51 protein-coding genes (1 of these 51 cut by a window edge) are annotated in these 56856 nt (G+C 69.7%); 24 read left to right on the plus strand and 27 right to left on the minus strand.

What is annotated here, in order from left to right:
• Positions 1 to 2: 2 nt before the first annotated feature.
• Complete coding sequence (locus tag GE300_RS14290; RefSeq protein WP_154447245.1) at positions 3 to 791, minus strand: GntR family transcriptional regulator; 789 nt, start codon at positions 789 to 791, stop codon at positions 3 to 5.
• 136 nt (positions 792 to 927) lie between these two features.
• On the opposite strand from GE300_RS14290, the gene GE300_RS23720 reads away from it, so the two are divergent.
• From GE300_RS23720 to GE300_RS14305, 3 genes are all read left to right on the plus strand, one after another.
• Positions 928 to 2178 (plus strand): enolase C-terminal domain-like protein, encoded by a 1251-nt coding sequence (locus tag GE300_RS23720; RefSeq protein ID WP_325063246.1) that lies wholly within the window; start codon positions 928 to 930, stop codon positions 2176 to 2178.
• Positions 2179 to 2202: 24 nt separating this feature from the next.
• Positions 2203 to 2550, plus strand: a complete 348-nt coding sequence (locus tag GE300_RS14300; protein WP_154447246.1) for a cupin domain-containing protein — start codon at positions 2203 to 2205, stop codon at positions 2548 to 2550.
• 88 nt (positions 2551 to 2638) lie between these two features.
• Positions 2639 to 3424, plus strand: coding sequence for an HpcH/HpaI aldolase family protein (locus GE300_RS14305; RefSeq protein WP_154447247.1), 786 nt, complete (start codon positions 2639 to 2641; stop codon positions 3422 to 3424).
• Between the two features lie 37 nt (positions 3425 to 3461).
• On the opposite strand, the gene GE300_RS14310 is transcribed toward GE300_RS14305, so the two are convergent.
• The 3 genes from GE300_RS14310 to GE300_RS14320 are packed head-to-tail and all read right to left on the minus strand — an operon-like array spanning position 3462 to position 6704.
• Entirely contained in the window at positions 3462 to 4712 is a 1251-nt protein-coding gene (locus GE300_RS14310; RefSeq protein ID WP_154447248.1) for a sulfatase family protein, read from the minus strand.
• Complete coding sequence (locus GE300_RS14315; RefSeq protein WP_154447249.1) at positions 4709 to 5713, minus strand: ABC transporter ATP-binding protein; 1005 nt, start codon at positions 5711 to 5713, stop codon at positions 4709 to 4711. The genes GE300_RS14310 and GE300_RS14315 overlap by 4 nt, the downstream gene beginning before the upstream one ends.
• A complete protein-coding gene (locus GE300_RS14320; RefSeq protein WP_154447250.1) occupies positions 5706 to 6704 on the minus strand; it encodes an ABC transporter ATP-binding protein in 999 nt (332 codons plus the stop codon). The genes GE300_RS14315 and GE300_RS14320 overlap by 8 nt, the downstream gene beginning before the upstream one ends.
• Before the next feature lie 177 nt (positions 6705 to 6881).
• Here GE300_RS14320 and GE300_RS14325 point away from each other — a divergent pair, with 177 nt between their 5' ends.
• Positions 6882 to 8000 carry a mandelate racemase/muconate lactonizing enzyme family protein gene (locus GE300_RS14325; RefSeq protein ID WP_154447251.1) on the plus strand — a complete coding sequence of 373 codons (1119 nt, stop codon included), beginning with the start codon at positions 6882 to 6884 and terminating at the stop codon, positions 7998 to 8000.
• 1 nt (position 8001) lies between these two features.
• Positions 8002 to 9417 carry a sulfatase-like hydrolase/transferase gene (locus tag GE300_RS14330; RefSeq protein WP_154447252.1) on the plus strand — a complete coding sequence of 472 codons (1416 nt, stop codon included), beginning with the start codon at positions 8002 to 8004 and terminating at the stop codon, positions 9415 to 9417.
• On the opposite strand, the gene GE300_RS14335 is transcribed toward GE300_RS14330, so the two are convergent.
• Positions 9398 to 10144 (minus strand): GntR family transcriptional regulator, encoded by a 747-nt coding sequence (locus GE300_RS14335; protein ID WP_233417036.1) that lies wholly within the window; start codon positions 10142 to 10144, stop codon positions 9398 to 9400. The genes GE300_RS14330 and GE300_RS14335 overlap by 20 nt on opposite strands.
• A 185-nt stretch (positions 10145 to 10329) precedes the next feature.
• On the opposite strand from GE300_RS14335, the gene GE300_RS14340 reads away from it, so the two are divergent.
• The 3 genes from GE300_RS14340 to GE300_RS14350 all read left to right on the plus strand — a co-directional run bounded on the left by GE300_RS14340 (position 10330) and on the right by GE300_RS14350 (position 13823).
• On the plus strand, positions 10330 to 11898 hold the full coding sequence (locus tag GE300_RS14340; RefSeq protein ID WP_154447253.1) for an ABC transporter substrate-binding protein: 1569 nt from the start codon (positions 10330 to 10332) through the stop codon (positions 11896 to 11898).
• A 100-nt stretch (positions 11899 to 11998) separates the two neighbouring features.
• Positions 11999 to 12946 (plus strand): ABC transporter permease, encoded by a 948-nt coding sequence (locus GE300_RS14345; protein WP_154447254.1) that lies wholly within the window; start codon positions 11999 to 12001, stop codon positions 12944 to 12946.
• The gene (locus tag GE300_RS14350) at positions 12936 to 13823 is read left to right on the plus strand and encodes an ABC transporter permease (protein WP_154447255.1); all 888 of its coding nucleotides are present in this window, start codon (positions 12936 to 12938) and stop codon (positions 13821 to 13823) included. Before GE300_RS14345 ends, GE300_RS14350 begins: the two co-directional genes overlap by 11 nt.
• 3 nt (positions 13824 to 13826) lie before the next feature.
• Here the strand turns inward: GE300_RS14350 and GE300_RS14355 are convergent, their stop codons facing one another.
• The 3 genes from GE300_RS14355 to GE300_RS14365 are packed head-to-tail and all read right to left on the minus strand — an operon-like array spanning position 13827 to position 17863.
• Positions 13827 to 15314: a M81 family metallopeptidase gene (locus tag GE300_RS14355; protein ID WP_325063247.1), complete on the minus strand. Its 1488-nt coding sequence runs from the start codon at positions 15312 to 15314 to the stop codon at positions 13827 to 13829.
• Complete coding sequence (locus GE300_RS14360) at positions 15311 to 16807, minus strand: sulfatase-like hydrolase/transferase (protein WP_154447257.1); 1497 nt, start codon at positions 16805 to 16807, stop codon at positions 15311 to 15313. Before GE300_RS14360 ends, GE300_RS14355 begins: the two co-directional genes overlap by 4 nt.
• Before the next feature lie 15 nt (positions 16808 to 16822).
• Positions 16823 to 17863 carry a succinylglutamate desuccinylase/aspartoacylase family protein gene (locus GE300_RS14365; RefSeq protein ID WP_154447258.1) on the minus strand — a complete coding sequence of 347 codons (1041 nt, stop codon included), beginning with the start codon at positions 17861 to 17863 and terminating at the stop codon, positions 16823 to 16825.
• Positions 17864 to 18095: 232 nt separating this feature from the next.
• Here GE300_RS14365 and GE300_RS14370 point away from each other — a divergent pair, with 232 nt between their 5' ends.
• From GE300_RS14370 to GE300_RS14395, 6 genes are all read left to right on the plus strand, one after another.
• The gene (locus GE300_RS14370; protein WP_154447259.1) at positions 18096 to 18647 is read left to right on the plus strand and encodes a hypothetical protein; all 552 of its coding nucleotides are present in this window, start codon (positions 18096 to 18098) and stop codon (positions 18645 to 18647) included.
• Positions 18644 to 19999 (plus strand): GAF domain-containing protein, encoded by a 1356-nt coding sequence (locus tag GE300_RS14375; protein WP_154447260.1) that lies wholly within the window; start codon positions 18644 to 18646, stop codon positions 19997 to 19999. The genes GE300_RS14370 and GE300_RS14375 overlap by 4 nt, the downstream gene beginning before the upstream one ends.
• A 120-nt stretch (positions 20000 to 20119) precedes the next feature.
• Entirely contained in the window at positions 20120 to 21028 is a 909-nt protein-coding gene (locus GE300_RS14380) for a GNAT family N-acetyltransferase (protein ID WP_154447261.1), read from the plus strand.
• A 27-nt stretch (positions 21029 to 21055) separates the two neighbouring features.
• The gene (locus GE300_RS14385; RefSeq protein ID WP_154447262.1) at positions 21056 to 22018 is read left to right on the plus strand and encodes a sulfotransferase domain-containing protein; all 963 of its coding nucleotides are present in this window, start codon (positions 21056 to 21058) and stop codon (positions 22016 to 22018) included.
• Between the two features lie 107 nt (positions 22019 to 22125).
• Positions 22126 to 23235: a hypothetical protein gene (locus tag GE300_RS14390; protein ID WP_154447263.1), complete on the plus strand. Its 1110-nt coding sequence runs from the start codon at positions 22126 to 22128 to the stop codon at positions 23233 to 23235.
• Positions 23232 to 23786 (plus strand): c-type cytochrome, encoded by a 555-nt coding sequence (locus tag GE300_RS14395; RefSeq protein WP_154447264.1) that lies wholly within the window; start codon positions 23232 to 23234, stop codon positions 23784 to 23786. Before GE300_RS14390 ends, GE300_RS14395 begins: the two co-directional genes overlap by 4 nt.
• A gap of 160 nt (positions 23787 to 23946) precedes the next feature.
• On the opposite strand, the gene GE300_RS14400 is transcribed toward GE300_RS14395, so the two are convergent.
• The 5 genes from GE300_RS14400 to GE300_RS14420 all read right to left on the minus strand — a co-directional run bounded on the left by GE300_RS14400 (position 23947) and on the right by GE300_RS14420 (position 30291).
• A complete protein-coding gene (locus GE300_RS14400) occupies positions 23947 to 24648 on the minus strand; it encodes an SDR family oxidoreductase (protein ID WP_154447265.1) in 702 nt (233 codons plus the stop codon).
• Positions 24649 to 24844: 196 nt separating this feature from the next.
• Positions 24845 to 25804 carry an ABC transporter ATP-binding protein gene (locus tag GE300_RS14405; RefSeq protein WP_154447266.1) on the minus strand — a complete coding sequence of 320 codons (960 nt, stop codon included), beginning with the start codon at positions 25802 to 25804 and terminating at the stop codon, positions 24845 to 24847.
• Entirely contained in the window at positions 25801 to 27687 is a 1887-nt protein-coding gene (locus tag GE300_RS14410) for a dipeptide/oligopeptide/nickel ABC transporter permease/ATP-binding protein (RefSeq protein WP_325063248.1), read from the minus strand. The genes GE300_RS14405 and GE300_RS14410 overlap by 4 nt, the downstream gene beginning before the upstream one ends.
• Positions 27684 to 28631, minus strand: coding sequence for an ABC transporter permease (locus tag GE300_RS14415; protein WP_154447268.1), 948 nt, complete (start codon positions 28629 to 28631; stop codon positions 27684 to 27686). The genes GE300_RS14410 and GE300_RS14415 overlap by 4 nt, the downstream gene beginning before the upstream one ends.
• Before the next feature lie 76 nt (positions 28632 to 28707).
• A complete protein-coding gene (locus GE300_RS14420; protein ID WP_154447270.1) occupies positions 28708 to 30291 on the minus strand; it encodes an ABC transporter substrate-binding protein in 1584 nt (527 codons plus the stop codon).
• A gap of 99 nt (positions 30292 to 30390) precedes the next feature.
• On the opposite strand from GE300_RS14420, the gene GE300_RS14425 reads away from it, so the two are divergent.
• Positions 30391 to 31068, plus strand: coding sequence for a DUF1028 domain-containing protein (locus tag GE300_RS14425; RefSeq protein ID WP_154447272.1), 678 nt, complete (start codon positions 30391 to 30393; stop codon positions 31066 to 31068).
• A 15-nt stretch (positions 31069 to 31083) separates the two neighbouring features.
• Here GE300_RS14425 and GE300_RS14430 read toward each other — a convergent pair whose 3' ends face one another.
• On the minus strand, positions 31084 to 31851 hold the full coding sequence (locus tag GE300_RS14430; RefSeq protein ID WP_154447274.1) for a FadR/GntR family transcriptional regulator: 768 nt from the start codon (positions 31849 to 31851) through the stop codon (positions 31084 to 31086).
• 338 nt (positions 31852 to 32189) lie between these two features.
• On the minus strand, positions 32190 to 33233 hold the full coding sequence (locus GE300_RS14435; RefSeq protein ID WP_154447276.1) for a succinylglutamate desuccinylase/aspartoacylase family protein: 1044 nt from the start codon (positions 33231 to 33233) through the stop codon (positions 32190 to 32192).
• A 385-nt stretch (positions 33234 to 33618) separates the two neighbouring features.
• On the opposite strand from GE300_RS14435, the gene GE300_RS14440 reads away from it, so the two are divergent.
• Together GE300_RS14440 and merB are read left to right on the plus strand one after the other, a co-directional pair.
• Positions 33619 to 36231 carry a bifunctional diguanylate cyclase/phosphodiesterase gene (locus GE300_RS14440; RefSeq protein ID WP_233417037.1) on the plus strand — a complete coding sequence of 871 codons (2613 nt, stop codon included), beginning with the start codon at positions 33619 to 33621 and terminating at the stop codon, positions 36229 to 36231.
• A gap of 105 nt (positions 36232 to 36336) precedes the next feature.
• Positions 36337 to 37038, plus strand: coding sequence for an organomercurial lyase (merB, locus tag GE300_RS14445; protein ID WP_154447280.1), 702 nt, complete (start codon positions 36337 to 36339; stop codon positions 37036 to 37038).
• A gap of 25 nt (positions 37039 to 37063) precedes the next feature.
• Here merB and GE300_RS14450 read toward each other — a convergent pair whose 3' ends face one another.
• From GE300_RS14450 to GE300_RS14500, 11 genes are all read right to left on the minus strand, one after another.
• The gene (locus GE300_RS14450; RefSeq protein ID WP_233417038.1) at positions 37064 to 37888 is read right to left on the minus strand and encodes a carbohydrate ABC transporter permease; all 825 of its coding nucleotides are present in this window, start codon (positions 37886 to 37888) and stop codon (positions 37064 to 37066) included.
• Positions 37888 to 38772 carry a carbohydrate ABC transporter permease gene (locus tag GE300_RS14455; protein WP_233417039.1) on the minus strand — a complete coding sequence of 295 codons (885 nt, stop codon included), beginning with the start codon at positions 38770 to 38772 and terminating at the stop codon, positions 37888 to 37890. Before GE300_RS14455 ends, GE300_RS14450 begins: the two co-directional genes overlap by 1 nt.
• Positions 38773 to 38837: 65 nt before the next feature.
• Positions 38838 to 40112, minus strand: coding sequence for an extracellular solute-binding protein (locus GE300_RS14460; RefSeq protein ID WP_154447282.1), 1275 nt, complete (start codon positions 40110 to 40112; stop codon positions 38838 to 38840).
• A 71-nt stretch (positions 40113 to 40183) separates the two neighbouring features.
• Entirely contained in the window at positions 40184 to 41260 is a 1077-nt protein-coding gene (locus GE300_RS14465; protein WP_154447284.1) for an ABC transporter ATP-binding protein, read from the minus strand.
• A 7-nt stretch (positions 41261 to 41267) separates the two neighbouring features.
• Positions 41268 to 42779, minus strand: a complete 1512-nt coding sequence (arfA, locus tag GE300_RS14470) for an arabinosylfuranosidase ArfA (RefSeq protein ID WP_154447286.1) — start codon at positions 42777 to 42779, stop codon at positions 41268 to 41270.
• A gap of 121 nt (positions 42780 to 42900) precedes the next feature.
• Positions 42901 to 43830 (minus strand): ArsR/SmtB family transcription factor, encoded by a 930-nt coding sequence (locus tag GE300_RS14475; protein ID WP_154447288.1) that lies wholly within the window; start codon positions 43828 to 43830, stop codon positions 42901 to 42903.
• 61 nt (positions 43831 to 43891) lie between these two features.
• Complete coding sequence (locus tag GE300_RS14480) at positions 43892 to 44122, minus strand: hypothetical protein (RefSeq protein ID WP_154447290.1); 231 nt, start codon at positions 44120 to 44122, stop codon at positions 43892 to 43894.
• Positions 44123 to 44208: 86 nt separating this feature from the next.
• A complete protein-coding gene (locus GE300_RS14485; RefSeq protein ID WP_154447292.1) occupies positions 44209 to 44919 on the minus strand; it encodes a GntR family transcriptional regulator in 711 nt (236 codons plus the stop codon).
• Complete coding sequence (locus GE300_RS14490; protein WP_154447294.1) at positions 44920 to 45792, minus strand: ABC transporter permease; 873 nt, start codon at positions 45790 to 45792, stop codon at positions 44920 to 44922.
• Complete coding sequence (locus GE300_RS14495; RefSeq protein WP_325063249.1) at positions 45789 to 46595, minus strand: ABC transporter ATP-binding protein; 807 nt, start codon at positions 46593 to 46595, stop codon at positions 45789 to 45791. Before GE300_RS14495 ends, GE300_RS14490 begins: the two co-directional genes overlap by 4 nt.
• 8 nt (positions 46596 to 46603) lie before the next feature.
• Positions 46604 to 47635, minus strand: a complete 1032-nt coding sequence (locus GE300_RS14500) for an ABC transporter substrate-binding protein (protein WP_154447296.1) — start codon at positions 47633 to 47635, stop codon at positions 46604 to 46606.
• Between the two features lie 224 nt (positions 47636 to 47859).
• Here GE300_RS14500 and GE300_RS14505 point away from each other — a divergent pair, with 224 nt between their 5' ends.
• The 7 genes from GE300_RS14505 to GE300_RS14535 all read left to right on the plus strand — a co-directional run bounded on the left by GE300_RS14505 (position 47860) and on the right by GE300_RS14535 (position 56700).
• Positions 47860 to 48558: a fumarylacetoacetate hydrolase family protein gene (locus GE300_RS14505; protein WP_154447298.1), complete on the plus strand. Its 699-nt coding sequence runs from the start codon at positions 47860 to 47862 to the stop codon at positions 48556 to 48558.
• Positions 48555 to 49181: an RraA family protein gene (locus GE300_RS14510; protein WP_325063250.1), complete on the plus strand. Its 627-nt coding sequence runs from the start codon at positions 48555 to 48557 to the stop codon at positions 49179 to 49181. Before GE300_RS14505 ends, GE300_RS14510 begins: the two co-directional genes overlap by 4 nt.
• A 19-nt stretch (positions 49182 to 49200) precedes the next feature.
• The gene (locus GE300_RS14515) at positions 49201 to 50094 is read left to right on the plus strand and encodes an NAD(P)-dependent oxidoreductase (protein ID WP_233417040.1); all 894 of its coding nucleotides are present in this window, start codon (positions 49201 to 49203) and stop codon (positions 50092 to 50094) included.
• The gene (locus GE300_RS14520) at positions 50091 to 50930 is read left to right on the plus strand and encodes a sulfite exporter TauE/SafE family protein (protein ID WP_325063251.1); all 840 of its coding nucleotides are present in this window, start codon (positions 50091 to 50093) and stop codon (positions 50928 to 50930) included. The genes GE300_RS14515 and GE300_RS14520 overlap by 4 nt, the downstream gene beginning before the upstream one ends.
• A 324-nt stretch (positions 50931 to 51254) precedes the next feature.
• Positions 51255 to 53741 (plus strand): N-acetylmuramoyl-L-alanine amidase, encoded by a 2487-nt coding sequence (locus tag GE300_RS14525; protein WP_154447304.1) that lies wholly within the window; start codon positions 51255 to 51257, stop codon positions 53739 to 53741.
• Positions 53741 to 56275 carry a trypsin-like peptidase domain-containing protein gene (locus GE300_RS14530; protein ID WP_154447306.1) on the plus strand — a complete coding sequence of 845 codons (2535 nt, stop codon included), beginning with the start codon at positions 53741 to 53743 and terminating at the stop codon, positions 56273 to 56275. The genes GE300_RS14525 and GE300_RS14530 overlap by 1 nt, the downstream gene beginning before the upstream one ends.
• Positions 56276 to 56397: 122 nt before the next feature.
• Positions 56398 to 56700 (plus strand): hypothetical protein, encoded by a 303-nt coding sequence (locus GE300_RS14535; RefSeq protein WP_154447308.1) that lies wholly within the window; start codon positions 56398 to 56400, stop codon positions 56698 to 56700.
• Here the strand turns inward: GE300_RS14535 and GE300_RS14540 are convergent.
• Positions 56693 to 56856: the 3' portion of an NAD-dependent epimerase/dehydratase family protein gene (locus GE300_RS14540; protein ID WP_154447310.1), read on the minus strand. It continues 2386 nt past the right edge of the window; only the last 164 of its 2550 coding nucleotides appear in the window; its start codon lies beyond the right edge, outside the window — the gene reads right to left on this strand; the stop codon is at positions 56693 to 56695. The two genes, GE300_RS14535 and GE300_RS14540, sit on opposite strands and share 8 nt — an antisense overlap.

Consider the following 56856-nt stretch of genomic DNA (forward strand, 5'->3'; position numbering starts at 1 on the left):
CCTCAGCGGAGGCGTGGCCTCGGTCGTTCGGCGTTCAGCCGCTCGATGTTCTCGATCAGCCCCGGCGCGGACCAGATCACGTCCGCCTCCTGCTCCAGCGAGCCGACATGCGCGACCAGCGCCGCCTCGGCGGCGTCCGGCTCGCCGCTGCGGATCGCCGCCACCAGGTCCTGGTGCTGGGCCAGGATCACCGGTCCGCGCTGCAGGGTGCAGATCCGCTTCAGGTGGCGCACCCGGTACAGCTCGGTCTGCGCGCGGCGCGCGGTCTCCCACACGCCGCTGATCCCGGCCATGTCGAAGATCCCCTGGTGCAGGTGCTCGTCGAGGGCGAAGAACAGGTCGTAGTCCTTTTCCGACAGCGCCCGCTCCTGCCGCTCCATCACCCGGTCGATCGGGTCGAGCGGCTGTCCGGCACGCGCCATGGCGGCGGCGCGCCTGACCGCGCCGGTTTCCAGATGCAGCCGGATGAAGAAGGCGTCGAAGTACTTTTCGATCCGGATCGGCGCAACGAAGGTCCCGCTTTTCGGAACAATGTTGACAAGTCCGGCGGCTTCCAATCGGATCAGCGCCTCGCGCACCGGCGTCTTGCTGGCGTCGAAGGCCGCCGACAGCGCGCTTTCCGAGATCTTCTGCCCGGGCAGCAGCCGCACGGTGATGATCAGCCGCCGAACCGATTCGACGATCTGGTGTACCAACGGTTTCTCGGCCACCAGCTTCACGTCGCTCAGCAGCTTCGACACGGATTCCTGCTCGATCGAGGCAAGTCCACTGGCCTGATCCAGATCCACCATGTCGCGCGTTCCCTCCCCGGGACGATTTCTGATATCTTAGTTTTCCGAACTGGTATCTTAGTTTTGACAGCGGATCAAGATTAATGTTTACAAATCGTCACGGCCGTAGCATCAGCGGCGAAAAACGGAGGCAGCAGTGAAGATTACCGATGTGCGCATCACGCCCGTGGCGGTGCCGGACGTTCCGGTGCTGAACGTCAAGGGCGTGCACCAGCCCGTGTTCCTGCGCTCGATCATCGAGATCGACACCGACGGCGGGCTGACCGGCCTGTCCGAGACCTACGGCGCGCGCCGCACGCTCGACGGGCTGCGCCGCGCCGCCGACGCCCTGGTCGGGCTGGACCCGTTCGATCTGAACGGGCTGGCGCGCCGCGTGGACGCGGCGCTTCCGGACGCCGGCGGGATCAACGCCCCCACCGCGCTGGCCGACCACAAGCTGATCGACGTGGTCTACGGCGCCTTCGAGGTTGCGCTGCTGGACATCCAGGGCAAGCACCTGTCGCGCCCCGTGTGCGACCTGCTGGGCGGCACGCTGCGCGACTCCATCCCCTTCGCCGGCTACCTGTTCTTCAAGTTCGCCAAGCCCGCCGAACAGCCGGGCGCGGATCTGTTCGGCGAGGTGATGACCCCCGACGCGCTGGTCGCGCAGGCCCGCCGCTTCGTCGCCGACCACGGCTTCCGCTCGCTCAAGCTGAAGGGCGGCGTGCTGGAGCCCGCGCAGGAGGTCGAGACGATGCGCAAGCTGCAGGCGGCCTTCCCCGGCCTGCCGCTGCGCATCGACCCGATGGGAGCATGGGCGCCGGAGACCGCGATCGCCCTGGCGCAGGATCTGGACGGAGTGCTGGAATACCTGGAGGATCCCGCGCCCGGCATGGACGGCATGGCGCAGGTCGCGGCGCGCAGCCCGGTGCCGCTGGCCACGAATCTGGTCGTGACCGAACTGCCGCACGTCTTCGAGGCGCACCGCAAGGGCGCGGTGCAGATCGTGCTGAACGACCACCACTACTGGCGCGGCATGACCGGCGCGGTGCGCCTGGGGCACGTCTGCGGCGCGGCGGGCATGGGCGTGGCGATGCACTCGAACTCGCACCTGGGCATCAGCATGGCGGCGATGCTGCACGTCGCCGCCTGCACGCCCGGCCAGACGTACGACTGCGACACCCACTACCCCTGGGTCCGCGACGAGGTGATCGCGGGGGGCAAGTTCGCCTTCCGCGACGGCCGGATCCCCGTGCCGCGCGGCCCCGGACTGGGCGTAAAGATCGACCCCGACGCGCTGGCCCGCCTGGCCGCGCTGTACCGCGAGCAGGGCGTGCGGGACCGCGACGACACCGACGAGATCCGCAAGTACCTGCCCGACTTCGAGCGGCGCATCCCGCGCTGGTAGCGCCCATCAACCGAAGGAGACGAGATGACCAAGCCGACCGACGATGCCCCTTCGGGCTGGATGCCCTCCGGCCCCGGCGCACAGCGGCGCATCCTGTGCCAGAACCCGGACCTGATGATGGTCGAGTTCCGCTTCGAGACGGGCGGCGAAGGACTGCCGCACAGCCACCCGCACACGCAGACCACCTATGTCGCCAGCGGCGCGTTCCGGTTCACCGTGGCGGGGGACACGCGGGTGTTGAACCCGGGCGACAGCGTACTGATCCCGCCCGGGGCCGAACATTCCTGCCTCTGCCTGGAAGGCGGCGCGCTGATCGACGCGTTCAGCCCGCGACGGGACGATTTCATGCGTGAACACGGCTGGGCCGATTAGGCCGACACGGCACGCCACGACACGAAGTCGCTTTCATCTCGCCCGCGCGGGGCGCTATTCAGGCACCACACGCAGGAAAGGGAAAGCGATGATCGAGAACCGGATGCTGGCGAGAATGCAGGAGGGGCAGACCGCCCTGGGCCTTGGCGCGACCATGCCGCCGGCGTCGCACATGCCCGTGTTCGTGGCCCGGGCAGGCTTCGACTGGGCGTTCCTCGATCTGGAGCACGCGCTGATCTCGCCCGAGAACCTGGGCCTGCTGTGCACGATGTTGCGGCTTCAGGGGGTGACGCCGCTGGTGCGCATCGCCAGCGGATCGCTGGACCGGGTGGCGAGCCTGCTCGACAGCGGCGCGCAGGGCATCATCCTGCCGCATGTCGAGACCGCGCGCGAGGCGCAGGATCTGGTCGCGCTGTGCAAATACGCCCCCACCGGCCGCCGGTCGTGGGGCGGGGCCTCGCCGCAGCTGGGCTATCCGCAGAAACCCTCGGCCGAACTGATGTCCGCGGCGGACGCCACCACGCTTGCCATCGTGATGTGCGAATCGCGTTCGGGCGTTGACAACATCGACCAGATCGCCGCCGTGCCGGGGCTCGACGGCGTCCTGATCGGCAATGTCGACCTGTCGCTCGACCTCGGCGAGACCGGGGCGCCGGACGGCCCCGCGACCACCGAGGCGATCCTGCATGTCGGGCGCGCGGTCAATGCCGCGGGACGGCACTTCGGCATCGCCGGCGCGCCATCGCCCGAACGGATCAGGGCACTCCAGGGGCTGCGGATCGACTTCCTGCTCGCCGGCATGGATCACCGGATCTTCGCCGCCGCGCTGGAGGCGCGCGCCGAGACCTGGCGCAGCGCCCTCGGATCGGCATAGCCGGCGCGGCACCCGGACCCGGTCGCCCCCCTCGCGGCTAGGCGAGCGCCGCCAGCAGCGCGATGCCCTCGTGGTCGTCGATCGCGCGGGCATGCGCCAGCGCGCCGTCGCGCAGCGCGGGGATGGTCCCGGCCTGCGGGGGGTAGTGCGTGTAGCGGTCGAAACCGGGATCGGCGCGCGGCACGTCGAAGATGTTCAGCTCCTCCTCCGGATCCGCGCTGAGGTTGTACAGCTCGTGCGCGCCGGTGTCCGAGACGATCAGCTTCCAGCCATCCTGCACCCAGGCCCGCTGCGCGATGCCGCTGACGTGGGTGATGTTCTGGACATAGAAGCCGTCGCGCCAGCCCGGCGCGCGCTCGCCCCGGATCAGCGGCATCAGGCTGTCGCCGTGGCACGGTTCCATCGGCGCCGCCCCGGCAAGCTCGGTCAGCGTCGGCGCCAGATCCTGAAGGCCCACCGGCTGCGCCCGCACCGCGCCCGCGGGTGCGGTGCCGGGCCACGAGGCGATCATCGGAATGCGGATCGCCTCGTCGTGGCAGACGAACTTGTGCTCGCCCTCGGCGCGGTAGAGGAAGGTCTCGCCGTGGTCGGAATAGTAGATCACCAGCGTGTCGCGCCGCAGCCCGGTTCGGTCGAGGGTCACGACGATGCGGCCGATCTCGTGGTCCAGCGCGCTCACCGCGGCGTAGTAGCCGGCGAACGGCACGCCGCGGTGGCGGTAGGGTTCGTAGAAGCGGGCCGGCGCGGTGAACGGATCGTGCGGCGGGTAGTAGCTTTGCACCATCGCGAACGGCTGGCCATCGCCGTCCGCGGCCTGCGCCTCCAGGTAGCGGATGCAGGCGTCGGTCTGCACCGTGGGCCGATAGTCGCCGTCCAGCCGGCCGCCGATCCAGTGGCCGCAGCGCGAGTTGAAGCTTTCCTGCCAGACATCGAAGAACGGCGGCTTGCCCTCGCCCAGATGCCACTTGCCGAAATGCGCGGTGCGGTAGCCGGCGGCGCGCAGCCGGTCGAACACCGTCCGCTTCACCGCGCCGACCTGCGCGAAGGCGTTGTCGATGCCGTAGACATTGTCGATGATCCGGTGCGCGCTGGGGTAGACCCCGGTCCACATGCTGGCCCGCGCCGGGGTGCAGACCGGCCACGGCGTGTAGGCATTCGCGAAGCGCACGCCCTCGGCCGCCAGCCGGTCCAGGTTCGGGGTCCGCACGAAGGCGCTGCCGGCGCAGCCCAGCGCGTCGGCGCGGTGCTGGTCGGAAAGGATCAGCAAGATGTTCGGCGGTCGGGTCATGACGGGCTCCTCAGCTGTGCGGCGGTCGCCGGGTCCAGCAGGTGGCAGCTGGCGGTGTGCGCCGCGGCCAGGGCGACCGGGGCGGGCCGCACCGTGCGGCAGATGTCGCCGGCGTGCGGGCAGCGGGTGTGGAAGCGGCAGCCGGGCGGCGGGTCGATCGGGCTGGGAATGTCGCCCAGCACCGCCGGCGCCGGCCGCGTGCCCGGCTCGGACCGCGGCACCGACGCCAGCAGTGCCCGGGTATAGGGGTGCGCCGGCGCGTCGAAGATCGCGCGCTTCGGGCCGGTCTCGACGATCTGGCCCAGGTACATCACCGCGATCCGGTCAGCCATGTGGCGGACGATCGCCATGTCGTGGCTGATGAACAGGTAGGTCAGCCCCTGCTCGCGCTTGATCCGCTGCAGCAGGTTGACGATCTGCGCCTGCACCGACACGTCCAGCGCCGACACCGCCTCGTCGCAGACCAGCAGGTCCGTCTCCAGGGCCAGCGCGCGGGCGATGCCGACGCGCTGACGCTGGCCGCCCGACAGCTCGTGCGGGAAGCGCGCGGCAAACTCGGCCGGCAGGCCGACCATCTCCAGCAGCGCGGCCAGCCGGGCACGGCGGCTGGCGGCATTGCCCTCGCGGTGCACCTCCAGCGGCTCGAGGATGATCGCGCCGATCGTCATGCGCGGGTTGAGCGAGCCGAACGGGTCCTGGATCACGATCTGGATCCGCCGCCGGAACCGGCGCAGCGCGGCGTCGTCCAGCGCGCGGATGTCGGTGCCGCCGATCTCGATGCGCCCGGCGTCGGCCTCGATCAGGCGCAGCACCAGCCGGCCGACGGTGGTCTTGCCGCAGCCGCTTTCGCCCACCACGGCCAGGGTCTCGCCGCGCCGGATGCTGAACGAGACGTCGTCGACGGCGCGGACGATCTGCGGCCGGCCGCCCAGCAGGCCGCCGGCGCCCAGCGCGAAATGCCGGGTCAGCCCGTCGACCCGGACGAAACCGTCCTCAGCCATGGGCGGCCTCGGGCGCGGGCGGCGCGCCGTAGTCCGCGTGGCGGATGCAGGCCGCCCGCTGCCCTCCGCCGTGGCCGATCAGCGGCGGGTCGGCCAGATCGCAGGCGGCGCGGTGGTGCGCGCAGCGCGGCCCGAAGCGGCAGCCGGGCGGGCGCAGGTGCGGCTGCGGCACGCCGCCGGGGATCGTCGCCAGCTCGTCCACGTCGCGGTCGACCGGCGGGTGGCTGCGTATCAGGCCCTCGGTGTAGGGGTGGCGCGGCGTGCGGTAGATCTGCGCGGTGCCGCCGGTCTCGACGATCCGGCCGGCGTACATCACCGACACCTCGTCGGCATAGCCGGCGACCACGCCCAGATCGTGAGTGATCAGCAGGATGCCCATGCCCATCTCGGTCTGCAGCTCGTGCAGCAGGTCGAGGATCTGCGCCTGGATGGTCACGTCCAGCGCCGTCGTCGGCTCGTCGGCGATCAGCAGCTTGGGCCTGCAGGCGATGGCGATGGCGATCATCACCCGTTGCCGCATGCCCCCCGACAACAGGTGCGGATACTCGTCCAGCCGGCGCGCGGCGGCGGGGATTCGGACCCATTCCAGCATCTCCAGCGCCTTGCGGCGCGCCGCGGCGCGGCCCAGGCGCTGATGCACCAGCAGCGTCTCGATGATCTGCTCGCCCACGGTCAGCACCGGGTTCAGCGCCGTCATCGGCTCCTGGAAGATCATCGAGATCTCGGCGCCGCGAATGCGCCGCATCTGCCTGTTGTCCAGATCCGTCAGCTCGCGCCCGTCGAAGGCGATGCGGCGCGCGCGGACCTGGAACAGGCGCGGGTCGAACAGCCGCATGATCGCCATCGCCGTGACCGACTTGCCGCTGCCGGATTCGCCGACCAGCCCGTGCGTGCGCCCGCGCGCCAGATCCAGGTCCACGCCCTCGACTAGGTGCAGCCCGCCCAGGCGCACGCCCAGGTCCCGGACGGTCAGAAGCTGGGTCTGCTGCATCGCGTCGCTCTCCTGCCAGGCGGCCTGGGCCGCAGGATCGCCGGAAAAGCCCGGCAGAAAAAGCCGGTTGTGATTTTCGTATACGATTATACAATCCGCCCCATGCGAGTCAACGCGCCAGACGCCGCCCGCCGGGCGCGCCGGTGCAGACCCCGCCGCACGAGCCCGGAGCCTGACATGAAGATCACCGACGTCACCGCCATCTACCTGCGCCTGCCCGAGATCAAGGCGCGCACCGACAGCTCGCAGGACGCGCTTCTGGTGCGGATCGACACCGACGCCGGCATCACCGGCTGGGGCGAGGTCGACGGCTGCCCCTGGGTGGTCAAGGCGATCATCGACGCGCCGATGTCGCACACCATCGTCACCGGGCTGCGCAACCTGCTGCTGGGCGAGGACCCGATGGACGTGCAGCGGCTGTGGACGAAGATGTACGAGGGCACGCTCTACTACGGGCGCGAGGGCGCGGTGATCCAGGCGATGGCCGGGATCGACCTGGCGCTGTGGGACATCAAGGGCAAGGCGCTGGACCAGCCGGTGTGGAAGCTGCTGGGCGGGCGCTACCGCGACAAGCTGCGGGTGTACTCGTCGAACATGTTCCAGTTCACCCCCGAAGAGACCGCCGACCGGGTGCGCGCCGCCCGCGACGAGGGCTTCACCGCCGCCAAGTTCGGCTGGGAACCGTTCGGCAAGGACCCGCGGACCGACTGCGCCTATCTGGACGCGATGCGCGCGGCGGCGGGGGACGATTTCGACCTGATGCTCGATGTCGGGCTGATCTGGGACGCCACCACCACGATCCAGCGCGCCCGGCTGTTCGAGCCCTACGGCCTGGCGTGGATCGAGGAGCCGGTGCATCCCGACGACATCGCCGGCTACCGCCGCATCTCGCAGCACATCACCCAGCGCCTGGCCGCCGGCGAGGAGGAATGCACCCTGCGCGGCTTCCGCACCCTGATCGACGAGGGCGGCATCGGCCTGGCGCAGATCGACCTGACCCGCTGCGGGCTGACCCAGGCGATGAAGATCGCCGAGCACGCCGCCAGCAGGGGCGTGCTGGTGGCGAACCACAACTTCACCACCGATCTGAATACCGCCGCTTCGCTGACCTTCCTGGCGGCGGTGCCGAACGCGCTGATGCTGGAATACTGCGTCGAGCCGTCCGAGATCTCGGCCAACCTGGCGCGCCGGCCGTTCGTGCAGAAGGACGGCTTCATGGCCGTCCCCGAAGAGCCGGGGCTGGGGTTCGAGCCGAATTTCGAGACGATCGAGAAGTTCGTGGTGGACAGCATCTGAAATGGCCGACGCGCGCCCGGACATCGTCGTGGTGCTGGTCGACCAGATGCGCCGCGACGCGCTTGGCTTTTGCGGCGATCCGAACGTGCGCACCCCGGTGCTGGACCGCATGGCGCGCGGCGGGCTGGTGTTCGACGCGATGTGCTCGACCTTCCCGTGCTGCGTGCCGTTCCGGTTCTCGATGATGACCGGACAATACGCGCATTCGCGGATGGTGCCGGCGCTGGGCTACCGGATGTCGCCGGCCGAGCGGACGCTGGGCGAAGCGGTGCAGGCGGCCGGCTACCGCACCGGCTATGTCGGCAAGTGGCACCTGCATTCGCTCTACGGCACCGTCGGCGGCCAGAGCCTTGCGCAGGCGAACCGGCGGCCGATCCCGGCCAGCCACCGCCGCGGGTTCGATCACTGGCGCGGATTCGAGCTGCGCAACGACTACCACGACACCTGGATCTTCGAGGACGACGCCAGCCAGCCGGTGCGGCTGGAGGGGTACCAGACCGACGCGCTGTTCGCGCTGGCGCGGGACTGGGTCGCCGCGCCGCGCGACGATCCCGGCTTCCTGATCCTGTCGGTCGAGGCGCCGCACCCGCCGTTCGACGCGCCCGAGGCCGCGGTCGCGGCGGTGGCGGCGCGCGGCCCCTACGCGCCGCGCCCCAATGTCGATGTCGCGGCGATCAGTGCGTTCCCGCCCGAATGGCACCGGATGCTGGGCGACGGACGACGGATGGAGGACGTCCCGCCCGAGGAGCGCGACGCGATCTTCACCCGCAGCATGCAGACCTACTGCGCGATGATCGAGGTGATCGACGCCAACATGGGCGCGCTGCTGTCGGCGGTGAAGTCGCAGCCGAACGGGCGCGAAACGGTCGTTCTGTTCCTGTCGGATCACGGCGAGCTGGGCGGCAGCCACGGCCTGCTGGGCAAGGCGGAGCCGTACGAGGAATCGGTGGGCGTCCCGTTCCTGGCCTGGGCGACCGATCCGGCGCTGGTGCCGCCGGGCCGCCGCTGCGGCGCGCCGGTGGGCACGGAGGATCTGTTCCCGACCCTGACCGGTCTGGCCGGCGGGCACGGGCCGGCGGCGCCGGGCCGGGATCTGTCCGGGCTGATCGCCGGCGGGGCCGAACCCGAGGACGACGCCGTGCTGCTGGAGTTCACCGCCGAGGTCCGCCCCGGCCGGCGCTACCACGACCAGACCTGGCGCGGGATCCGCACCCGCCACAGCAAGTACGTGGTGATCGGCAACGACGACGGCGTGCGGCCGTGGATGCTGTTCGACCTCGCCGCGGACCCCTGCGAGCAGCGCAACCTGGTCGATGCGCCGGCCCACGCGCCCGCCCGGCGCGACCTGCACCACCGGCTGGCGGCGCTGCTGCGGCGCACCGGCGACGACTTCCCGATCACGCTCCCGGGCGGCTGACGGCGCCGCCGCCGCGGGCGCGCAGACGCTCGTAGTTCACCGCGTCGGGCACCTCCAGGATGTGCTTTTCCATGATCTCCTCCAGCGCCGCGACATCGCCGCCGCGCAGCACCTCGACCAGATCGACATGCTCCTGCACGATGAACTTCAGGCTGTCCTGCAGGTAGGTCGACAGGCCGACGACGATCGTCAGCTGCCGGGCCAGCGGCTGCCATGCCTGCATCAGCGCGCGGTTGCCGGTCAGCCCGCACATCTCGCGGTGGAACTCCATGTCCAGCAGCGCCAGGTGGAAGCTGTCGCCGGCCTCGGCGGCCTCGCGGATCCGCGCGACGCAATCGCTCAGCGGCGCCAGCAGCGCCGGGTTCCCGGCGGCGGCGGCCTGCACTTCCTTCGCGGCCAGCAGTTCCAGCGCCAGCCGGACCTTGCGCAGACTCTTCATGCTGTGCGGCGTGACCTCCATCAGACGCATGCCGCGATAGGGGATGTTCTCGACCACGCCCTGGCTTTCCAGCAGGCGCAGTGCCTCGCGCACCGGCACGCGGCTGACGTTCAGCTGCCGCGCGACCTCGGCCTCGACGATGCGGTCGCCGGGCAGGAACTGGCCGCGGGCGGCGGCCTCGACGATCGACTCGACGATGCGTTCGGCAAGCATCTTCGGGGCGATCGGCGTCATCCGGCCCTTTCCCTTGTCGATGTCGGCGTCGCGGCTGGCCATGCCCGTCCTCATCAGCAACCCTCGTTCCGGTCACATCGCGCAAACGCGCGGCGGCGGAAAGTCCCGCTGGCGGACCGGAGCAAATAAATGTTCCAAAATTCCGTATAATCGTATACGATCATACGATATTGGCCCGGAGACGTCAATCGCGCCGCCAGAGCGCGCGCCCCGGCCCGTTCAGCATGGAGGACCAGATCATGAAATCATGCCATGAGTCGCGACGGCCGACCCCGCTGCGACGGCTGCTGATCGCGGCGGCGGCGCTGGCGGGCATCGCCGCGGCCCCCGCAGGCGCCCAGACCGAGGGCGGAGAGCTGGTGCTGGCGCAGGGCGCGAACCCGCCCAGCCTGGACGCGATGACCTCGTCCTCCGAGTCGGCGCGCAACATCAACATGAACATCTTCGAGTCGCTGGTCACCATCGACGAGAACGTGAACCCGATCCCGATGCTGGCGAAAAGCATCGAAGCGTCGGACGACCTGATGACCTATGTCTTTCCGCTGCGCGAGGGGGTGAAGTTCCACAACGGCGACGAGATGACCGCCGCCGACGTGAAGGCCTCGCTCGAGCGCTATCGCGAGTTCGGCGCCACCCGCGGCATGCTGGACAAGGTCGCCGAGATCGAGATCACCGGCGAGTACGAGATCACCTTCCGCATGAGCGAGGCGACGCCGACGTTCATCGAGGGCTTCGCCTCGCCGCGCGCGCCGGCGGTGATCATCCCCGAGGAAGAAGCCGCGAAGGGCGCCAACGAGATCGAGATCATCGGCACCGGCCCGTACAGGTTCGTGGAATTCGTGCCCGACAGCCATGTGACGCTGGAGAAGTTCGCCGACTACACCGCGAACGAGGATTTCGACGGGCCGACCGGGTTCGGCGGCAACAAGACCGCCTATCTGGACAAGGCGACCTACCGCATCATCCCCGAGGCCGGCGCGCGCATCGCCGCGCTCGAGGCCGGCGAGGTGCAGTGGGCCGACCAGTTGCCGGTGCCTGCGGCCAAGCGGCTGATGTCGGACCCCGAAGTCACCGTGTTCGAGGCCCGGCAATGGGCATTCCTGACCCTGATCATGAACTGGAAACTGCCGCCGACCGACGACATCGACTTCCGCCGCGCGGTGCTGTACGCGATCGAGCCGGAAGAGGTGATGGCGATCGCGACCGAAGGCTTCTACGACCTGAACCACGGCTGGCAGTACCCCGACCGGACCTACAACGCCGGCGACATCGGCAAGGAGATCTACCAGGTCGCCGACATCGACAAGGCGAAAGAGTTCCTCGGCCAGTCCTCCTATGACGGCGAGGAATTCCAGATCCTGACCGATCCGAACTACGGCGAGCACAGCCGCGCCGCGGTGGTGATCGCCGAGCAGCTGAAGGGCATCGGCATCAACGCCGTGGTCAAGCAGCTGGACTGGGCCACGGTGCTGAAGATCCGCCTGACCGACGAGGACTGGAACGGCTGGACGCTGATGCAGGGACTGGAGCCGTTCCTCGGCCCCTACGGCATCGCCGCCAAGATGACCGGCGAGCAGCCGCACCAGCGCGGCACCGATCCGGTGCTGGACGACGGCTACAACCGGCTGATCACCGGCGCCACGGTCGAGGACCGGCAGCAGGCCTTCGCCGACATCCAGACCGCGGTCTACGACCTGGTGCCGCAGATCAAGATCGGCGACGTCGGCCGGATGCAGGCCGGCTCGGCGCGGCTGAAGGGTTTCAAGCCGTTCCGCGCGCCGCGGCTGAACGACGTCTGGCTGGAATAGTGTAGGATCCCCCGGACGGCGGGCGGCTGAACCGCCCGCCCCCTTGCGCCCGCCGGCCCGCCGGCGGGCGCATCCAGCGGCCCCGGAGGCAGGAACGCGCATGCACCGCTTCATCCTTTCGCGCCTGCTGTCGGCGATTCCGGTGCTGTTCGTCGTCTCGCTGGTGACCTTCCTGATCATGTGGCTGGTGCCGGGCGACGTCGCCTCGCAGATCGCCGGCCCCGACGCCTCGGCCGAGGAACTGGCGGCAATCCGCGACCGGCTGCGGCTCGACCGGCCGATGTACGAGCAGGCGCTGGTCTGGTACGCGAACCTCTTCCAGGGCGACCTGGGCCAGTCCTATCTGCTGAACCGCAGCGTCGTCGATGCGGTTCTCGAACGGCTTCCCGTCACCCTGTCGCTGACCGCGATGTCGCTGCTGCTGGCGATCCTGTTCGGCGTGGTGCTGGGGGTCGTGTCGGCGACCAACCACAACAACTGGATCGACCAGGCGACGATGACCGGCGCGCTGCTGGGCCTGTCGCTGCCGGATTTCTGGTTCGGGCTGGTGCTGATCTTCTTCTTCGCGGTCGAGCTGGGCTGGTTCCCCACCGGCGGCTACGTGCCGTTCACCGAGGATCCGGCCGGCTGGCTGCGCAGCATGGCGCTGCCGGCCTGCACCCTCGCGCTCACGCAGATGGGGGTGATCGCGCGCATGGTCCGCTCGGGCATGCTCGAGCAGCTGGGCCAGGACTATGTGCGCACCGCCAAGGCCAAGGGCCTGCCGCGCCGGCTGGTGCTGTTCAAGCACGCGCTGCGCAACGCGCTGATCCCGGTGATCACGCTGATCGGGGTGATGACCGGCATCCTGCTGGGCGGCGCGGTGGTGATCGAGGTGGTCTATTCCCTGCCCGGCGTCGGCCGGCTGATCATCGGCGCGATCCAGAACCGGGACTATCCGATCGTGCAGGGCGGGCTGCTGCTGACCGCGGCGGTGTTCGTGTTCGTCAACATCGCCGTCGACATCCTCTACACGGTGATCGATCCGCGGGTGCGAAATGTCCGATAGCGCCGCCGTTCCCGCCCCCCGCCAGTACCGCGCCACGCTGCGCGAGGCCGGGCGCCAGCTGCGCGGCCTGCTGCGGCACCGCTCGATCCGGGTCGGCGGGGTGCTGTTCGGCAGCGTCGTACTGGTGGCGATCCTCGCCGATCTGATCGCCCCGTTCGATCCGAACAAGAACGACTTCCGCGCCATGCTGGCGGCGCCCGATGCGCTGCACCCGTTCGGCACCGACGCCTTCGGGCGCGACATCCTCAGCCGGGTGATCCACGGCACGCGGCTGTCGCTTCTGGTCGGCCTGCTGGTGGTGGTCGCCACCGGCGTGCTGGGCACGGTGATCGGCACGATGACCGGTTACGTGCGCTGGCTGGACGGGCCGGTGATGCGGGTGATGGACGGGCTGATGGCGTTTCCGGGCGTGCTGCTGGCGATCGCGCTGGCCGCCGCGCTGGGGCCGTCGGTGGTGAACGCGGCGCTGGCGCTGACCATCACCTTCACGCCGCGCACTGCGCGGATCGTGCGCGGCAGCGTGCTGGTGGTGCGCGAGATGCCCTATATCGAGGCCGCCCGCGCCTGCGGCGCGCCGCACCGGCGGATCATCCTGCGCCACATCCTGCCGAACGCGCTGCCGCCGCTGATCGTGCAGATGACCTTCGTGTTTTCGGTCTCGATCCTGGCCGAGGCAGTGCTCAGCTTCATGGGCGTCGGCCCGCCGCCGCCGACCCCCAGCCTGGGCAACATCATCGCCGAGGGCCGCGCCTACATCCAGGAGGCACCATGGGTCGCGCTGACACCTGGCGTCGCCATCGCCCTGTCGGTGCTGGGGCTGAACATCATCGGCGACGGGCTTCGCGACAGCCTGGACCCGCGGCTGCGCAACCTCTGAGCCTCAGCGGTAAATCTCGACCACCGGCGCGAACGTGGCGATGTCGTCCAGCGGGTAGAGCGGGCGCTGGCAGACGGTGTGTCCCAGCGTCTCCACCCGCGCACTGGTAGCGCCCTTCGCGTCGACCGAGACCACCGTGCGGGCCCAGTCGTCGTAGAACCGCGGCTGACAATGCGGCGACTTGACGATGTTGATGTCATGCGCCTGCGGATGCTCGCCATGCGCCAGGAAAAGCGAGCGGTCGAACAGCTGCACCGGCTTGCTGGTGGCGATGATGGTGACATTGCCCGCGCGCATCTTGGCGCAGGGGCCTGCGTCCTCGGGCACGCCCCATGTCTCCATCCGGTAGCGCCCGTCCGAGAGCATGGCGACCCGCGCCTCGATCCGCAGCGCGGCGAAGCGCGGATCGCAGGTGCCGCCGAGGCTGAACCGCGCGGTGGCGCCCACCCCGGCGGCGCCGGCGGCCCTGACGGCGGGGGCGTCCACGACCGGGGCCAGGATCGTCGCCTCGATCCCGGCGGCCAGCAGCGTGCGCAGGACCTCGACGCTGTCGCCCGAGCCGCCGGAACTGGGCGCGTCGGCGGCGTCCTTCAGGATCAGCGGCAGGCGACCGTTGCGGGCGTGGATCACCGCATCGTCCAGCGACGCCAGGTCCGCCTGCATCGCCGCGCGCTGGTCGAAGAAGCCTTCGGCGATCCGGCGCACCGCGCGTTCGGCGGCATCGGTGTCCCCGTTCGCGACCGCAACCACCTGCGAGCACAGTTCGGGCACGTCGGTGAACGGATTGCCGATCATCACCTGCGCCGAGACGATTCCGTCCGCGCCGGCCGCCGCATCGGCCCGCGCGATGAACCGGCCATAGATCCCGGTCTCGGTGATGCACTGGTCGCCGCGCACCAGCATCGGCACCCGCAGCCGGGCGGCGACCGGGCGCAACCGGCCCTCGAGCTGCGCAAGCAGCAGCCGCGCGGCGCGCGCGCCCGCGTCGGCGAAATCGACATGCGGATAGGTGCGCAGCGCCGCCATCGCGGGGCAGGCGGCCAGCATCCGGGCGGTCAGGATGCCGTGCAGGTCCATCGACATGGCGAAGGCCGGGCCGTCGCCGACGATGCGGCGGACCGCTTCCAGCACATCGCCCTCGGGGTCGGTCTCGCCCTCCGCCGACATCGCGCCGTGCAGCAGGAACAGCACGCCGTCGACCCCGTCCGCCGCCGCCGCGCGCACCGCGTCCAGCAGTTCGGCGCGGATCGCCTGCCAGTCGGCGGCGGCCAGCGTTCCGGCGCTGCACGCCAGCGCGCTGTAGACCGGAACCGGCGCCACCTCGGGCGCAGCGTCCAGCACCTCCAGCGCGCCGCCAGCGTAGGTGTTGGTGCCGTCGAACGCGGCGCGCATCGCCTCGCCCCGGTGAAAGGCGAAGTCGGCGCGGGTGCTGGGCACCGGGTTGAAGCTCGATACCTCCTGTTGGAGCGCGACGATCAGAACGCGTTTCACGGCAGAAGCCCTTCTTGCGGAGCGGGCGGCGTCTCGACCCAGCTTTCGGCCGGGTCCAGAGGGCGGACGTGTGACAGCGGCGGGCGAGTGGCACCGGCCCATGCGTGCAGGATGCGCCGTCCGTCCGCGCGCCGGGCGACGGCGGCGCGGATCGCGGCGGGATCCCACCCGTCCAGCACCAGCGCCTCCAGCCGGGCACGGGTCTTGGCGTGGCGCGGATTGCCGGCCAGGTCGGTCATCTCGTCCGGATCGGCCGACAGATCGAACAGCATCGGGTCGTGGCCGTCGATGTAGACCAGCTTGAAATCCCCGTCCCGCACCATGCGCTGGCAGGTCGGCGCGGGGCCGGTCCAGCCGCCGGTGCCGTCGGTGACGTATTCGCTGAAGGTGCGGTTCCGCCACGCGGCGCCCGGATCCCGCGCCACCGGCAGCAGGCTGCGCCCGTGCGCGGCCGGCAGTTCCGGCGCTGCGGCGGCGTCGATCAGCGTCGCGGCGACGTCGGTCAGGTTCACCACCTGCGGCCGGCGCGCGCCCTGCGGCAGCCGCCCCGGCCAGGACAGGATCAGCGGCACGCCCACCGACTGCTCGTAGAAGGTGTTCTTCCACCAGTGGCCGCGCTCGCCGATCTGCTCGCCATGGTCCGAGCAGTACACCACCAGCGTACTCTCGCGCAGGCCGGTCCGGTCCAGCGCGTCCAGAACGTCGCCGACCAGCCGGTCGAGCCGCGTCACCAGCCCGTAGTAGGCGGTGCGGGCGCGGATCGCATCGGCGGCGGGCGGGTTCTCGATACCGCAGTCGCGGCGCCATTGCGCCAGCCAGGCATGCTCCGGTGCCGGCCGCGGCAGCCGGGGCGGGCCGATCCGGCCGCGGTAGGAATCGAAGTCCGGCGCGTTGGCGACGAACGGGCAATGCGGCAGCAGGAAGCCGACCATCAGACAGAACGGTGCGCCGCCCGCGCCGGACCGTCCGCGCCGCGCCAGCCAGTCGCTGGCCTGCGCCGCGGTTTCCTCGTCCACCGTCTGATAGGCCGAATTGCCCCGCCCCGACAGGCGCAGCGACGCCGCGCACGGCCCCTGCGCCCCGGCCAGCGGGCCGAGGTCCTGGCGCGGCACGCCCGGCCAGTGCGGCCCGGCATCGCCGCCGATGCGCTCGGCGAAGCCGTGCATCTGGTCCGGCCCGACCGCGTGCATCCGCCCGACCAGCACCGGCCGGTAGCCGGCCGCGCCCAGCGCGTGCATCCAGGTCGGGCGGTCGCTGGCCAGGTGGTCCTGCAGGGTCCAGCACTGCTGCTCGGACGGCCACTGGCCGGTGAACGCCGACATCCGGCTGGGCACGCAGATCGGCGACGGGCAGTAGGCGGCGTCGAAGCTCACGCCGCCCGCCGCCAGCCGGTCCAGCGCCGGCGTGCGCACGACCGCGTCGCCGTAGCAGCCCGCGACCCCGCGCGCGTGCTGGTCCGACATGATGTAGAGGATGTTGGGACGCGCGCTCATCCGGCGCCGGCGCCGCTACCAGTCATCGGCGTAGTCCTCCATTACCACCGCGACGGCGTCGCCGCGCCGCGCCCGGCCCGGGCCGGCGGCCATCCACAGCACGCCGCCGGAGGCATAGTGCAGCGGCACCGGCGCCGTGCCCAGGTCCTCGGGATTGTGCAGGTATCCCGCCGGCTGCCCGGCCTCGACCGCGGCGCCGGCGCGGTGCAACGGCTCGAACAGACCGTCGCGCGGCGCGAAGGTATAGGCCTCGGCGGAGCGCACCATCATGTGCCGGGTGCCGCCCCCGCCGCCGGGCCGGACGGTGTCCGGGGCGTCCTCGATCACGCCGAAATGCCCCAGGATGTTGCGCACGCCGCGCTCGGCGATGCGCACCCCGTCGATGTTGACGCGGCCCCAGCCGCCCAGCTCGGTCCCCAGCGACAGGATGCCCCGCCGCTCGGCGCAGGAGGTGAACGTCGCGCCCTCGTCCACGCCGCTGAAGACCACGTTGAACGGCGCGCCGAACGCCGCCGCCGCCGCCAGCGTGCGCTTGCGCACGGCGGCATCGGCGGCGTAATGCATGTTCGTCGACAGCGCCGCGTCGAACGAATGTCCGGCGGTGTGCAGATCGACCGACACGTCCGCATGCGGCAGCACCACGCTGTCCAGGAAATGCGCCAGCATCGGCGTGAAGCTGCCGCGCGGGTCGCCGGGAAAGCAGCGGTTGATGTCCCAGCCGTCGATCGGCGACAGCCGCGCGTCCGCCAGCGCCGCGGCGACGTTGACGCAGGGAAGGATGATCACCCGGCCCTGTACCTCGCCGGGGTCCAGCGTCTGCGCCAGCCGGGACAGCGCCACCTGCCCCTCGTACTCGTCGCCGTGCACGCCCGCGGTCAGCAGCACCGTCGGTCCGGTGCCGTTGGCAAGCGATATGACCGGGATCTCGACCGTGCCCCAGCCGGAGTTGTTCCGCGACAGCGGCGCCCGGGCATAGCCCGCCTGCCGCCCCTGCTTGCCGAAGTCGACGGGGCAGACGATGCGCGAGCCGCCCTGCAAGCCCGGTTCACTGGACATACCATCTCCTTAGGGAAACTGCGGCATTTTCGTATAATCGTATACGATTTATCTGCTGTCAAGTACGCCGCCGGGCCGCGCGCTCCGGCGGCCTGCGCGGGCGGCGGGCCGGCGCCGATCCTGCCGCGACCGGCGCCGTTCTTCCTTCCCGCAACTATGCAACGGTGCTAGTATTTTCGCCTATTCCTTCGGGCACCGGGCGTTGGCCCGGATCAACGGGGAACCTCCGGATTTGCTGCGGGCTGAGCACCCCTCGACTCCCTCCGAAGAACTGGCCGAGCGTCGCGGCTGGACCGGCCCGACCCTGGCCGACGGCGTGCTCACCGCCGAGCTGGCCGAATTCTGCCAGAGCGGCCTTAGCATCGTGCTGGCCAGCAGCGACGCGGCGCGCCGCCCGGTGGTCGGGCGCGGTCTGGCCTGCCGGATCGACGCCGACGGCCGGATACGGGTGACCTACCGCGAGGCGCCGAACCTGGCACTGCAGCAGGCGCTTGCCGCCGGTGCGCCGGTCGCCGCGACCTTCACCAAACCCTATTCCCACCGCTCGATCCAGCTCAAGGCGCCGCGGGCAGAGATCGTCCGCCCGGCGCCGCCGGACGGGCCGGCGACATTCGTGCAGGCCAGCGCCTTCCGCGACGAGCTGATCAGCGTCGGCTACACCGAAACCCTCGCCTCCGGCTACACCCGGTTCGAGCCGCACGAGCTTGCCGCGCTGGAATTCCTGCCCGAAAGCGCCTTCGTGCAGACCCCCGGCCCGAGCGCGGGAAGCGCGCTGACGCCATGACCGCCCCCTCGCTCGACGTGATCCGCAACTGTTTCGAGGGCATGGTGCCCGCAGTGCTGGCGACCTGCGACGCCGATGGGGTGCCGAACGTGTCGCTCGTATCGCAGGTGCACTATGTGGACTGCAGGCGCGTCGCGCTGAGCTACCAGTTCTTCAACAAGACCCGGCGCAACATCCTCGACACCGGCGTCGCCGCAGTGTCGGTGATGGACCCCGAAAGCGTGACCGACTACCGGCTCGACCTCGCCTACGAGGAAACCCGCTCCGACGGCCCGCTGTTCGAGATCATGAAGGCGAAGCTTGCCGGCATCGCCTCGCACACCGGGATGGACGGCGTGTTCCAGCTGCGCGGCGCCGACATCTTCAGCGTGGTGTCGGTGGAGGTCAGCTCCGGCCCGTTCGCCGTGCCGCCGGGCGCGCCGCGCAACCTGCTGTCGGCGGTGCGCCGCAGCTGGGGGACGCTCGGCGAGGCGCGCGAGCTTGGCGCGCTGTTCGACCAGGCGCTGCTCTGCCTCAGGCGCGACTTCAGCATCGGACACGCGATGATCCTGATGTGCGACGACGCCGCGGGCCGGCTCTATACCGTGGCCTCGATGGGCTACGCGCGATCCGGGATCGGGTCGGAAATCGCGATCGGGCACGGCGTGATCGGCGTCGCGGCGCGCGAAAGCGTGCCGATCCGGGTCGGCCACATGACCTCGGACTACAACTACGGCGCCGCGCTGCGCGACCAGGCCCGCGACTACGGCCTCGGGACCGCCGAAGCGAACGAGATCCCCTACCCCGGCCTGCCCGCGCCCGAAAGCCAGATCGCGATCCCGATCATGGTGGCCGGGCGGACGGCGGGCGTGCTGTTCGCCGAAAGCACCGAGCCGATGCGGTTCCGCTACGACGACGAGGACGCGCTGGCGCTGCTGGCGGCGCGGCTGGGCGACCGGATGAGCACCGGACTGGACGCCGTCGGCGCGGGGAACGGCGCGCGGCCCGACACCGGCGCGGCGGCGCGGACGATCCACGTCCGCCACTACGGCGCCGACAACAGCTTGTTCATCGACCACGACTACCTGATCAAGGGCGTGGCCGGCGCGATCTTCTGGAAACTGGTCGTCGAATACGACCGGACCGGTCGCGCGGAGTTCACCAACCGCGAGTTGCGGCTCGACCCGGCGCTGCGGCTGCCGGAATTCTCCGAGAATCTCGAGGCGCGGCTGGTGCTGCTGCAACGCCGGCTGGGCGAGCGCGACTGTCCGATCCGGATCGAGAAGGCCGGCCGCGGCCGGCTGCGGCTTTGCGTGCCCGGCGCGCTGAACCTCGAGGACGTTGCCGCCGACGGCGCGATTTTGACCGCTTAGCAAAATTTTAGCATTTCGTGCAGGGACTCTTACCGAGCCTCGGCGGCGGCATTGGTCTAGATCCTTGCCCTGCGAGACCGGTCGCCGGTTTCGAGGCTTTTTCCAAACCGAGAGACACAGATGACCCTATTTACCCCTGCCATTTCCGTTTCCGGGCCCGTTCAGCAGGCCATCGAGATCCGCGAGGCCGCGCCGGCCGATACCGGCGCGATCGGACGGATCCTGTATGAGGCGTTCCGCCGGTTTCACGAGAGCCGCGGCTTCGCTCCGGACTTTCCCACGCTCGAATCGGCGACCGGGCTCGCTGCCCGCCTGATCGACGAGCCGACCACCTACGGGGTCGTGGCCACCGCCCGCGGCCGCATCGTCGGCTCGAACTTCCTGTCCGAAGGCGACCCGATCCGCGGCATCGGCCCGATCTCGGTCGATCCGGACTACCAGGACGGCGGCGTCGGCCGCTACCTGATGCATGCCGTGGTCCGGCGCGGCGCGATGGCGCGCGGCGTGCGGCTGCTGCAGGACGCGTTCAACACCAAGTCGATGGCGCTGTACGCGTCGATGGGCTTTCGTGTGCGCGAGCCGGTGGTGGTGATGACCGGCCGGCCCCGCGACCCGCTGCCGGCCGGGGCCGAGGTGCGGCCGATGACGCCGGCCGACCTGGGGCCGGCGGATGCGCTGGCGCGGCGGGTGCACGGCTATGCCCGCGGCGTCGAGCTGCGCGCCGCGCTTGCCGACGGCACGCCGCTGGTGCTGGTACGCGACGGCGAGCTTGCCGCCTACATGACGGTGCCGGGCACCTGGGCGCTCAACCACGCCGTGGCGGAGACCGAAGCCGACATGAAGGCGCTGATCCTGGGCGCCGGAGAGGCGGGCCCCGGCCCGGTCGGCTTCCTGGTGCCGATCCGCCACGCCGAGCTGTTCCACTGGTGCCTGGTCCAGGGGCTGAGCATCGTCAAGCCGATGACGCTGATGACGCGCGGCACCTACCTCGAGCCGCAGGGCGCGTGGCTTCCGTCGGTATTCTACTGAACCCATTTCAAGGACCGGAGGTCCGACATGAACGTTCCGACCCACCCCTGGCCGCGCAAGACGCGTGAGATCCACAACCACCACTTCGACTCGACGATCTGGAACGACCTTCGGTTCCGGCCCGATGACATAATCATCGGCACCTACGCCAAGTCCGGAACCACCTGGATGCAGCAGATCGTCGGCCAGTTGATCTTCGGCGGTGCCGAGGACGTCGACGTGCCGGAGCTGTCGCCCTGGCTCGACCTGCGGGTGCCGCCGAAGCAGGTCAAGCTTGCGACGGTCGAGGCGCAGACCCACCGGCGCTTCCTGAAGACGCACCTGCCGGTCGACGCGCTGGTGTTCTCGCCCGAGGCGAAATACATCTACATCGGCCGCGACGGGCGCGACGTGCTGTGGAGCCTGTACAACCACCACGCCCGCGCCAACGCCGACTGGTACGCGGCGCTGAACGACACCCCGGGACGGGTCGGCGCACCGATCGCGCCGCCGCCCGCCTCTATCCGCCAGTACTACCACGACTGGCTCGACCGCGACGGCCACCCGTTCTGGCCGTTCTGGGAGAACGTCGGCAGCTGGTGGAACCTGCGCGCGCTGCCGAACGTGCTGCTGGTGCACTTCGCCGACCTCAAGGCCGACATGCCCGGCGAGATCGCCCGCATCGCCGACTTCCTCGGCATCCCGGTGGCGCCCGACCGCTGGCCCGCGATCCTCGAGCATTGCAGCTTCGCCTACATGAAGCGCAACGCCGCGCGCAGCGCGCCACTGGGCGGGATCTTCTGGGACGGCGGCGCCGAGACCTTCATCCACAAGGGCACCAACGGCCGCTGGCGCGACGTGCTCACGCCGGAGGAAAGCGCGAAGTACGCGCGCGTGGCCGAGGAACGGCTCGGCGCCGAGGCGGCCCGCTGGCTGGCCCACGGCGCGCGCACGCAGCGCGGCCCGCAGGGTCTGCCCGCGCCTGCCGAACCCGCGCCGCTCGCCGGCTAGCCGGCGGCGCAGGATGTGCCGCGGCCATTGTCCCCGCGTCCCCGGCCGCCTCGGCCGGGGGCGCCCGCTACCCCTTTGTCCGGAAACCCGCTTCACGAGCGTACGCCATGTTCGCCTTTCGCCTGCCAGCCCCGTTCCGGATGCCGTGGCGGCCCGCCATCGCGGCGGCGGCGGCCGCGGTCGGCATCGGGCTGCTGCTTCACCTCGCGCCCGAGCGGCTGGTCGGCCAGTCCCGGGCCGCGACGCTGGGCGCGCCCGCCGACCTTGCGGCCACCGGCCTCTATTCCGACCCGGCCGCGCAGACCGTCGATCCGGCGCACATCGCCTTCGCGCCGCAGTACCCGCTGTGGACCGACGGCGCGCTGAAGCGCCGCTGGATCTCGCTGCCGCCGGGCACGGCGATCGACGCGACCGACACCGACATCTGGAACTTCCCCGTCGGCACCCGCCTGTGGAAGGAGTTCTCGTTCGACGGCCGCAAGGTCGAGACCCGCTACATGGAGCGCCAGGCCGATGGCAGCTGGCTGTTCGCGACCTACGGCTGGAGCGCGGACGGGCAGACCGCGCCGCTGGTGTCCGAGCGGGGGCGCGCGAACGCCTACCCGCTGGCCGGCGGCGCCGCGCATGCGATTCCCGGCGTCGCCGACTGCCGGGTCTGCCACCTGTCCGGCCCGGTCGCGGTCCTCGGCTTCGGCGCGCGCCAGCTTGCCACGGACGAGCCCGCCGCGGGACCGGGCGATGGCGCGCCGAACCCGGTGCTTCGCAAGCTGGCCGCCGACGGCCTGCTGGCCGGGCTCGACCCGCGGGCGATCGCGGCACGACCCGGCGGCACCCGCTTGGAGCGCGCCGCGCTCGGCTATCTGCACGGCAACTGCGGGCACTGCCACAATGCGCAGGGGCCGCTGGCCAAGCTCGGCCTCGATCTGCGCCAGTCGGCGGCCGATCCGCACGCCGGGCCGAAGGCGACCACCCTTGGCGTGCCGCTGAAGTCGCCGCCGCCGGGGCTTGCACCCGGCACGGTCGCGCGCGTCGCGCCCGGCCGGCCCGATCTGAGCGCCCTGCCGCAGCGCATGGCCTCGCGCTGGCCGCTGCTGCAGATGCCCCCCCTCGGCACCGCCCTGGCCGATGCCGAGGCCGTCGAGATGATCAACCGCTGGATCGCCGAAACCGAGACCGGCTCCGCCGGCGACCGGCACCAGGAAGGAGAAGAAGGATGAGACACCGCAATCTGGCGATCGCCGCCCTGGCCATCGCCATTCCGGTGGTGGCGCCGGCGCAGGACGCGCCCTCGGCGGACACGGTCAAGCGCGGCGAGTATCTGGTCACGACCTCGGCCTGCCACGACTGCCACACGCCGTTCAAGATGGGCGACAACGGCCCCGAATGGGACATGGAGCGGGCGCTGTCCGGCCACCCCGAAAGCGAGGTCATCACCGAGGGCGCGGCACTGTCCGGGCCCTGGGCGGCGGCTTCGTCGATGACCAACACCGCCTGGTCGGGCCCCTGGGGGGTCAGCTTCACCGCGAACCTCACGCCCGACCCGGAAACCGGCGTGCTGCGCGACTACAGCGAGGAACAGTTCGTTCAGGCGATGCGCACCGGGCGCCACCTGGGCCAGGGGCGGCCGATCCTGCCGCCGATGCCCTGGCCGGTCTACGGCCAGATGACGGACCAGGATCTCGGCGCGATCTACGTCTACCTGCGCCAGATCCCGCCGGTGCGCAACAAGGTGCCCCAGCCGCTGCCCCCCGCCGCGCAAAGCAACTGAGCGACACGCCGCCGCGCCCGTCCGCTTTCGGGTGGCGGCGCGGCGGCATCGGCACCGGATCGGGCGACGATCAGGATGCCGCCGCAGATCCGGCACAGAGGGATGCGGCTCCGGGTACACGGGGAACGCCGGCGGTCCGCGCGGGCCGGCCGTCGCGGACTTACATGTGCCGCGTCACGCCGCCGTCGACCCGCAGGCTCTGGCCGGTGATGTAGCTGGAGTCCTCCGACAGCAGGAACGCCGCCGCCTTGGCCTGTTCCCCGGCCCGCGCCAGCCGGCCCAGCGCCGACATGTCGGCGTATTTCTGCGGCAGGTCCAGGCTGTCGGTGAAGCCGGGCAGCAGGCAGTTCATGCGGATGTTCGCCGGCCCGTAGCGGTCCGAATACAGCTTGGCGAAGCTCGACACGCCGACCCGGTAGACGCTGGAGGTCGGGAAGGTCAGCGACGGCTCGAACGCCGAGAAGGTGGTGATGTTGACGATCGAGCCGCCGCCCTGCGCCTCCATCACCGGCGTCAGCAGCTTCGCCAAGCGGATGACCGGCTTGAGCACCATGGCGTGGGCGCGGTCCCAGTCCTCTTCCGAAATCTCCAGCAGATCGCCCTTCGGCGGGCCGCCGACGTGGATCAGGCAGGCGTCGATACGGCCATGGGTCCGCATCGCGAGATCGAGGATGGCGCGGGTGTCGTCGGCGTTCTCGGCACGGCCGCGGCGGGCGGCGCCGCCGAGTTCCCCGGCCAGGGCCTCGCAGCTTTCCGACGGCGACATCAGCACCAGCCTGTAGCCGCGGGCGTGCATCTCCCGGGCGGTGGCGGCGCCCATGCCGCGGCCGCCGCCGATGATCAGGCAAACCTTGTCGTTCATGGATGCGTCTCTCCTTTCGGAACCCGGCGCTGCGTGCGGGTGTGATATCGACCGGTGGCCGCCTCGCCCGGCTTCGGCTGACCGATGGCGGACCGGCCGCTGCCCCCGTCATGCGCTGGTATCGTGCGCCGCGGGGCCGGGCAACGCCGTGCGCGCCGGCCAGCGCGTCCGCGGCCCGCGCCCGGCCGGTCCGCGATCACCGCCCGAGCGGGTGGAAGCAGGCGGCCTCGGTCCGTCCCGCGCCCGCCTCCAGCACCGGCACCTCGGCGCGGCAGCGGTCGCTGGCGCGCGGGCATCGGGCGGCGAAGGCGCAGCCGGGCGGCGGGTTCAGCGGGTCGGGCAGTTCGGTCCCCTGGGCCTCGGGCGCCTTCAGCGCGCGGCCCACGACCGGGGCGCTCTCGGCCAGCAGCCTGGTGTAGGGGTGCCGGGGCGCGCGGAACACCTGCTCGGCGGGACCGAGTTCCACCACCGAGCCGAAATACAGCACCGCGATCCGGTCCGAGACCGCCTCGACCACGGCGAGGTCATGGCTGATGAACAGGTAGGTCAGCCCGAACTTTCGTTTCAGATCCGCCAGCAGGTTCAGCACCTGCGCCTGCACCGAGACGTCCAGCGCCGACACCGGCTCGTCCAGGATCAGGATCCGCGCATCCGCCGCCAGCGCCCGCGCGATGCCGATCCGTTGCGCCTGCCCGCCCGAGAACTCGTGCGGATAGCGGTCGAGGAATTCCTCGCGCAGGTTGACGCTGGCGAACAGCTCGGCGATCCGCGCGGCCCGCGCCTTGCGGTCCATGCCATGCAGGTGCTTCAGCGGCGCCTCGATGATCTGCCGGATCGTCTTGCGCGGGTTCAGCGACGCGATCGGATCCTGAAAGACGTACTGGATGCGCCGCCCGAACGCCGCCGGATCGGCGGTGTCGAGCGCCGACCCTTCGATCTCGATGCTGCCGGTCGTAGGTTCGATCAGCCCCACCAGCATCCGCGCCAGCGTGGTCTTGCCGCAGCCGGATTCGCCGACGATGCCCAGCGTCTCGCCGCTCTCGACGTTCAGTGTCACCGGATGCACGGCGCGCACGCCCGCGCGCGGCCGGCCCAGCAGCGTGCGGCCCACGGGGAACGTCTTGGAGAGCCTGTCGAGGCGCAGCGCGGCGGTCATTCGGCCACCTCGCGGCTGGCGGTGTTCTCCGGATACAGGCAGCGCACTGCCCGCGCGCCGTCGCCGCGCAGGGCGATCTCGCCAGCGCGGCAGTCCGGCTGCACCTTGGCGCAGCGATCGGCGAAGGCGCAGCCCTCGGGCAGGCGGTCGACGGCGGGCGGCAGGCCGGGGATCGCCTCAAGCCGCCGCTTGCCCGCGCCCAGCTCCGGCACGCAGGCGATCAGCCGCGCGGTATAGGGGTGCTTCGGCGCGCCCAGCACGTCCGCCGTCGGCCCCTCCTCGACGATCCGCCCCGCGTACATCACCGCGACCCGGTCGCAAAGCTGCCCGACCACACCGAAATCGTGGGTGATGAACACGATCGCCAGCCCCCGGTCCCGCCGCAGATCGTCCAGCAGCGCCAGGATCTGCGCCTGCACGGTGACGTCCAGCGCGGTCGTCGGCTCGTCGGCGATGATCACGTCCGGATCGTTCGCCAGCGCCATGGCGATGCCGACGCGCTGGCGCATGCCGCCCGACAGCTCGTGCGGATAGTCGCGCACCCGGCTTTCGGGGTTGGGAATACGAACGGAGCGCAGCAGCTCTACCGCCTTCGCCCGCCCTTCGCCGGCCGAGACGGACCGGTGCGCCCGGATCGCCTCGATCAGCTGGTCGCCGACGCGATAGAGCGGGTGCAGCGTCGACAGCGGATCCTGGAAGATGTACGCCACCCGCCGCCCGCGCAGATCCCGCAAACGGCGATAAGGTGCGCCGATCAGGTCCTGCCCCTCGAACCGCACCGCGCCGCCGGTGATCACGCCGGGCGGCGAGGCGACCAGCCCCATCACCGACAGCGCCGTGACCGACTTGCCCGATCCGCTTTCGCCGATGATGCCAAGGCATTCGCCCGGCTTCACCGCCAGGTCCACGCCGCCCACGGCGCGGTAGACCCGGTCCTTGACGTGGAACTGCGTCTGCAACCCCTCGATCGCCAGGATGCCCTCGGCCTTCGGTTCCGGCACCGGCGCGCGCCGGTCCACCAGCGTCGCCGCCATGGGGCGCGACAGCGCACCCGATTTCAGCCGCGGGTCGAGCGCGTCGCGCACGCCGTCGCCCAGCAGGTTGATCGACATCACGATCACCAGGATCATCAGCCCCGGCACCACCGAGGTATGCGGGTTGGTGATCAGCGCCGAGCGCGCCTCGCCCAGCATCGAGCCCAGGTCCGCCTGCGGCGGCTGGCTGCCCAGCCCGAGGAAGGACAGGCCCGCGGTTTCCAGGATCATCCAGCCGACCGTGGTCGACATGGCGATGACGATCACCGGAATCACGTTGGGCACGATCTCGGTCAGGATGATCCGCGCGGTGGACATGCCCGACAGGCGCGCGGCATCGACGAACTCCCGATGCGCGATGCCCACGGTCACGCCCCGGATGTTGCGCGCGAAGAACGGGATGTTGACGGCGGCGACGGCGATCAGCGCGTTGAACAGTCCCGGGCCCAGCGCGGCGACGATGGCCAGTGCCAGCAGGATGTAGGGGAACGCCATCAGCATGTCGACGCCGCGCATGATCAGGTTGTCGGTGCGGCCGCCGAAGAACCCCGCGACGACGCCGATCGCGGCGCCCCCGACCGCCGCGACCAGTGCCGCCGCGAACCCGACCGCCAGCGACAGCCGGGTGCCCCAGAGCAGCCGCGAAAGCAGGTCCCGCCCCAGGTGGTCCGTGCCCAGCAGCGCCCCGTCCGAGAACGGCCGCTTGAACCGGTCGGCAGTGCGGGTCACGTCCGGATCGGCCAGCGGCAGCAGCGGCGTGACCAGCGCCAGCGCCACAACCAGCAGCAGGATGATGCCGCCGACCAGCGCCAGCCGGTTGCGCGCCAGCAGCTTCAGGAACGCGCTCACGTCTTGATCCTCGGGTCGAGCAGGGTCTGCGCGACGTCGACCACGATGTTGAACAGCACATAGCAGGCGGCGACAAAGACCACGCCGCCCTGAACCAGCAGGATGTCGCGGGTCAGGATCGCATCGACCAGCATCCGGCCGACACCGGGCCACTGGAACACGATCTCGATATAGACCGCGCCCGACAGCACGAACCCCGCCTGGATGCCCAGCACCGGAATGATCGACACCAGCGCGGCCCTCAGCGCATGCCGCCAGATCACCCCGCGCTCGTGCACGCCCTTGGCCCGCGCGGTGCGGATGTAGTCCTGGCGCAGCACCTCGAGCATGGCCGAGCGGGACAGCCGCGCGATCACCCCCGTCGCCACCACCGCCAGCGCGATGGCGGGCAGCGTCAGGTGGCTGAGCAGCGCCGAGATGTTCCGGTCGCCGTAGATCGGCCACATGCCCGAGACCGGGAACCAGCGCAGGTTCACCGAGAACAGCAGGATCATCATCATGCCCAGGAAGAACGACGGGATCGAGATCCCCAGCAGCACCGCGAAGGTGATTGCCTTGTCGGCCCAGCCGTACTGGTTCGCCGCCGAGACCACGCCGGCGGCGATGCCCAGCACCGCGCACAGCACGAAGGCGGTGCCGGCCAGGATCAGCGTCGCGTTGAACCGCTCCAGCACTTCGTCGAGCACCGGCCGGTTCAGCGAGAACGAGGTGCCGAAATCGCCCTGCAGCATGTTGCCGAGCCAGATGAAGTACTGCTGCACCAGCGGCTTGTCCAGGCCGAGGTCGCGGTTCAGCCTCTCGACATTCTCGGGCGTGGCGTAGGAGCCGAGGATCGCGGTCGCCGGATCGCCGGGGATCAGCGCCATGATCAGGAAAACGATGACCGTGATCCCCAGCAGCACGGGGATCGCCGAAAGCAGGCGCTTGAGGATATAGCCGGTCATCGGTCCCTTCATCTGCCGCGACAGCGCCGCGGCGCGCGGACAGGCACCCCGCGCGGGGGCGCCGGTGAACGCGCGTTCAGTTCTTCGCCACGTCGCCCAGCAGCAGGAAGAACGAGGGCTGGAGGCTGAAGTTCTCGACCCGGTCGCTGGTCACCGCGTTCTGCTTCCAGTTCGCGACGAACACCCAGGGTGCATCCTCCTGCACGATCTCCTGCATCTGCTTGTAGAGCCCGGCGCGTTCCTCCTGATCGGTCGAGACGCGGGCCTGCTCCAGCAGCGCGTCGACCTCCTCGTTCGAGTAGTAGCCAGAGTTGAAGCCGCCCGACTCGGGCCAGGCCTCGGTCCGCAGCGCAAGGTAGGGCAGCGTGTCGGGATCGTTGGTCATCCACGCCATCTCGGCCATGTCGGCCTTGCCCTCCAGACCGGGATTCACCTCGCCCAGGAAGGTGTTCCACTCGTAGGTCTCGATGCTGACGTCGAAGCCCACCGCCTCCAGGTCCGCCTGGATCGCGGTGCCCATGGCCACCGGGTCCAGCATCCCCGAGCCGCCCTCGGTGACATAGAAGGTCAGTTCCGCGCCCTCGGCCCCGGCCTCGGCGATCAGTTCCTTCGCCTTCTCGGGATCGTAGGGATAGGGCTCCAGCGCGTCGTTGTAGGCCCAGGCGAAGGCCGGCGGGGTCGGCCCGGCGGCGACCTCGGCGGTGCCCTCCAGCACGTCGTTCACGATCGCGGCCTTGTTGACCGCGTAGTTCGCCGCCTGCCGCACGCGCTTGTCGGCGAACGGGCCTTCCTTGGCGTTGAGGATCAGGAACCAGACGTGCGGGCCGGCCTGCTCGTGCACGGTGAACCGGTCGTCCTGGAACTCCGACAGCGAGACCGGCGGCACCTCGACCATCAGGTCGATCCCGCCTGCCAGCATCTCGGCGGTGCGGGTGTTGGCGTCGGTGATCGGGCGGAACACGACGGCCTCAAGCTCCGGCGCGCCGTCCCAGTAGTCCGGGTTGGCCTCGACCACCACTGCCTCGTTCGAGCGCCACTCGGCGAAGGTGAACGGCCCGGTGCCCGACGGGTTGCGCCCGAACTCCGCGCCATGCTGCTCGACCGCGGCGGGCGAGACGATCAGCCCGGTCGGATAGGCCAGGTTCGACAGGAACGGCGCATAGGGCGCGTTCAGCGTGAACTTCACCGTCAGCGGGTCCACCGCCTCGACCGTCTCGACCGCCGAGAAGAAGAACGCCAGCGGGAACGGGCCGGTGTCGTAGTAGGGGTGATCCTCGTTCAGCATGCGCTCGAAGTTGAACACCACCGCGTCGGCGTCGAAGTCGCTGCCGTCGTGGAACTTCACCCCCTCGCGCAGGGTGAACGTGTACTCGGTGCCGTCGTCGCTGATCTCCCATCCCGTGGCCAGCGCCGGCTCCACTTCCAGCGTGCCGTCCTTGTAGCGCACCAGCCCGTCGTAGACGTTCATCAGGATGCGGAAATCGTTCACTGCCGTCACCGCCGCCGGGTCCAGCGCCTTCGGCTCGGCGATCTGGCCGACGATCAGCACGCCCGGAGGCGTCTGCGCGACCGCGCCGGTCACGCCGCCCAGCGCCAGGCTCAGGGCGGTTCCCGCGACCAGAAGGCCGCGCCGGGTCATTCCAAAGGGGGACTTCAGCATCTCACCTCTCCTGTGCCGTTTTCGGCAATTTATCATGATAAATTGAATGAGGCCAAATTTTCATGATAAATTCAACCCGCAAGCCAAGGGAGCGGGCAAATGACCATCTCGATACTGGCCTTTGACCGGAAAACGGGCAGCTACGGGGGCGCGGCCACCACCGGCAGCCTTTGCGTCGGGGGCTGGGTGCTGCGCGGCGATCCCGAATCGGGGCTGTCGGCCGCGCAGGGCTCGTTGCCCAGCACGCTCTGGGGAACCGGGGTTCTGGATCGGATGCGGGCCGGCACGTCCGCGCCCGATGCCGTCGCCGCCGTCACCGCGCCCGACGCCGGGCGCGCGCATCGCCAGTTGGCCGCGCTCGACCCGCAGGGCGGCACCGGCCACTTCACCGGTGCCGACAGCATCCCCGCCGCCGCCGCCCGGACCGCACCGGGCGTGGTCGTCGCCGGCAACCTGCTGTCGTCCGAGGCGGTGCTGGATGCCTGCCTGCAAGGCTTCCTGAACGCACAAGGCACCATGCCCGAGCGCCTGCTCGCCGCGCTGCGCGCCGCCTCGGACGCGGGCGGCGACAGCCGCGGCCTGCTGTCGGCGGCGCTGCTGGTGGTCGGCCGCGCCGCGCCGCCGCTGACCCTGCGCATCGACCATTCCGACACCCCGCTCGCCGATCTGACGGACCTGCACCGGCGCGCCACCACCGGCCACTATGCCGACTGGGCGCGGCTGGTCCCGACGCTGGACGCGCCCGAGCGCGCCCAGCCGTGGCAGGCGCAGGGCTGAGAACCGGGCCGATCCTCAGCCGATGAAGCGCTTCATCACCACCGCTTCCTGATCCTCCATCAGCGCGCGCGCCATCTCCATGTGCGACGCCATCACCCGCCGCGCGGCCGCGCCGTCGCCGCGCTCCAGCGCCGCCAGCAGCTCGATCTGATGGCCGCGCCCGCGCTCCCACAATTCGTGGTTCGGCGAGGTGTAGAGCCGCTTGTAGACCGTCAGGTCCGCCAGGATCTGCGCCATGAACCCGATGAAGAACCCCAGCATGGCGTTGCCGGCGAACTCCGCCAGCCGCGCATGGAAGGCCAGCGAATCGACATGCTGCGCGCGCTCCTCCTCGGCATCGACGGCCGGTTCGGCATAGCGCGCCATGATCGCCCGCAACTCGGCGACCTGCTCGGGCGAAAGCCTGCCGGCCAGCGTCGCGGCCAGTTCCGGCTCCAGCGCGATCCGCACCTGATAGATGTCGGCGATGGTGATGTTGCGGAAATAGAAGTAGTTCGCCAGCAGCGCGTGCGCCCGGTCCTTCGAGACCGCGCCCACGAAACTGCCGCCGCCGGGTCCGGTCTTGGTCTCGACCAGACCCTGCGCCTGCAGGATCCGCATCGCCTCGCGGATCGTGCCCTTGGACATCCGGAAACGGGCGATCAGCTCGGCCTCGCCGGGCAGCCGGTCGCCGGGGTGCAGCCCCTGCTCCACCACCCAGTCCTTGATCGCCTCGGCCACGCGCACCGGCCGCGACTTGCGCGGCGCGCGGGCGCCGGTGCCGTGCCATGTGCTCGCCGTCATCCCGACCCCTGCCTGACCCTGTAAGGTTATCCGCTGCCCCGCAGGAAACCGATTCATCATGATAAATTCAAGGGCGCGGCCCCGGACGGCGGACGGCGATCCGCTTCGCCGATCGCTGTGCGCTTCGGTGACCGGCTTCGCCGATCGCTGTGCGCTTCGGTGACAGCGGCGCGGTTGCGCGCGCATCTGGCGATCGAGTGCCCGCGGTCATGCGACCGAAGTGCAAGGCGCGGCGGCGGAGGATCGTAGCGTCACGCGACAGCGGACCGGCCGGACGGTCCCTCCTTCATCTGGGCGAACGCCGCAGCCGGCCCCTGCACCGACCCGGGCGCCGCAGCTCAGATGATCTCGTCCTCGTCGAACAGCGGGTCTGCGCGCATCTGTGCCGCCAGATCGTCAACCGTGGCCTCGGCGTCGTCGCTCGCGCGGACGGCGGCGATGTGGAAGACCGCGTCGCCCTCGTTGACGATGGGCATCATCGCCCGGCCGATGATGATCCCGTCCATGACCGCCTTGATCGGCAGATCCTTCTCGCCGAACGGGTCCGACACCGCCCCGAGCACGGTGCCTGCGGCGACGATGTCGCCTTCGCGCCTGAACGCGCGCAACAGGCCGCCGACGGGGGCGCGCACCCACCGGCTGCGGTCGCAGCGCAGGGACCGGGCGCGCGCCGCCGCACCGCGTTTCGCCGGCAACATCTCCAGGTGCCGCATCGTCCTCAGGATCCCCGACACGCCGACGCGAACGGCCAGCTCGTCGAACCGCAGACCCTCTCCGGCCTCGTAGAGCAGCACGTCGACGCCCAGTTCCGCCGCGCTGCCGCGCAACGAGCCGTCGCGGACCGGCGAGGTCAGGATGACCGGCGCGCCGAACGCCCGCGCCAGGTCCAGCATCTTCGGATTGTCGGGGCTGATCCGGATCTGCGGCAGGTTCGTGCGGTGCACCGCGGCCGAATGCAGGTCGATGCCGACATCGCTGCGCGCGACGATCTCGGTGGTGAAGACATCGGCCAGCCGCGCCGCCAGCGATCCGCTGTCGCTGCCCGGAAAGCACCGGTTCAGATCGCGCCGGTCCGGCAGGTAGCGCGAGTGATTCAGAAACCCGTAGGTGTTCACGATCGGCACCACCAGCAGGGTTCCGCGCACCGATTTCAGATCCCGCGTGCGCAGCAGCCGGCGCACGATCTCGACGCCGATCACCTCGTCTCCGTGGACGCTGGCGCTGACGAACAGCGTCGGGCCCGCGCGCCGGCCGTGGACCACGTGGACCGACATCGTCACCGGCGTGTGGTCCGACAGCACGCTGACGGGCAGCTCGATGGTGCGGCGCTCGCCGGCCGCGACCGTGTGGCCGCCGATCCCGAATTCGGGACGCCTGGCCATCAGCGCCGCCCGCGGAAGGTGGTCCGGGCGTTCGGCGCCGTGACCTGGGCCAGCAAGACGATCTGCATTTGATTCCACCTCTCGCGCTCCCGGCGCCGGCCTGACCCGACGTCAGGCAGCGCGCGGCCGCAGACATGTGCGCCGTACGTTGCCGCTGTCTTAGCAGATGCCCGCGGCGCTTGGCTTGCCCAAACGCCAGCCCTGCAGGACTTTGGCCCGACCCTGGCCTCTGACCGGGCGGATTGCCGTCCGGCCCGGTCTGCGGCCGGCGCCCCGGCACGCGGCGTCTGCACCGTTAACCGTCCGTTCGGGTTCGAGGCGATATCACCAGGTCTGAACGAAATCCGGTGCCACGCCGATGCGGGGCACGCCAAGGCGGTGCAGCATGCATTATCCCGTACCCGAGAATGAATCCGCGCGTCTGGCCTCGTTGCTGGACCTCGGGCTGCAGGACGCGACCGGCTCGCCCGAATTCGATGCCATCGCGAACCTCGCCGCGGATGTTCTCGAATGCCCGATGGCGCTGATCTCGCTGATCGGCGAAAGCGAGCAATGGTTCAAGGCCAGGTTCGGCCTCGACGCCGACGTGTCGCCGCGCGAGCTGGCGTTCTGCAACTACACGATCCTGGACCGCCAGCCGCTGATCGTCAGCGACGCCCGCAAGGACGCGCGTTTCCGGAACAACCCGCTGGTCGTGGGAGAGCCCAACCTCGTCTTCTACGCCGGCGCGCCGATCTCGATCGACGGCACCCACAACCTCGGCACGCTGTGCGTGCTCGACACGCGGCCGCGCCGGATGAGCGACCTGCAGATGAAGCGGCTGCGCAGCCTCGCCCGGGCGGCCGAGGGGCTGATCGCCGCCTACAGCAGCCGGCGCCAGGCCGAGCGCGCCCGGCTGAGCGAACAGACCAAGGGCCAGGAACTGACCCGCGTGGCGTCGCTTCTGGACCAGATCACGAAACTGTCCGGCGTCGGCGGCTGGGAGCTGGAACTCGCGCCGCAGAAACTGACCTGGACCGACGAGACCAAACGGATCCACGAAGTGCCCCCGGATTTCGAGCCGCAACTCGACGGGGCCATCGACTTCTACGCCCCCGAAGCGCAGCCGCTGATCACCAGGGCGATGAACGACGCGCTTCACGGCGGGGCCAGCTGGGACCTGGAACTGCCGATGGTGACGGCGAAGGGGCGCCAGATCTGGGTCCGCGCGGCCGGCGGCCCGACCTACAAGGACGGGGTGATGGTCAGCCTGATCGGCGCCTTCCAGGACATCTCGGAACGCAAGCGCACCGAGGCGCGAATCCGCGACTCCGAGACGGCCGCGCACGCACGGACCGAGGAGCTGCGCACGGTCCTCGACAACATGGAAGAGGGCGTGAGCGTCTTCGATGCCGACGCCAACCTGACGATCTGGAACCGGAAATACATCGAGATCTTCGGGAAGCCCGCGGGCGAGGTGTATCAGGGCGTGCCCTTTCGCCGGCTTCTGGAACGCGAGATGGACCGGGGCGACTTTACCGGGGACATCGACAAGCACCTGCGTGAGCTTTCCGACCGGCTCGACCGGCAGGTGTCGGTGGTCTGCCAGTTGCGCACGAACAGCAGCCGGATCATCAACTCCACCCATGCCCCGTTGCCGGGCGGGGGCTGGGTCGGCACCCATTCCGACGTGACCGACCGGGTCCTCGAGGCCGAACGCACCGAACACGCCTCGCGCCACGATGCCCTGACCGGGCTGCCAAACCGGCTGGCGTTCAACGCGCGGATGGACGCCATCCGGGCCGAGAACCACGCCAGCGACCGGTCGCTGGTGCTGATGCTGGTGGATCTCGACAGGTTCAAGGAGGCCAACGACACCTTCGGCCATCTGGTCGGCGACGCGCTGCTGAAAGGCACCGCCGACCGCCTGCGGGCCTGCGTCCGGAAGGGCGATCTGGTGGCGCGCCTGGGCGGCGACGAGTTCGCCATCGTCATCGAATGCGACCGCCGCCAGGCGCTCGCCCTGGCCGAGCGGATCGCGGGGACCGTCAGCCAGGAAATGCGCCGGCCGTTCGCGATCGACGGCAACCGCCCGGCAATCGGCGCGAGCATCGGGTTCTGCGTCGTGCCCGCCGACGACTTCGAGGTCGACGAGATCATGACCCGCGCCGACGGCGCGCTTTACAAGGTGAAGGCGGACGGCCGCGGCGGCTACCAGGTCTATGACGAGGCGCTCACCGAGCAGGCCTCGGCGCTGCGCCGGCAGCGCACGGCGGTCGACGCAGCGGTGCGCCTGCAGAACCTGGAGCTGGAATTCCAGCCCATCTACGACCTGCGTTCGCGGCGGCTTTGCGGCGCCGAGGCGCTGGTCCGGCCGGCGCAGCGGGGCGTCGCCGGTCTGTGCGCTTCGGAACTGCTCCGCATCGCCGAGGAAACCGGGACCATCGACGAGATCGGGTCCTGGATCCTCGAAGAAAGCCTGCGGGAGGCCGCCGGCTGGAATGCCGATCTTTCGGTCTCGGTGGATGTCTCGCCGCGGCAGCTGGGCACCGGGCGTCTGCACGATCGGATCCGCGACCTGCTGGAGCACTTGCAGTTCCCCGCCGCGCGGCTGGAGCTGGAGATCCCCGAGGGCGCGTTCCTGTCCGGCGATGCCGGCGCGCTCGGGGAACTTCACGACATCCGCGCGCTCGGCGCGCGCATCGTTCTGGACGATTTCGGCAGCGCGAACGCCTCGCTGGCCTGCCTGCGCCACTTCCCGTTCGACAAGATCAAGATCGACCGGTCGTTCGTGGGGCTGTCGGCAACCGAGAGCCACGCCCGGGCGATGATCGGCGCGCTCGTGACCCTCGCGACGGACCTGGGCATGCAGACCACGGCCGCGGGCATCGCGACCGCCGACTGTCTGCGCGACATCGCGGCGCTGGGATGCACCTTCGGACAGGGCCGCCACCTTTCGCGCCCGCTGAGCGCGCGCGCGTTCCGGAAGTCCAGCCTGCCGCTGCGCGATGTGGCGTGACACGCCGCCGCTCGCGGTGACGTGATCCTGCACGGGCGGATGCGGCCTTGAGTCTGTAGTCGCTACAGGAGTTATCAACGGGTTCCCAACCGAACGGAGGCCCCGATGACGGAAGCAGCAGACGCCCGGCGCGCGCCGGAGCTCGAGCCCGACCCGCTTGTTGCACAGCTTGCGCACCTGTTTCCCCCGCTGGACCGGACGGCAAGGCGGATCGCCCTGGCGACGTACCGCCTGCTCGCACGGCAGGATCGGGCGACACCGGACGAGATCGCGGCGGCCGCGGGGGTCGCGACCGGCACGGTGGGCGAAGAGATCGAACTCTGGCCGGGGGTCTTCCGCGACGGCGACGGCGCGGTGATCGGCTTCTGGGGACTGACCGGGCACGCGATGCCGCACCGGCTGACGCTGTCCGGCGGGTGCGCGCGCTACACCTGGTGCGCCTGGGACGCGCTGTTCATTCCGGACCTGCTCGGGACAACTGCGCAGGTAGACTCGAGCACACCGCTCGACGGCAGGCCGGTGGGCCTGCAGGTGTCGCCGCTCGGGGCGCGGCCGCTCGATCCGGGCCAGCCACCGCTGCACGTCAGCTTCCGGCTTCCTGCGGCGGCGGCGTGGCAGGAGGACGTCGTCACCACATTCTGCCACCACGTCTTCTTCCTGTTCGAGGACGAGGTCGCCCGCTGGCTTGCGGATCATCCCGGCACGGTGGCGCTGCCGCTCGACGACGCCTTCCGGGCCGGCCGCCAGAAGAACGCGCACCAGTTCGGGCGGCGCGCGCCCGCGGCGGATCCGCCCTCGGGGTTCTGATCGCCCGCGGCCCGCGCCGCGCCGCTCAGCCCTTGACGCCGGACGAGATCATCACCGCCTCGGTCACCCGCCGCTGGAAGATCAGGTACGCCAGCACCACCGGCAGCGCCGCCAGCATGGCGACCGACATGATCCGCGCATAGGCCACGCCGAAGGCATCGTTGACCTGGGTGATCCCCACCGGGATCGTCATCATGTCCTCCGAGGTCACCACCAGGAACGGCCAGAAGAACGCGTTCCACACGCCGATGAAGGTGACGATGGCCAGCGCCGTGGTGATGCCCCAGTTCAGCGGCAGGTAGACTTTGAACAGGATCGTGTACTCGCCGCCGCCGTCCAGCACCGCGGCCTCGCGCATCTCCTTCGGCACCGCGTCGAAGAACTGCTTGTAGACGATGATCACCACCGGGACGATCAGCTGCGGCAGGATGATCCCGGCCCAGCTGTTGATCGCGCCGATGTCGTTCATCAGGATGAATTGCGTCACCACCAGCGCCTGCGCAGGGATCATGAAGCTGGCCAGCACCACCAGGTACAGCAGCCGCCGGCCCGGAAAGCGGATCTGCGACAACGCGTAGGCGCACATCATCGAGATCACGATCACCACCGCGGTCACGATCACCGCGGTGCCGACCGAGTTCAGGTACCAGATCATCAGCTTGGTGTTGAAGATCGCATCGGCATAGGACGACAGGTTGAACTGGTCCGGCAGCAGCCCCGGCTTGGCGACCACGTTCTCGTCGGTGCGGATCGAGGTGACGAACGCCCAGTACAGCGGGAACACCCAGCACGCCGCCGCCAGCAGCGTGAAGGCGGTGACGATGCCGTTCTCGATCCTGCGGGTCTTCATCAGCGGCGGCCCCCGATCCGGAGCAGCTGGAACTGCAGCACCGACACCACCGCGATCAGCACGAACAGCACCGTCGCCACCGCCGAGGAATACCCGCCGTGGTTCAGCTGGAACGCCTCGCGGTAGACCTGCATCAGCAGCACGAACGAGCTGTTGAACGGCCCGCCGCCGCTGAGCAGGTAGACCTGGTCGAAGATCTTGAGCTGCAGGATCAGCTGCAGCGTCAGCACCAGCGCCGTGACCGGCCACAGCAGCGGCCAGGTGACGCGCCGGAACTGCTGGCGCTTCGTGGCGCCGTCAAGCGCCGCGGCCTCGTACAGCTCGGACGGGATGTTGCGCAGCCCGGCGATGAACAGCAGCACGTTGAAGCCGTTGGTCCACCAGATCGTCACCGCAGCGATCATCGGCATCACCCAGTCCGGGTTCTTGAACACCGCCACCGGCTTGCCGACGAACACGGCGATCACCGGCTGCAGCACACCGAACTGGAAGTCCAGCATCCAGGCCCAGATCTGCGTGACCACCGACACCGGCAGCACATAGGGCAGGAAGAACAGCACCATCACCAGCGCCTGCAGCCGCCCCGACAGCCGGTTGATCATCAGCGCGATGCCCAGCGCGATCACCGTCGTCGGGACCACCGTCAGCAGCACGAAATAGGCGTTGTTCCACAGCGAGGTCTTGAAGATCCGGTCGCCCAGCAGCCGCCTGTAATTGTCCAGCCCGACCCATTCGCCGTCGCCGATCAGCGGCGCGTTGGTGAAGCTCAGCTCGAACATCTTCAGCGTCGGATAGAGGAAGAAGACCGCGAACACGATGACGAAGGGCGCCACCATCGACAGCGCCACCAGGTTCTTCTTGCGCCGGTTTTCCAGCATCGCCATGGCTGCGGGCTCCGTTTCTGGGCAGGCGGGTCCCGGCCCCCCGGGCGGGGGCCGGGACGGCCGGTCTACTGCATCATCGCCTGCAGTTCGGCCTTGATCTGCTCCACCGCCTCGGCGCCCGAGAAATAGCCGTGGATCGCCGGAGAGATGATGTTCAGCGCCGTGTCATAAGTCGGCGAGGCGACGCCGGTGATCGTCGACGGCGGATCGAACGCGGTGTTGTCGGCCAGCGACGCATAGGTCGCGTTCGGCTCCATCGCGGCGTACTCGGCGCTGTCCGCCACCGGTTTGTAGGCCGGGATGTGGCCGGCGTCGGCCCAGCGCAGCGCGTTCTGCTCCATCCAGCCGATCACCGTCATCACCGCCGCGCGCTTCTCGCCCGACACGGTGTCGTCGCCCTCGTTCGGGATCGCGAAGGCATGGGAGTCGGCCCAGGACGCGGCCTGGCCCATCAGCGGCGGGATCTCGACCGCGCCCCAGCCGAAGCCCAGCGTGCCCTTCTCCTCCATGTCGTTGAAGGTCGGCACCTCCCACACGCCGTTCAGCTGGAACGCCGCCTCGCCCGAGCCGTAGAGCGCGACCGAGGCCTCGTACTCCGCCTGCTCGGGGATCCAGCCGTTCTGCTGCCAGCGCGCCATGGTGTCGATCGCATTGGCGGCCTTCTCGGCATTGTCGCCCGGCAGCACCTCGCCGTCGACGATGAACTCGCCGCCCTGCTGCGACAGCAGCGTGTAGAACACGCGCCAGACGCCGCCGGCACCGCCGGTCTGGAAGGTCAGCGGGGTCTCGACGCCGTTGTCCTTCAGCCAGGCCAGCGCCGCCTCGAAATCCTCCAGGCTGTCGATGCCGGTCAGGTTGCCGTCGGCGTCCAGCCAGGCCGAGCCCTCAAGCAGCGCCTTGTTGTAGTACAGGATCAGCGCGTGGATATCGAACGGCACCGCGTACAGCTCGCCGTCGCTGGTCGCCGCCTCGATGCTGCTGGCGAAGAAGTCGTCGGTGGTCAGTTCGGCGTTCTGCAGGTCCTCGTCGGTGATCGGGCTCAGCACGCCCTCCTCCAGGCCGAGCGGCACGCGCGACAGATGATAGGTCATCACGTCCGGCCCCTCGCCGACGGCGGCCGAGGTGCGCACCTTGGTGTAGAACGGCACCCCCCACTCCAGCGTGGTACCCGAGATCTGGATGTCCGGGTGCTGCGCGTTGAAGTCCTCGATCAGCGCCTTCATCCGCACGCCGTCGCCGCCCGACAGGAAATCCCACCAGATCACCTCGGTCTGGGCCAGCGCCGGGGCCGCCACCGCCGAGATGGCGGACACCGCCAACAGTCTGCCTAGTGCCTTCATGTCTTCATTCCTCCCTTTTGGATCGCCCCTGCGGGCTGATCGGTTGGTCGTGACGCCGCCTTCGCGCGCGCCTATCGCAGCCGCTGGCCCTGCCGATCGAAGACCAGGACATGCCTCGGGTCGGTCGCGATGCTGACCGTCTCGCCGTCGAGCCGGTCGCGCGAGCCGTGGCGCTCGACGATGATCTCGGTGCCGTCCGCCATTCGCGTGTACAGGTACGACACGTCGCCCAGCTCCTCGGCGACCTCGACCCGCACCGGCATCCCGGCGGCGTCCAGCCGCAGATGCTCGGGACGAATGCCGATCTCGACCTCGGCGCCGGTCGCCAGACCGGGGTCGGCGACGGCGGCGCGGAACTCGTGCGCCTCGGCGCCGCGCGTGCGCAGCACCACGTCGCCCGCATCGCGGCCGATGACGTCCGCGGCGATGAAGTTCATCGCCGGCGAGCCGATGAAGCCGGCGACGAAGCGGTTGTCCGGATCGTCGTACAGGTCCAGCGGCGCGCCGGCCTGCTGCACGATGCCGCCCTTCAGCACGAAGATCTTGTCGGCCAGGGTCATCGCCTCGACCTGGTCGTGGGTGACGTAGATCATCGTCGCGCCGATCTGGCGGTGCAGGCGGGTCAGCTCCAGCCGCATCTGCACCCGCAGCTCGGCGTCGAGGTTCGACAGCGGCTCGTCGAACAGGAACACCTTGGGCTGGCGCACGATGGCGCGGCCGATGGCGACGCGCTGGCGCTGGCCGCCCGACAGCTGGCTAGGCTTCTTGTCCAGGTGATCGTCCAGCTTCAGGATCCGGGCCGCCTCGCGCACCATCTCGCGCATCTTCGCCCGCGGCGTCTTCGCCAGCCGCAGGCTGAAGGCCATGTTGTCGAACACGCTCAGGTGCGGATAGAGCGCGTAGGACTGGAACACCATGGCGACGCCGCGTTCGGCCGGCTCGACATGGGTGACGTCGGTGTCCTCGATCGCGATGGTGCCGCCGCTGGTCTCCTCCAGCCCGGCGATCATCCGCAGCAGCGTGGACTTGCCGCAGCCCGACGGTCCCACGAACACCGCGAAGCCGCCGGTGGGGATGTCCATCGACACGTCCTCGATCACCCTGGCGGCGCCGAACTCCTTCGAGACGTTGCGCAAGCTCACGCCCATGACCGCCTCAGCTCACGTCCAGCCGCACGACGTGGTAGGACAGCGGCGCGATGCCGCCACGCAGCCGGCCGTCCTCGACGCCCAGCCCGGCGCCCCTGCCTGGGGCGACGCGGTCCTGCGCGTCGGGGCCATTTGTGGCGCGCAGGTCATGCCCCTCCATGCTCAGGTGCTCGACCAGGCGCGCGCCGGCGAACCCGGTCAGCGACACGTCCAGATCCGCCGCCTCGTCCGGGTGGCGGTTGACCATGAACAGGGTCACGAAGCCGCCGTCCGCGTCATGCACGCCGGCCACGTCCAGATATTTCACGTCGTCGGCCACGCGGCAGTCGTATGTCGGGCAGTCGACGCCGACGTTCAGCGCGATGCCCCGGCCGTACAGCGAGGCGAACTGGTAGGGGTAATAGATCGTCTGCCGCCAGGCGGGGCCGCCCTTCTCGGCGCGGATCGGCGCGATCACGTTGACCAGCTGCGCGATGCAGGCGATCCGCACCCGGTCCGAACGGCGGATGAACTCGTTCAGCAGCCCGGCGACGAACAGCGCATCCTCGAAATTGTAGCTTTCTTCCAGCAGCGCCGGCGACTCGGGCCAGTCCCACGCCTTGATGCGGCGGCTGTCCTCGTCGCGATCGTGGTACCAGACGTTCCATTCGTCGAAGCAGATGTAGACGTCGTTCTTCGCCCGCTTCTTCGCCTTGACGTAGTCGATCGCTCCGCCGATGGCCTGGATGTAGCGGCCGGTCTCTTCGATCTTGCCGAAGAAGTTCAGCGTGTCGCCGCTCTTGTTGCCGAAGTACTTGTGCAGCGAGATGTAGTCGACGTTCTCGTAGCACTCCTCCAGCACCTGCCGTTCCCATTCGGGATAGGTCGGCATGCCGTCGTTGGACGAGCCGCAGACGACGGTCTCGATCGAGGCGTCGAAGCCCTTGAACGCCTTGGCGGTTTCGTTTGCCAGCCGGCCGTACTCGACCGCCTTCTTGTGGCCGATCTGCCAGGGGCCGTCCATCTCGTTGCCCAGGCACCACATTTTCACGTCATACGGGTTTTCGACGCCGTGGCTGCGGCGCAGGTCGCTCCAGGCGGTGCCGCCGGGAAAGTTGACGTATTCCAGGAAGTTGCGCGCCTCTTCCAGCCCGCGCGAGCCCAGGTTGACCGCCAGCATCATCTCGATGCCGGCCATGTCGGCCCATTGCGCGAACTCGTTGATGCCGACCTGGTTGGTCTCCTTCGAGCGCCACGCCAGGTCCAGCCGCACCGGGCGCCGGTCCTTGGGGCCGATCCCGTCCTCCCAGTTGTAGGCCGAGACGAAGTTGCCGCCGGGATAGCGGATCGCGGGGATCTTCAGGTCGCGGACGAGTTGCAGCACGTCGCGGCGGAACCCGTTCTCGTCCGCCTGCGGGTGGCCGGGCTCGTAGATGCCGCCATAGATGGCGCGCCCCATGTGCTCGATGAACGCCGCGTACAGCCGGTCGTCGATGGAGCCGATCCGGAAATCCCGGTGGACGGCGACGCGCGCTTTCATGAAGGCCTCCCAGCTTCAATATCCGATATTCTGGTTCAAACCAGATTTACAGATACAGTTGCGCAATGCGACGGTTCTGTCAACAGCGACGACCGCTGCCGGCGCAAGCGCCGCGAACAGTTCAGCTTTTGGCGTGCAGGCGCAGGACGATGTCCTGGTCGTAGTTGCCGAAACCGCGGCCGAACACGTTGATACCACCCGGATGGCGCGCGCCGCGGTCGACCTCGATTCGCAGCCGGATCGAGCGGTGCGCGTCCAGGTCCAGCCGGTCCAGGGTGACGTCCGAGATCCTGCGCCCGTCGACGAAACTGCCGCCGTCGCTGACCTGCCAGGTCTTGAGCATGCCGTATTGCGAGCCGCTCAGCTTCCACCAGTCGGGCGTGTAGACGCCGCGCTTGTCGCCGAAATCGCCGGGCGAGGTCCAGTTGCCCAGCGGCGTGCCGTTGATCGAGATGGTGATGTCCGACGGCCAGTCCGAATGCGTGCCCGGCACCTCCGAACTGACCTCCATCGAGAACTCGATCTTCTCGATCTCGATGCCCTTCAGCTTGGCATTGTTGGGGAACTGGTACTCGACGAAGCCGCTGGTGAACCACAGCAGCGCGGCCTTCATCCGTTCGGGATCCATGAACGTTTCGGGCACGTCGAGCAGGCCGATGATCCCCTCCGGCGAGCAGATGCCGCAGGGCGCGGCGACCGAACTGTTGGTGAACAGGCCCAGGGGCATCGCCACCTCGATCACGTTCCGGGCCACCCGTTCCTCGGTCTTGGCGAAGGTGACGATCAACTCGTCATAGGTGGCGTAGCACAGCTTCTGGCTGCCCTTGCGCGCCTTGTGGCTTTCGGTGCGGATCAGCCCCGACTGCTCCAGGATCTGCACGTTGGACGACACCGAGGACTGCGGCAGCGACAGCCGCCGCGCGATGTCGTTGACGTTCAGCCCGCCGGCCGAGTGCAGCAGCTTGAGGATCTTCACGCGCACCTCCGACGCGGCGCTCTTCAGCACGGCGAAGTCGGTTTCGGGATCGATCAGCAGGAAATTCTTGGTCATCGCGGCTCCGGCTCGGCATCCAGCGATTTATATCCCGTTTCCGGATACGAACAAGGCATTTTCACCGCATCCGCCGCGACAGCATCCAGGGTGCCGGCGTCCACCCCCCGCCGGAGAATGCGTGCGGGCCGGTGCCGATCCGGTTCTCGGTGTCCGGGATGCCGACCTTGCGCAACACTTCCAGCGTGCGCAGTCGCCTCGGCCCTGGACGGTGGAGATGACCGCGGCACATCTCGGCCGGCTGGAAGGCGGCGGTGTAGACGGGGTTCGGCGCGGACAGCGGATCCTGCATCGCGACCCGCAGTCGTTGCGGCTACGCCTTCCGGAATCCGGTGGCCGGGCCCGCGCGACCGGCGCCCCGACCAGGACGGTGCCGTGTCAGGGCTTGGTCTTCGGGAACAGCCGCGCGCGCAACCCTTCCAGCGTAAGCCGGTAGTGATCCGTCAGCTGGCGCACGGCCAGGTCCGCGTCCCGGTCGAGGGCGGCGGTCAGGATCGCCTCGTGTTCCGCCAGCGCGTCGCCGCGCCGGGCCAGGCTGAACTTCACCGACAGGTTCCGGTAGCGGATCGAGCGCTCCATCATCTGCACGCAGAACTGCTCCATCAGGCTGGAGCCGCAGCCGGACAGCAGGGCGCGGTGAAACTCGTGATGCCGCACCTCCCAGTCGGGGTTGAGGGTGAAGCTGTCCCTGCCGTCCCCGGCATTCAGGAAACGATCGGTCCGCGCCAGGCGGTGGTAGGACAGGATCAGCGCGTCCTCCCACTCCTGACCGCCATGGGCGATGGACTCCCGCAGGGCAAGCGTCTCCAGCCATATGCGGGTCTTCACCAGCTCCTCGAGGCCCGGATAGGAAAGTTCCGAGACGAAAAAGCCGCGCTGGCTGCGATGCTCGACCCAGCCTTCGGCCGACAGCCGGTTCAGCGCCTCGCGGACCGGCGCGGTGCCGATGCCGTATCGGTCCGAGATGGCGTCGAGCTGCAGCTTCTCGCCCGGCTCCAGCGCGCCGGCCAGAATGTCCTCCTTGATCGCGTCGTGGGCCCGGTCCGAAAGGATCGGCCCTGCTTCCAGGACGGACTTCGCTCTTGCCATCTACGCCATGCCACCCGGCGCGTCGGACTTGTTCCAGAACACGAACGTCTTCTGCACCCAGACCACGGTGAGGAACAAGGCCAGTCCCAGGAAACTGAGATAGATGATCAGCGAAAACACCCGCGGCGTGTCGAGCTGCGAGGCCGAGACCCGGATCAGGGCGCCGACGCCCTGCCCGCCGCCCAGGAACTCGCCGGTGATGGCACCGGCCATGACCCCGACCGATGCGATCTTGAGGCCGGTGAAGAAGTACGGCAGCCCGGTGGGAAGCTTGAGACGCACCAGCGTCTGCATCCGGCTGGCGCCGATGGACTTGAACAGCATCCGCTCGTTCTCGGAGGCGGCATAAAGCCCCGCCGCGGTCGAGACGACGATGGGAAAGGTTGCGATGAAGGTCGCCAGCGCCACCTTCGAGGCGATCCCGAACCCCAGCCAGGCGATGAACAGCGGCGCGAATGCCACCTTGGGCATGGTGTCGATGGCGACGAGGTAGGGCATCACCGCGCGCTCGCCGAACTTCGTCTCGCCCACCAGCACGCCAAGCGAAAAGCCGATGGCCATCGCCAGACCGAACGCCACCAGCACCGTCTTGGTCGTGGTGATGAACGCCTCGAGCATGTAGCCGCCCGAGGCCATGTTCCGGCCGACGAAGACGATGTCCTCCCAGGTTTCCATCGGCGTCGGCAGGATGATGTTGGAGACGATCTCGACCGCGGTGACCACATACCAGATGCCGACGATCATCACGAACAGCCCTGTCATCGCCACCCAGCGCGGGATGCGGTCGATGAAGGGCTCGTGTTCGGTCCAGACGGTATCGCCCTCGTACTGGGCAAGATCGGACTTGGCGGCCGTGTATCCCTGGTCGGTCATGTGCCGAAGGCCTCCTTGCCCAGTTTCTCGCGGATGTGATGGACGATGTCGCCGAACTTGGTGGTGTTGATCATGTCCAGATTGCGCGGGCGCGGCAGGTCGATGTCGACGATCTCGGCGACCCGCCCGGGGTTCGCGTCCATGATGTAGATCCGGTCGGCCAGAATCACCGCCTCGGGGATCGAATGGGTGACAAGAAAGGTCGTCGCGCGCCGTTCGAGGCAGATCCGCTGCAACTCCATGTTCATGAAGTCGCGGGTCAGCTCGTCGAGCGCCGAGAACGGCTCGTCGAGCAGCAGCACCGCCGGATCCGAGATCAGCATCCGGCAGATCGCGGCGCGCTGGGCCATGCCCCCCGACAGCTCGCCCGGATAGATGCTCTCGGCCCGGCCGATGCCGACCAGTTCGAGCAGGTCGCGCGCCCGGCCCTCGGCCGCCCGGGCCGCCGCCTTGCCGTCGCGCATCTCGATGGGCAACAGGACATTGCCCAGCGTGGTCTTCCACGGCAGCAGCGTGGCCTGCTGGAACATCATGCCGATGTCCCGGCGCGGCCCCAGCACCGGCTTGCCCTCGAGCATCACGCGGCCCGAACTGGGCGGCAGCAGGCCGGCCATGATCTTCAGCATGGTCGACTTGCCGCACCCCGAAGAGCCGATGACCGCCCCGAATTCGCCCTTGTTCAGGGTCAGGTCCACGTCTTTCAGCGCGGTAAAGCCGTTCCGGCCATAGGTCTTCGACAGCCGTTCGATCTGGTAAACCGGCCGAGCCTCGGCCGGTTCACTCTGGTCTGCGGGCAATTGCACCACCTGACTCACTCGGCGTTCCAGCCTTCGATCATCTCGTTGGTGTAGCCGGCGGCCAGGTCGTCGAACGGCGCCTCGAGATCGCCCGAGGACAGAAGGCTCTTCTGCCAGGTCTCCCAGTGCTCCGGCGGCTGATAGCCGAACCCCTTGTCGATGTAGGCGTCGGTCGGGGTCATCCGCTCGCTGGCGGCGGCCAGCAGCGCGGACGCGAACGCGCGGTCCTCGCCTTCCTGCGGGTTGCCGGCCGCCATGTGGTCGAGCGCGGTCTCCTCGTTCGCCGGGTCGGAGATGAAGCGCATGCCCTTGACCAGCGCGCGGCCGAAGCCCTCCACCACCTCGGGGTTCTCGGCCATGTAGTCGGCCAGCACAGCGTAGCCGTTCCCGAAGTAGGCCAGGTATTCCTCGGGGGTGATCTCGGTCAGCTCCAGACCCCGGTTCGCCAGGATCGCCGCATCGCTGACCGCGCCGGCGTAGGCGTCCACGTCGCCGCGCAGGAAGGCCACGGCGGCGGTGCCCCCGTCGCCCACCGGCAGGAAGGTGAAGTCGGTGCCTTCTTCCATCCCCGCATCGTTCAGGATCGCCCGCGCGAACGAGACCTCGGCCCCGTCGGCGGTGCCGACGCCGATGACCTTGCCCTTCAGGTCGGTCGGGGTCGCGTAGCCGCTGTCCGACTTGACCAGCAGGCCGAAGACGCTTTTGGGATAAAGGTTGTAGATGAAGACGACGTCGATCCCGCGCGCCCGCGCGCCAAGGACCGGACCGGGTCCGGGGGCGCCGATCTGGGCCTGCCCGGCGGACATCGCCTGCAGCACCTGGGACGATCCGTCCACCGCCTGCACGTCGATGTTGAGCCCCTCTTCCTCGAAGTAGCCTTCGCCGATCGCGGCCCACATCGGGGCCCAGGTGATGGCCGACGGGTTCGGCACGGCGACGGTGATGTCCGTCTGTGCCGCGGCCGACCCGAACAGCCCGGCGGCCGAGATGGCGGCGGCGGCAAGGCCGGTGGTCACTCTCCTGACGATTCGATTGCTGACGCGCATTACTTGCATCCTCCCGTTGGGTTTGACGGCGCTCTGTCGGCGCCACTCGGTCCGCAAATGATATTCGATTCGGGCGAACTTGGGGAGTTTATATATTTCGCATCCGGCAATCCCTTGCGGTGCACGACGCCAAATCACTGCAATACAAGGATTTTCTGTGCGATGGCCGATGCCCGAAATATATATTATCCTGCGGCAGCGAGACATCAGCAGGGGAGACAGTGATGACCGATTTCGCCGTAGAGGCGCCCGAAACGCCAGCCCTGGAAATCCGCGGCTCCGATCAGAAGTTTCCGGTCCGCCGGATCTATTGCATCGGCAAGAACTACGTCGCCCACATCCACGAGATGAACGCGGACGAGCGCGACCCGCCGGTCATCTTCATGAAGCCGACCGACGCCGTCGTCGCCGGCGGGGGCGAGATCCCCTACCCCGTGTTCACCGAGAACTTCCATTACGAGGGCGAGCTTGTCGTCGCGCTCAAGTCCGGCGGCTACAACATCCCCGAGGACCAGGCCTACGACCACATCTTCGGCTACTGCTGCGGCCTCGACATGACCCGGCGCGACCACCAGGCGGCGGCGATCGAAAAGGGCCTGCCCTGGGAGGTGACGAAGGGCTTCGACAGATCCTGCCCCCTCGGGCCGATCAGCCGGGTTGAGGATGTCGGCCACATCGACGCGCATATGCTGAGCACGAAGATCAACGGCGAGACGAAGCAGGACGCCAACGTGAACCTGATGATCTGGAACACCAGAGAGATCATCGCCAAGATTTCCGAGCAGCACGAGCTGAAGGCGGGCGACCTGATCATGACCGGCACGCCCGCGGGGGTCGGCGCGGTCACCACCGGCGACACGATCGAGGTCGCCTGCGAGACGCTGGCGCCGCTCAAGGTCACCATCGGGGCCAGGATCGCGTGACCCCGCGGCCCGCGCTCGACGACCTCGCGGCGCTGGCCGCGCTCGGCACCGCCACCATCGGCGAGGTGGCGGGCGGCGCCGTGCGCATTCTCGATGGCGGTCTGCGCCCCCTGGCGCCGCATGCGCCCGCCGTGGCAGGCGTGGCGCTGACCGTCCGCTGCCGCCCGGGCGACAACCTCGCCCTCCATCTGGCGCTGGCCCAGGCACAGCCGGGCGACCTGCTCGTCGTCGACTACGGCGGCGACGTCTCCACCGGGCCTTTCGGAGAGATCATGGCGCTGGCCGCGGACATTGCCGGCATCCGCGGACTGGTCATCGACGGCGCGGTGCGCGACAGCACGGCCATCGTGCGCATGGGCTTCGCCACGTTCTGCCGCGGCATCGCCATTGCCGGCACGGCCAAACGCGACCGGGGCGCGGTCGGCGCCGGCTGCACCGTCGGCGGCGTCGACATCCGGCCCGGAGAGGTGATCGTCGGCGACGGCGACGCGGTCATTGCCGTGGACCCCGGCGCGATGCCGGGCATCATCGCCGAAGGCCGCACGCGCCTTTCCAATGAGGAACAGGTCATGGACCGTCTGCGCCGCGGCGAGACGACCTGCGAGATTTTCGGACTTTCCTGAACCGCAAGGGGGACAGAACATGAGCACGCAACGGATCGGCATCATCGGCACGGGCCGCATGGGCACCGCCATCGCCACGCGGCTGGCGGGGCAAGGCCACGCCGTCACCGTCTGGAACCGCAGCCCGGACGGCACGTCGAAGGCGGTGGAAGCCGGCGCCGCCCGCGCCGGCAGCCTGGCGGATCTGCTGGCGGCGTCGGACATCCTGATCTCGTCGCTCACCGACCACGCCGCCATCGCGGCGGTCCTGGACGGCGGCGACGCCGCATTCTCCGAAGGCCTGGACGGCAAGCTCTGGATCGAGATGAGCACCCTGCTTCCGGATCAGCAGCGGGACGTCGCCGCCAGGGTCGAGGGGGCGGGGGCGCTCTTTCTCGAATGCCCCGTCGGCGGCACGGTCGGCCCCGCGCTCAAGGGCGCGCTGCTCGGCATGGCCGGCGGATCGGAGGCCGCCTGGGTGCGCGGCGCGCCGGTGCTGCAGGCGCTGTGCAAGCGCGTCGAGCACCTCGGCCCGGTCGGCGCCGGCTCGGCGATGAAGCTGGCGGTCAACCTGCCCCTGGCCCTGTACTGGGCCGGCATGGCCGAGGCGCTGGGCCTGCTGCGCGGCAGCGGCGTGGCGGCGTCCACGGCGGCGGAGGTGATGTCCGACAGCTCCGCCGGGCCGGCGGTGCTGAAGAACCGGTTGCAGGTGGTCAAGGACACGCTGGACGGGGCGGATCAAGCCGGCACCTTCGATCTGAACGGCCTGCGCAAGGACCTTGGCCTCGCGCTCGACTGGGCCGGCCGGGGCGGCGCGGCGATGCCGCTCTCGACCGCGGCACGCGGCCTCTACGACGAGGCCATCGGCGCGGGCCTCGGCGGCATGGACGGGGCGAGCCTGACGCGCTTCGTCCTCGCGGGCCGCTCTGCGTGAGCGGCCCCGAGGCGCTTCTGGCCGAACCGGGCACGCTTGTGCTGATGGGGCTGGGCCTGATCGTCGCCGGCGCGGCGATCGGGCTGCTCGCCGGGTTGTTCGGGGTGGGGGGCGGCGCGATCAGCGTGCCGGTGTTCTACGAGACGTTCCTGATGACGGACGCCGGACCCGACATCGCCATGCCGCTCGCCGTCGGCACCTCGCTGGCGATGATCATCCCCACCTCGATCCTGTCGGCCCGCACCCACGCCCAGAAGGGCGCGCTCGACATGCCGCACCTGCGCGCCTGGGCGCTGCCGGTCACGGCGGGCGTGCTTCTGGGCAGTGCCATCGCCCGCTACGCCAGCGCCGAGGTGTTCCAGATCGTGTTCGTCGTCGTCGCCGGCACCAACGCCTTCAAGATGCTGTTCGCCAGGGGAAGCTGGAAGCTGCGCGACGACATGCCGAAGGGGCCGGTGCGCGCGGCCTATGGCGGTGTCGTCGGCCTGCTGTCGGCGCTGATGGGTATCGGCGGCGGCGCGATCTCGAACCTGATCCTCACCCTGCACGGCTGGAACATGCACCGCGCGGTCGCGACCTCGGCCGGCGTCGGCCTGCTGATCGCCGTGCCCGGCACCCTCGGCTACGTGCTGGCGGGCTGGGGCAAGGCCGGTCTGCCGGCGGATGCGTTCGGCTATGTGTCGGTGGCTGCGCTGGCCCTGACCATGCCCACCGCGCTGCTGACCACCGGTCTCGGCGCGCGTCTGGCCCACGCGCTGACGCGGGAAACCCTGACCCGGCTCTTCGGCGTGTTCCTCGTCCTGGTTTCCGCCCGCTTCCTGCTGGCCTTGCTGTGACCGGACCGGTCGCGCCACGAAACCGCCGCCCGGGCCGCTCGGCGGCGGTGGAAACCGGGTGGCTTCGGGATCGCGTCCGGCGTCACCTGCCGTACTTCCGACGCGCAGCCTGAACAACTGCGCCGACTTCCGGGTCGGCCGCCAGCCGGAACACAACCGTGGGGCGTATTGACCTGTGAGCCGGACAGAACCGGTCGCATCGTGAACTGCATCCCCTGCTCCGAACACTGCGCTGGTGATTTTCAACACTTATGAGCATCCCCGGATGCGGTACCTTGATACCCTGATACGGAGGCGGCCTGAAGAAAAAGCGGGGGGAGCGAGATGAGCTATGCATCGGAATTGCAGGCCCGCATCGACGCGGCGGTTGCCGACCGGGACAAGGCGGCGCTCGATGCGCTCCTCGACGAGCACTACCGCAAGGCCGACGCTCCGCCCCAGGCGTTCGATGCCGCGATCGAACTGAAACCCGAATACGAAGCCGCGCTCGGCGGCGGGCAGTTCGAAAGCGCCGCGGCGATGCGCTGGGCCAACCGCATCGCCCGGGCCCGGCGGCGGGTGGACTATGCGCTGAAGCTGGTCGGCCCCTTCGACGGCCTGCGCATCGTCGACGAGGGCGACAGCTGGTTCCAGTACCCGTTGCTGCTGGAAGATACCATCGACCACCTGGCGATGGACAACGACAAGGCGATCTATTCGCTCAGCGGCGCCGGGGATCTGCTGCAGGACATGGTCCGCCACAACGAATACCTCGCCGCGCTGCGCGACACCGGCGCGCACGTCCTGCTGCTCTCCGGCGGCGGCAACGACCTGCTGGGCAGCGGCCGGCTGGCCGCGGTGCTCCGTCAGTATCGCGACGGCGCCGAGCCTGCAGATCTGCTCGACCAGACCGCGCTTCGGCGCCAGGTCGAGGTGATTGCCGGCCAGTACCGCGCGCTTCTCGCGAACGTGAACGCGCACCATCCGGGGGTGCGGGTCTTCGGCCACGGCTATGATCTGCCGTTTCCGCAGGCGGCCGGAAAATGGATCGGCCGCCCGCTCGCGGACCGGGGCATTCCGCTCGATATCGGGCGCGAGGTCGTCGGCCTGATCCTCGACGCCTTCTCCCGCGCCCTGAAGGCGCTGCCGGCGGATCTTCCGAATTTCGAGTTCCTCGACATGCGCGGCGTCGTCGGCAACAACGCCAACAGCTGGTTCGACGAGCTGCACCCGAAGGACACGGGCTACGGCCGTGTCGCCGACATCTTTCGCGACGCGCTTGCGGCCAGCGAGGCACGGCTGCGCGCCAGCGGCCGGGTGTTTCCGGGCATCGAGCTGCCGCGCGTCGATCGCGTCCCCGCGACCGGCGGCCCGGCGCTCGAAGGCGCCGGCGGCACCATCGTCCTCGACCCCGGACACGGCGGCCCGACGCCGCCGTCAAGCGTCGGCGGATCGAGCTGGAACAACGCGATCGGGCCCCGCGGCACGCTGGAAAAGACGCTTACGCTGGATGTCGCGAACCGCGCCAGGTCGGTGCTCGAGTCGCGCGGGCACCGGGTCGTGCTGACGCGGACGACGGACGTGAACCTGTCGCTCGCGGCGCGCGCCGGCGTCGCGAAGGCCAACGGCGCGGCGGCCTTCGTCTCGATCCATTTCAACGCTTCGGACACCCACACCGCGCAGGGCACCGAAACCTTCGTGCATGGCAGCGCCTCGCAGGCGTCGCGGCAGCTCAGCCTGCTGGTGCAGGACGCGATGGTGGCCGAACTGGGCCACCGCGACCGCAACAGGGCGTTCCACCCCAGCGGGATAAAGCCGGCGAACTTCGGCGTGCTGTCGCCGTCCGGCCACGATCCGTCCACCGCGGCGGTGCTGCACGAGGTGAGCTTCCTCGACCGCGCGGACGAGGAGACGCGGCTGCTGTCGCCCGCCTATCGCGACCGTATCGGCCGGGCGCTGGCCGACGGCATCGGCGCATTCCTCGGCGGCGCGTTCGAGATGGGCGGCGCGTTCGAGATGGCAGAGGCGGAGCTGGGCGACGCGATCGAGCTGCTTGCGCGGGAACGGGGCACCACCGTCACGGCGGTTCTGGGGTTCGCGGAACGGGTTCCGGCCTCGGCGACGGGTGTGGGCGCACCGGCGGTCCATGTCGGCGGCCACGCCCTGCTGGAAGCCGGCGCCGGATACACCGCCGGATACACCGCCGCGCGCGATCTCGGCACCGTCCTCGCCGAGCGCTACGGCCGCGGCGCGCCGGTGCCGGGCGGAACGGACGACGCGACCGATGCGGACGAAGCCAGCGAGTTCCGCGGCGAGGATCCCGGTCCCGGCCTGGTGATCGCCGGCGGCGCGCTCGAGCACGCGTTCCAGGGCGTGCCGGCGGACGGCTTCGATCTCGACGCGTTCGAACGCTTCATCGGCGGGCTGCGGCTGCGCTTCTTCCAGCCGGTCGAATTCCTGTTCCTGGGCAACGGAAACGCCGCCGGCGGCTGCGCCGGCCGCAACGCGCTGCCTCCGCGCCAGCTGTGGGACAACATCCGCAACACCGCGCGCATGATCGACGAGATCCGCGCGCGTCTCGGCGCCCCCGTGCGCATCACGTCGTGCTATCGCAACGACGCCTACAACGCCTGCGTCGGCGGCGCCTCGGCAAGCCTGCACAAGCAGTTCAACGCCATCGACCTGAAGTGCGACGCCGGCACCGCCGCGCACTGGCACCAGATCGCCACGTCGGTCCGCGGTTCCGATCCGGCGTTCGCGGGCGGGATCGGCCTATACAATACCTTCGTGCACATCGACACGCGGGGGCAGGCCAGGGACTGGACAGGCTGATGAGCCGGCCGCCGGGGTTCGCGCCCAATGCCATTCCCTTCGTCGGGGACTGGGACAGCGGCATGCTGTTCTCCGACATCGAAGGCGCGCAGATCCCGGTGCGCGATCTCGCGCAGATGCTTCGGGGCTGGACCGAGGTTCGCCGCAGGGATCCGGACAGGCCGTTCGAAGCTGCGGTCGGCGAGTGGAACACGGTCGACGCGGGACTGATCGAGATGCTGTCCGACTATCGCCGGGCGGTGGTGCGGATTACCGTTCCCGACGGCCAGCGCGCCTATGACGGCACCACACCGCCTGGCGGCTGGACCGGCACCGGTTTTTTGGTCGGCGACAACGTGCTGCTGACCAACCAGCACGTCATCAACGACGTCATCGTCGCCGAAACCGCGACCGCGGAGTTCGGATACGAGCGGACGCGGGAAAGCCTCTACGCCGCGGACGGCGCGTCCGACGAGCCGAAATATACCGTGACGCTCGCTCCTTCCCGGCTGTTCGTCGCCAGCCCCGCGATCGGCGGCTACGACTACGCGTTCGTCTGGATCAACCGCACCCACGACGTCGATCCGATCCGGATGGAACGCGGGTCGTTCTCGATCGCGCTCAACGAGCCGACCTTCGTCATTCACCACCCGCAGGGGCGGCTGAAGGAAGTCTCCCTCGACGACACCGACCTCGTCGGCAACAACAGCGAGGCGCTGCTTTACACCGCGGACACCGACTACGGCTCGTCCGGGGCCTGCGTCTTCAATCGCAACGGCCGGCTGGTGGCGCTGCACCATGCGCGCCGCGAGGGGCGCGAGCTTGCCCGGCTGTTCCCGGACGCAGCGCCGTCGGTGAAGGTCGGAAACGAGGGCATCAAGCTTTCGGCCATCGCCATCGACCTGGAAAAGCGGGTGATGGGCGCGGGGGACGATGCCGAAAGCGCGCGCCAGGTGATGCGGCTGATGCACGGCTCGGACACGCTGGCGGGAATATTCGGCGCCCTCGGCCGGAACGTGCAGGGCGAAGGCGCGGGGTCCGTCCGCAGCGCCTATACCGGCAGCGACCAGGACATCGACATCGGGTTCTGGAACCTTTCCTGGCTGCGCGACCTCGGCAAGGTGGAGGCGCAATTGCGCCGGGCGGGCGTGGCGCTGACCGATCTCGCGCTCGATGTCTGGTGTCTGACCGAAGTCGAGCCGCAGATTGCCGAAGCCCTGATCAAGGACGTGCGCGACCAGTTCGGAGAGGACTACGCGATCATCGCCGACCATCCCGGCACGGCGATCATCTACCGGCGGGGCGGGGTGGACTGCGTCAGCCTGAGCTGGCCGCCGGAGGTGGAGGCGATGTGGTCGGCTTCCGGCCCCGGCGGCCGGCGGATCTTCGAGGCACCGCCGCCCCTGATCGGCCTGAAACGTTTCGCCACCGGCACCGCCGTGGCGCACGCGGTCCCGGTCAGCCTGCGCGCCCTGCGCGGCGACGAGGCCGCCCGCCGCGAGGCGTCACGCCGCATCGTCGAGGCGATCGACGCCGCCCACGACGCCGGCCATCGCGGAGACTGGATCGTCGGCGGCGACTTCCGCCCGCCGCTGGCGCGCGAGCACAGCGGTCTGCTGGCGCACCGGGGCTACACGGTCGCGGCCCTGGTCGACAGGCAGCGGGGCGGCGCGGTGTCCTATCTCCACGCCGATGCGGGCAACGTCGAGCAGATCTACGCCACCGGCGACATGACGCCGCTCGACGAGCCCCGCGACTTCCTCGAGATCGCCGCCGACCGCACCGTCGACAAGTATCTCAAGTGGCTGGCGAACAACCGCCCCGCGGTGCTGCGGCTGTCGCTCGCCCAGCCCGGCGCCGCCCCGGACACGGGGCCGCAGCCTTCCGCCGGCCCCGCGCGCTGGTCGGCCGGGCTGAGCTGGCACGGGCTGGACAGGGCGGGGTTCCTGCGCGCCAACCGGCGGCAACTCGAAGACCTCGCGGCGCTGGCTTCTGCGGGGGCGGGCGCGGCGCCGGGCACGGACGTCCTGCGCCTCACCCTGCTCGATCTCGCTGTCCTGTTGTTCTGCGAAGCGGGGCTTTCGGACGGCAGGATCGATCCGGACGCGTCTCATCCGAACGGCGCACGGGGGCTTCTGCCGCTGCCGCCCAACATCGCCTTCTGGATCGGCGCCGCCGCGCCGCCCTGGGACCGGCCCATGACACCGGAGACCAACCTCGAGGCCTATGCCTTCTACCTCGCCGCGCTGAAGAACAAGGCGGCACGCACGATCGGCGGCCGCGTCTTCTACCGCGATCTGTTCCGCAGCGGGCTGATCGGCATCTCCGAACAGCGTCAGGCAAAGCTCCTGGCAGGCGTCGTGCACGGCTGTTTCGTCGCCAGCAACTATGGCGGCCGTGCGGTCCCCGTCGACGCGATCCTGAGCGCCTACGGGCTGGACCATCCGCTACAGGACATCCTGTCGCGCACAGGCTTCGTTCACGCCGGCACCGACATCCTGGTGGACCGCCAGGCAGACATCGATGCGGCTCTGCAGACCGCGCAGTCGCCATAATTCACTGTCCAGACCGCACTTGGGGAAGGCAATCTCCCGTAGCAGCGACCGGTTTCGGCCAGACCGGGCCCCGCTTGCATCGTCGACCTGCCCCACAGGCCGCGCGCACCAAGACTGTCGCCGTGGTCGCTGATTTGGACGATCCGGGTCCTGTTGCCGTTGCCGGTCGACCCCACAGCCTCAAGAACCTTGCCGATCTGCTCGTCCGGGAAGCTGCCCAGACCGAAATGTCCGGCGATGGCCCGGCGCACGTTGTCGGCATCCTCGAAATGATCGTCGTGGCTGAAGGACTGGCCGTATTCGCGCGCAAAGGGGCGGCTCGGACGCTCTTCCTTGCCGCAGAGCGGCCGGCAACGTGTCCGGAGCGGAGCATCAGCGCGACCCGATCCCGATCTGGCGCAGAGATCGGCTCGGGGTTCAGATGACGTACCGGTCCCAGCTGCCGTAGTGCTCTGCACTGCGTCGACCGCGGGGCAGGCTGAGCGCGATCAGTGCCAGACCGGACAGCACGCCAACAAGGCTTCCCGGCACGGTGCCGCCGCCGAGCAGCCAGGGCGCGATCACCAGCCACAGCCCGAAGC

The organism is Halovulum marinum (genome assembly GCF_009697225.1).
Classification (GTDB): domain Bacteria; phylum Pseudomonadota; class Alphaproteobacteria; order Rhodobacterales; family Rhodobacteraceae; genus Halovulum; species Halovulum marinum.

What these genes read in the sequence shown, in the direction of transcription:
- GE300_RS14290 (WP_154447245.1), bottom strand. Translation starts at nt 791, where the DNA reads ATGGTGGATCTGGATCAGGCCAGTGGACTTGCCTCGATCGAGCAGGAA.
- GE300_RS14300 (WP_154447246.1), top strand. Translation starts at nt 2,203, where the DNA reads ATGACCAAGCCGACCGACGATGCCCCTTCGGGCTGGATGCCCTCCGGC.
- GE300_RS14305 (WP_154447247.1), top strand. Translation starts at nt 2,639, where the DNA reads ATGATCGAGAACCGGATGCTGGCGAGAATGCAGGAGGGGCAGACCGCC.
- GE300_RS14310 (WP_154447248.1), bottom strand. Translation starts at nt 4,712, where the DNA reads ATGACCCGACCGCCGAACATCTTGCTGATCCTTTCCGACCAGCACCGC.
- GE300_RS14315 (WP_154447249.1), bottom strand. Translation starts at nt 5,713, where the DNA reads ATGGCTGAGGACGGTTTCGTCCGGGTCGACGGGCTGACCCGGCATTTC.
- GE300_RS14320 (WP_154447250.1), bottom strand. Translation starts at nt 6,704, where the DNA reads ATGCAGCAGACCCAGCTTCTGACCGTCCGGGACCTGGGCGTGCGCCTG.
- GE300_RS14325 (WP_154447251.1), top strand. Translation starts at nt 6,882, where the DNA reads ATGAAGATCACCGACGTCACCGCCATCTACCTGCGCCTGCCCGAGATC.
- GE300_RS14330 (WP_154447252.1), top strand. Translation starts at nt 8,002, where the DNA reads ATGGCCGACGCGCGCCCGGACATCGTCGTGGTGCTGGTCGACCAGATG.
- GE300_RS14335 (WP_233417036.1), bottom strand. Translation starts at nt 10,144, where the DNA reads ATGAGGACGGGCATGGCCAGCCGCGACGCCGACATCGACAAGGGAAAG.
- GE300_RS14340 (WP_154447253.1), top strand. Translation starts at nt 10,330, where the DNA reads ATGAAATCATGCCATGAGTCGCGACGGCCGACCCCGCTGCGACGGCTG.
- GE300_RS14345 (WP_154447254.1), top strand. Translation starts at nt 11,999, where the DNA reads ATGCACCGCTTCATCCTTTCGCGCCTGCTGTCGGCGATTCCGGTGCTG.
- GE300_RS14350 (WP_154447255.1), top strand. Translation starts at nt 12,936, where the DNA reads ATGTCCGATAGCGCCGCCGTTCCCGCCCCCCGCCAGTACCGCGCCACG.
- GE300_RS14360 (WP_154447257.1), bottom strand. Translation starts at nt 16,807, where the DNA reads ATGAGCGCGCGTCCCAACATCCTCTACATCATGTCGGACCAGCACGCG.
- GE300_RS14365 (WP_154447258.1), bottom strand. Translation starts at nt 17,863, where the DNA reads ATGTCCAGTGAACCGGGCTTGCAGGGCGGCTCGCGCATCGTCTGCCCC.
- GE300_RS14375 (WP_154447260.1), top strand. Translation starts at nt 18,644, where the DNA reads ATGACCGCCCCCTCGCTCGACGTGATCCGCAACTGTTTCGAGGGCATG.
- GE300_RS14380 (WP_154447261.1), top strand. Translation starts at nt 20,120, where the DNA reads ATGACCCTATTTACCCCTGCCATTTCCGTTTCCGGGCCCGTTCAGCAG.
- GE300_RS14385 (WP_154447262.1), top strand. Translation starts at nt 21,056, where the DNA reads ATGAACGTTCCGACCCACCCCTGGCCGCGCAAGACGCGTGAGATCCAC.
- GE300_RS14390 (WP_154447263.1), top strand. Translation starts at nt 22,126, where the DNA reads ATGTTCGCCTTTCGCCTGCCAGCCCCGTTCCGGATGCCGTGGCGGCCC.
- GE300_RS14395 (WP_154447264.1), top strand. Translation starts at nt 23,232, where the DNA reads ATGAGACACCGCAATCTGGCGATCGCCGCCCTGGCCATCGCCATTCCG.
- GE300_RS14400 (WP_154447265.1), bottom strand. Translation starts at nt 24,648, where the DNA reads ATGAACGACAAGGTTTGCCTGATCATCGGCGGCGGCCGCGGCATGGGC.
- GE300_RS14405 (WP_154447266.1), bottom strand. Translation starts at nt 25,804, where the DNA reads ATGACCGCCGCGCTGCGCCTCGACAGGCTCTCCAAGACGTTCCCCGTG.
- GE300_RS14415 (WP_154447268.1), bottom strand. Translation starts at nt 28,631, where the DNA reads ATGACCGGCTATATCCTCAAGCGCCTGCTTTCGGCGATCCCCGTGCTG.
- GE300_RS14420 (WP_154447270.1), bottom strand. Translation starts at nt 30,291, where the DNA reads ATGCTGAAGTCCCCCTTTGGAATGACCCGGCGCGGCCTTCTGGTCGCG.
- GE300_RS14425 (WP_154447272.1), top strand. Translation starts at nt 30,391, where the DNA reads ATGACCATCTCGATACTGGCCTTTGACCGGAAAACGGGCAGCTACGGG.
- GE300_RS14430 (WP_154447274.1), bottom strand. Translation starts at nt 31,851, where the DNA reads ATGACGGCGAGCACATGGCACGGCACCGGCGCCCGCGCGCCGCGCAAG.
- GE300_RS14435 (WP_154447276.1), bottom strand. Translation starts at nt 33,233, where the DNA reads ATGGCCAGGCGTCCCGAATTCGGGATCGGCGGCCACACGGTCGCGGCC.
- GE300_RS14440 (WP_233417037.1), top strand. Translation starts at nt 33,619, where the DNA reads ATGCATTATCCCGTACCCGAGAATGAATCCGCGCGTCTGGCCTCGTTG.
- merB (WP_154447280.1), top strand. Translation starts at nt 36,337, where the DNA reads ATGACGGAAGCAGCAGACGCCCGGCGCGCGCCGGAGCTCGAGCCCGAC.
- GE300_RS14450 (WP_233417038.1), bottom strand. Translation starts at nt 37,888, where the DNA reads ATGAAGACCCGCAGGATCGAGAACGGCATCGTCACCGCCTTCACGCTG.
- GE300_RS14455 (WP_233417039.1), bottom strand. Translation starts at nt 38,772, where the DNA reads ATGGCGATGCTGGAAAACCGGCGCAAGAAGAACCTGGTGGCGCTGTCG.
- GE300_RS14460 (WP_154447282.1), bottom strand. Translation starts at nt 40,112, where the DNA reads ATGAAGGCACTAGGCAGACTGTTGGCGGTGTCCGCCATCTCGGCGGTG.
- GE300_RS14465 (WP_154447284.1), bottom strand. Translation starts at nt 41,260, where the DNA reads ATGGGCGTGAGCTTGCGCAACGTCTCGAAGGAGTTCGGCGCCGCCAGG.
- arfA (WP_154447286.1), bottom strand. Translation starts at nt 42,779, where the DNA reads ATGAAAGCGCGCGTCGCCGTCCACCGGGATTTCCGGATCGGCTCCATC.
- GE300_RS14475 (WP_154447288.1), bottom strand. Translation starts at nt 43,830, where the DNA reads ATGACCAAGAATTTCCTGCTGATCGATCCCGAAACCGACTTCGCCGTG.
- GE300_RS14480 (WP_154447290.1), bottom strand. Translation starts at nt 44,122, where the DNA reads ATGCAGGATCCGCTGTCCGCGCCGAACCCCGTCTACACCGCCGCCTTC.
- GE300_RS14485 (WP_154447292.1), bottom strand. Translation starts at nt 44,919, where the DNA reads ATGGCAAGAGCGAAGTCCGTCCTGGAAGCAGGGCCGATCCTTTCGGAC.
- GE300_RS14490 (WP_154447294.1), bottom strand. Translation starts at nt 45,792, where the DNA reads ATGACCGACCAGGGATACACGGCCGCCAAGTCCGATCTTGCCCAGTAC.
- GE300_RS14500 (WP_154447296.1), bottom strand. Translation starts at nt 47,635, where the DNA reads ATGCGCGTCAGCAATCGAATCGTCAGGAGAGTGACCACCGGCCTTGCC.
- GE300_RS14505 (WP_154447298.1), top strand. Translation starts at nt 47,860, where the DNA reads ATGACCGATTTCGCCGTAGAGGCGCCCGAAACGCCAGCCCTGGAAATC.
- GE300_RS14515 (WP_233417040.1), top strand. Translation starts at nt 49,201, where the DNA reads ATGAGCACGCAACGGATCGGCATCATCGGCACGGGCCGCATGGGCACC.
- GE300_RS14525 (WP_154447304.1), top strand. Translation starts at nt 51,255, where the DNA reads ATGAGCTATGCATCGGAATTGCAGGCCCGCATCGACGCGGCGGTTGCC.
- GE300_RS14530 (WP_154447306.1), top strand. Translation starts at nt 53,741, where the DNA reads ATGAGCCGGCCGCCGGGGTTCGCGCCCAATGCCATTCCCTTCGTCGGG.